This is a genomic window from Xanthomonas pisi DSM 18956 (assembly GCF_001010415.1).
GTDB classification, from domain to species: Bacteria; Pseudomonadota; Gammaproteobacteria; order Xanthomonadales; family Xanthomonadaceae; genus Xanthomonas; species Xanthomonas pisi.
Window position 1 is genome coordinate 1 of sequence record NZ_JPLE01000006.1, and the last position, 57671, is coordinate 57671.

General features: G+C 64.7%; 32 protein-coding genes, 1 tRNA gene and 1 pseudogene (1 of these 34 running past the window's edge). 16 read left to right on the top strand and 18 right to left on the bottom strand.

Annotation, left to right across the window (positions count from 1 at the left end):
• Window positions 1-528: 528 nt before the first annotated feature.
• Window positions 529-2484: a PhoX family protein gene (locus Y887_RS00530; protein WP_046962493.1), complete on the bottom strand. Its 1956-nt coding sequence runs from the start codon at window positions 2482-2484 to the stop codon at window positions 529-531.
• A gap of 432 nt (window positions 2485-2916) precedes the next feature.
• Here Y887_RS00530 and Y887_RS00535 point away from each other — a divergent pair, with 432 nt between their 5' ends.
• Together Y887_RS00535 and Y887_RS00545 are read left to right on the top strand one after the other, a co-directional pair.
• The gene (locus Y887_RS00535; protein ID WP_046962494.1) at window positions 2917-5529 is read left to right on the top strand and encodes a glycoside hydrolase family 3 protein; all 2613 of its coding nucleotides are present in this window, start codon (window positions 2917-2919) and stop codon (window positions 5527-5529) included.
• A 259-nt stretch (window positions 5530-5788) separates the two neighbouring features.
• On the top strand, window positions 5789-7351 hold the full coding sequence (locus tag Y887_RS00545; protein ID WP_046962582.1) for a sodium/sugar symporter: 1563 nt from the start codon (window positions 5789-5791) through the stop codon (window positions 7349-7351).
• 167 nt (window positions 7352-7518) lie between these two features.
• Here the strand turns inward: Y887_RS00545 and Y887_RS00550 are convergent, their stop codons facing one another.
• Window positions 7519-9372, bottom strand: coding sequence for a putative bifunctional diguanylate cyclase/phosphodiesterase (locus Y887_RS00550; RefSeq protein ID WP_046962496.1), 1854 nt, complete (start codon window positions 9370-9372; stop codon window positions 7519-7521).
• 426 nt (window positions 9373-9798) lie between these two features.
• Here Y887_RS00550 and Y887_RS00555 point away from each other — a divergent pair, with 426 nt between their 5' ends.
• Window positions 9799-10791 carry a glycoside hydrolase family 5 protein gene (locus Y887_RS00555; protein ID WP_046962583.1) on the top strand — a complete coding sequence of 331 codons (993 nt, stop codon included), beginning with the start codon at window positions 9799-9801 and terminating at the stop codon, window positions 10789-10791.
• Between the two features lie 39 nt (window positions 10792-10830).
• Here the strand turns inward: Y887_RS00555 and Y887_RS00560 are convergent, their stop codons facing one another.
• Both Y887_RS00560 and Y887_RS00565 read right to left on the bottom strand, forming a co-directional pair.
• Complete coding sequence (locus tag Y887_RS00560; protein WP_046962497.1) at window positions 10831-11409, bottom strand: response regulator transcription factor; 579 nt, start codon at window positions 11407-11409, stop codon at window positions 10831-10833.
• Complete coding sequence (locus Y887_RS00565; RefSeq protein WP_046962498.1) at window positions 11406-12632, bottom strand: ATP-binding protein; 1227 nt, start codon at window positions 12630-12632, stop codon at window positions 11406-11408. The genes Y887_RS00560 and Y887_RS00565 overlap by 4 nt, the downstream gene beginning before the upstream one ends.
• A gap of 120 nt (window positions 12633-12752) precedes the next feature.
• Between Y887_RS00565 and ispG the strand changes: the two genes are divergently transcribed.
• The 3 genes from ispG (at window position 12753) to Y887_RS00580 (ending at window position 15423) form a co-directional block, all read left to right on the top strand.
• Entirely contained in the window at window positions 12753-14018 is a 1266-nt protein-coding gene (gene ispG / locus Y887_RS00570; RefSeq protein ID WP_046962499.1) for a flavodoxin-dependent (E)-4-hydroxy-3-methylbut-2-enyl-diphosphate synthase, read from the top strand.
• Window positions 13999-14697, top strand: coding sequence for a phosphatase PAP2 family protein (locus Y887_RS00575; protein ID WP_046962500.1), 699 nt, complete (start codon window positions 13999-14001; stop codon window positions 14695-14697). The genes ispG and Y887_RS00575 overlap by 20 nt, the downstream gene beginning before the upstream one ends.
• Before the next feature lie 324 nt (window positions 14698-15021).
• Complete coding sequence (locus tag Y887_RS00580; RefSeq protein ID WP_046962584.1) at window positions 15022-15423, top strand: cupin domain-containing protein; 402 nt, start codon at window positions 15022-15024, stop codon at window positions 15421-15423.
• Between the two features lie 77 nt (window positions 15424-15500).
• Here the strand turns inward: Y887_RS00580 and Y887_RS00585 are convergent, their stop codons facing one another.
• The 8 genes from Y887_RS00585 to amaB all read right to left on the bottom strand — a co-directional run bounded on the left by Y887_RS00585 (window position 15501) and on the right by amaB (window position 23787).
• Entirely contained in the window at window positions 15501-16799 is a 1299-nt protein-coding gene (locus Y887_RS00585) for an MFS transporter (protein ID WP_046962501.1), read from the bottom strand.
• A 162-nt stretch (window positions 16800-16961) separates the two neighbouring features.
• A complete protein-coding gene (locus Y887_RS00590) occupies window positions 16962-17639 on the bottom strand; it encodes an aspartate/glutamate racemase family protein (protein WP_084725887.1) in 678 nt (225 codons plus the stop codon).
• Between the two features lie 205 nt (window positions 17640-17844).
• A complete protein-coding gene (locus tag Y887_RS00595; RefSeq protein WP_046962502.1) occupies window positions 17845-18756 on the bottom strand; it encodes a DMT family transporter in 912 nt (303 codons plus the stop codon).
• Window positions 18750-19802 carry a UDP-N-acetylmuramate dehydrogenase gene (murB, locus tag Y887_RS00600; RefSeq protein ID WP_046962503.1) on the bottom strand — a complete coding sequence of 351 codons (1053 nt, stop codon included), beginning with the start codon at window positions 19800-19802 and terminating at the stop codon, window positions 18750-18752. The genes Y887_RS00595 and murB overlap by 7 nt, the downstream gene beginning before the upstream one ends.
• On the bottom strand, window positions 19799-20854 hold the full coding sequence (locus Y887_RS00605) for a quinone-dependent dihydroorotate dehydrogenase (RefSeq protein ID WP_046962504.1): 1056 nt from the start codon (window positions 20852-20854) through the stop codon (window positions 19799-19801). Before Y887_RS00605 ends, murB begins: the two co-directional genes overlap by 4 nt.
• 5 nt (window positions 20855-20859) lie before the next feature.
• Entirely contained in the window at window positions 20860-21627 is a 768-nt protein-coding gene (locus Y887_RS00610) for a class I SAM-dependent methyltransferase (protein WP_046962586.1), read from the bottom strand.
• A 2-nt stretch (window positions 21628-21629) separates the two neighbouring features.
• Window positions 21630-21914: a DUF4190 domain-containing protein gene (locus Y887_RS00615; RefSeq protein ID WP_046962587.1), complete on the bottom strand. Its 285-nt coding sequence runs from the start codon at window positions 21912-21914 to the stop codon at window positions 21630-21632.
• Window positions 21915-22254: 340 nt separating this feature from the next.
• On the bottom strand, window positions 22255-23787 hold the full coding sequence (amaB, locus tag Y887_RS00620; protein ID WP_046962505.1) for an L-piperidine-6-carboxylate dehydrogenase: 1533 nt from the start codon (window positions 23785-23787) through the stop codon (window positions 22255-22257).
• A 135-nt stretch (window positions 23788-23922) separates the two neighbouring features.
• Here amaB and Y887_RS00625 point away from each other — a divergent pair.
• Window positions 23923-23999: transfer RNA gene (locus tag Y887_RS00625), tRNA-Arg, on the top strand.
• Between the two features lie 455 nt (window positions 24000-24454).
• On the top strand, window positions 24455-24679 hold the full coding sequence (locus Y887_RS19985; protein ID WP_127158889.1) for a hypothetical protein: 225 nt from the start codon (window positions 24455-24457) through the stop codon (window positions 24677-24679).
• A 539-nt stretch (window positions 24680-25218) separates the two neighbouring features.
• Here the strand turns inward: Y887_RS19985 and Y887_RS21245 are convergent.
• Window positions 25219-25858, bottom strand: a pseudogene (locus tag Y887_RS21245) (VOC family protein).
• Here Y887_RS21245 and Y887_RS00640 point away from each other — a divergent pair.
• Window positions 25766-26668 (top strand): AraC family transcriptional regulator, encoded by a 903-nt coding sequence (locus tag Y887_RS00640; protein WP_248827409.1) that lies wholly within the window; start codon window positions 25766-25768, stop codon window positions 26666-26668. The pseudogene Y887_RS21245 and the gene Y887_RS00640 overlap by 93 nt on opposite strands.
• A gap of 196 nt (window positions 26669-26864) precedes the next feature.
• Here Y887_RS00640 and pgaD read toward each other — a convergent pair whose 3' ends face one another.
• Genes pgaD through pgaA form a run of 4 tightly spaced genes read right to left on the bottom strand, consistent with a single transcriptional unit; the run spans window position 26865 to window position 32403 of the window.
• A complete protein-coding gene (pgaD, locus tag Y887_RS00645; RefSeq protein ID WP_046962509.1) occupies window positions 26865-27311 on the bottom strand; it encodes a poly-beta-1,6-N-acetyl-D-glucosamine biosynthesis protein PgaD in 447 nt (148 codons plus the stop codon).
• Window positions 27308-28561, bottom strand: coding sequence for a poly-beta-1,6-N-acetyl-D-glucosamine synthase (gene pgaC, locus Y887_RS00650; protein ID WP_046962510.1), 1254 nt, complete (start codon window positions 28559-28561; stop codon window positions 27308-27310). The genes pgaD and pgaC overlap by 4 nt, the downstream gene beginning before the upstream one ends.
• 3 nt (window positions 28562-28564) lie before the next feature.
• A complete protein-coding gene (pgaB, locus tag Y887_RS00655) occupies window positions 28565-30463 on the bottom strand; it encodes a poly-beta-1,6-N-acetyl-D-glucosamine N-deacetylase PgaB (protein ID WP_046962511.1) in 1899 nt (632 codons plus the stop codon).
• Complete coding sequence (pgaA, locus tag Y887_RS00660) at window positions 30445-32403, bottom strand: poly-beta-1,6 N-acetyl-D-glucosamine export porin PgaA (protein WP_046962512.1); 1959 nt, start codon at window positions 32401-32403, stop codon at window positions 30445-30447. Before pgaA ends, pgaB begins: the two co-directional genes overlap by 19 nt.
• A 737-nt stretch (window positions 32404-33140) precedes the next feature.
• Between pgaA and Y887_RS00665 the strand changes: the two genes are divergently transcribed.
• The 6 genes from Y887_RS00665 (at window position 33141) to Y887_RS00685 (ending at window position 56044) form a co-directional block, all read left to right on the top strand.
• Window positions 33141-34841, top strand: coding sequence for a ShlB/FhaC/HecB family hemolysin secretion/activation protein (locus tag Y887_RS00665; protein ID WP_046962513.1), 1701 nt, complete (start codon window positions 33141-33143; stop codon window positions 34839-34841).
• A gap of 70 nt (window positions 34842-34911) precedes the next feature.
• Window positions 34912-50319 (top strand): hemagglutinin repeat-containing protein, encoded by a 15408-nt coding sequence (locus tag Y887_RS00670; RefSeq protein ID WP_104611302.1) that lies wholly within the window; start codon window positions 34912-34914, stop codon window positions 50317-50319.
• Complete coding sequence (locus Y887_RS19990; protein WP_146093329.1) at window positions 50312-50722, top strand: DUF6911 family protein; 411 nt, start codon at window positions 50312-50314, stop codon at window positions 50720-50722. Before Y887_RS00670 ends, Y887_RS19990 begins: the two co-directional genes overlap by 8 nt.
• A gap of 758 nt (window positions 50723-51480) precedes the next feature.
• On the top strand, window positions 51481-51981 hold the full coding sequence (locus Y887_RS00675; protein ID WP_046962514.1) for a TspO/MBR family protein: 501 nt from the start codon (window positions 51481-51483) through the stop codon (window positions 51979-51981).
• A 569-nt stretch (window positions 51982-52550) separates the two neighbouring features.
• Window positions 52551-55058 carry a bifunctional aspartate kinase/homoserine dehydrogenase I gene (gene thrA / locus Y887_RS00680; RefSeq protein ID WP_046962515.1) on the top strand — a complete coding sequence of 836 codons (2508 nt, stop codon included), beginning with the start codon at window positions 52551-52553 and terminating at the stop codon, window positions 55056-55058.
• Window positions 55055-56044: a homoserine kinase gene (locus Y887_RS00685; protein WP_046962516.1), complete on the top strand. Its 990-nt coding sequence runs from the start codon at window positions 55055-55057 to the stop codon at window positions 56042-56044. Before thrA ends, Y887_RS00685 begins: the two co-directional genes overlap by 4 nt.
• A 71-nt stretch (window positions 56045-56115) precedes the next feature.
• On the opposite strand, the gene Y887_RS00690 is transcribed toward Y887_RS00685, so the two are convergent.
• Window positions 56116-56430 (bottom strand): EthD family reductase, encoded by a 315-nt coding sequence (locus Y887_RS00690; protein ID WP_046962517.1) that lies wholly within the window; start codon window positions 56428-56430, stop codon window positions 56116-56118.
• A gap of 158 nt (window positions 56431-56588) precedes the next feature.
• Between Y887_RS00690 and thrC the strand changes: the two genes are divergently transcribed.
• Window positions 56589-57671, top strand: the 5' portion of a protein-coding gene (gene thrC / locus Y887_RS00695) for a threonine synthase (protein WP_046962518.1). Its footprint extends 222 nt past the window's final position; 1083 of the gene's 1305 nt are visible here — the first part of the coding sequence; the start codon lies at window positions 56589-56591; the stop codon falls past the right edge of the window.

A 57671-nucleotide genomic window follows, 5' to 3' on the forward strand; every position in this document is an offset into this window, starting at 1 on the left:
AGCGGTGAGGGCACCGCGCCCTCGATGCTGCGGGTTTGCTGCAGGGCCCTTGCCCGCCCACCGTCGCAGGACACGCTGCAAGTACGTCCTTGTAAGTTCTTACGCGGCATTCATGCCGCGTAAGGTCCCGCGACGGTGGGCGGGCAAGCACCCGTCAAGATGGTCGGTGTGCATGTTTTCAACAAGGCAACCGACGCACTTTCTGATGAGGAGACCGCGCCCTCGACCCACTCAGCGTTTGACCTGGGCTTCTGACGGCATCTATCGAAAGGCGACAGACAGACTCAATGCACTCACCGCTTAGCGCTCGCTCCGTTTTGTAAGCCGCTCTAAGTCTGTGCCGCACGCACGTCGCGATCGCACAGACGCGACTGCAGATAGATCGCACAACGCATCGGGTTGTCCGCATGAGATGGCCGTACTCCGGCGCGCTCTCGAACAAGCGGCCGTCGCGCAGTTGATACAACGTACGCAAGACCATGCCGCTCGCAGCGCTTTGCCAGCACTGCGAGCGACGACATCACGCGCTTACGCCTTGCCCAACTGCACCGCCACCGGGTCGCCGGTGAGATAGCCCACCGCCGCGCCGAAGCGGTTCTTGTAGTTGGCGCGGATCAGTGGATCCAGCGTGGCCTTGACGGTGTCGTGCAGCGGGCTTTCCCAGTCGCCGGGATGCTGGAAGTTGCTCATCACGTAGGTCCAGCCGTGGATCTGGTCGACCGCGTGCAGGCCGGTGGATTCGGCGCCGGCCGGCACCGACAGCACGCGTATCAGCGCGCCGCTGTCCACGTTGTAGGCCCACAAGAAGTTGTTGACGTGCAGGCTGCTGTCTTCGCCGATGAACAAGGTGCGCAGCGCTTCGGAGAACTTGAGGTTGTCCGGGTTGGCCAGGCGCTCCGGGTCGGCCAGATTGCCCAGTGCATCGGCGGAAGCCAGGTCATGCCCGGTGAGCGCGGCCGGGGCCGCCATGTCGATCGGTACCCAGTCGCTGTGGATCGCCGCGCCGTGGTTGTCGCGCTGGCCGCCACGCAGATTCAGGGCGTACACCGCACCCGCATCCGGGCCTTCCACTTTCACGTCGCCCGAGCCGTTGCGCATGCTGGTGACGATGTAGGACATCGCCATATAGGCGACCTTGTCGTGGGCGTTGACGGTGGTGCCTTCGAGTTTGGTGAAGCCCAGGCTGCCGCCGGCCAGCGCCGCGTAGCGATGGGTTTCCAGATACGTGGCGGCCTTTTCCATGCCGGGCTTGATGCGGATCCAGTTGAAGGTGCCGTTGAACGGGATCTTGGTGAAGCTGGCATCGCCGGGGTCGCTCAGATGCACGTCGAGGATGTCGGCGGCGGTGAGGCGGTCGGCCATCGCCTGGATCTCGGCACTGGTGGCGTGGCCAAGCTTGATCCAGCTCAGCGTGGCCGCGCCCGGGCCGATGCCCGAAGTCTGGTGCCACTTGCCGACGTACAAAGTGCCGGCCGACAGATCCGCCTTGCGGTCGGCGATGAACATGAACAGCCCGCCGTTGGTGGCGTCGTCGCCCATCAGTACGGTGCGCTGGTCGGGCATCACCTGCACCAGCTCGTGCGAGATGCGGCCCAGGCAGTAGTGCTTGCGTACGCTGCCGGTTCCATCCGGGTGCACGGTGATTTCGGGCAGGTGGCCGTAGTGATACGGGTTGGCTTTTTCCGGGTCACCGTACAGGTGCGTGCTGTAGCTGCGGAACTGCGTGTTGCCGGCCAGCGCGGTGGCGTCGGGTTCGTACTCTTCGCTGGACAGATGGGTATTCCACGGCGACAGGCTGGCGCCGCAGGTGGTCCACAGCCCGTGCACCGGCGCGGTGTCGACGTTGTGGTACTTCACCAGCGACAGCTTGCCGGTGGCCGGGTCCTGATCCAGCGTCAGTACCGCGATCGGCGCGGGCAGGTGGCGATTGGTGTCGTTGCCGGCCTGGTCGCGGGTGGTGTATTCGAACTGCACCACCGCAAACACGTGGTTGCCCTTGACCCCGGGCACCTTGGCATCGGGCAGGGTCAGCAGCGAGGAGCCGTCCGGGCAATCGGAAAAGAACGAGCGTTCGGCGCCGGGCTTGGAGCGGTCGATGATGGGGCGATGCTGGATGTCGTAATAGCCGCCGGCCAGCACGGTGCCCCCCTTGCCGTCGGGCACCTGGTCGCCGGTGACGAAGAACGGGTGGTACGCAAGCGCGTAACGCTGGGTGCTGCCGTCGGTGCGGGCCACGGTCAGTGCCGAGCCAACCGTGGTGGTGGCCATCGCGGCCGGGTCGGCCAGGCTGGGCGCGGGCATGCCATGGAACGTGGCCGAGACCAGACGGGTGGGGTTTTCCGATGGCCGCAACCCACGTGCGGCCATGGCGGCACCGCCAAGCTGCTGGAGCGCGGCGGAGCTGGCGCTGCCGAGCGGCAACAGGGGAACGGCCGCCAGCAGTTGCATGAGGCGGCGACGGGAGGGGTCGGGGGAGGCAGACATCGAAACTCCAGGCAAAGACAACGATCAACGATGGGCAACGGCGCATCGGCAAGCGGTCACGCTAGGCCCGGGATATGACAGTTGTTTGACGGCCAGCGCACCGGTTGGCGCCGGTTCGGATGCTGCAGCAAAAGCGGACGCGACCTGTCCCGGGTGGGGCGTGGTGCCTGCGCACTGTGGCTGCGGCCCGGTGGTGCGATGCAGCAAAGTGCGGGGTCGCGAAACACTAAGCGGCGCGCCGGATTTGGCGATTTTCCGTGGTTTGACAGGTGCTGCCGGTATTCCAAGGCTATAGCCCGACCCAATAAGTTGCCTTTCATTTGGCATACGGGCGAGCGTTGTTGACAGGGTAGCTGAATCACGTGAGCGTACGCCGCCTGAAGGCCTGCGGCGCATGCATCGCGGCAGGAGACACCCCTGGAGACCTGGATCTTGGACAAGCTGCTTCGCCATACCGCCGCGCCCGTCGCACGTCGCGCCCTCTCCCTGGCTACCGCTGCAGCGGTGCTGATGCTGGCTGCCTGCCAAGGCAAGGACACCACTGCCGAGGCCGGCAAGACGACGCCGGCTGCGGCACCTGCCGAGGCATCGGCCACCATCCATCCGGACCAGTGGCCGTCGCCGAAGTGGCCGTTCGCGCAGGATGCGGCGCTGGAGCAGCGCATCACCGATGTCATGGCCAAGATGAGCGTGGAAGAGAAGGTCGCCCAGACCGTGCAGGGCGACATCGCCAGCATGACCCCGGACGATGTGCGCAAGTACCGTATCGGTTCGGTGCTGGCCGGCGGCAATTCCGATCCGGGCGGCAAGTACAACGCCAGCCCGGCCGAATGGCTGAAGCTGGCCGACGCCTTCTATGAAGCGTCGATGGACACTTCCAAGGGCGGCAACGCGATTCCGATCATCTTCGGCATCGATGCGGTGCATGGACAGAGCAATATCGTCGGCGCCACCCTGTTTCCGCACAACATCGGCCTGGGCGCGACGCGCAACCCGGAGCTGATCAAGAAGATCGGCGAAGTCACCGCCGCCGAAACCCGCGTCACCGGCATGGAATGGACCTTCGCGCCCACCGTGGCGGTGCCGCAGGACGACCGCTGGGGCCGCAGCTACGAAGGCTATTCCGAATCGCCGGACGTGGTGGCCAGCTTCGCCGGCAAGATGGTCGAGGGCGTGCAGGGCACCCCGGGCACCCCGCAGTTCCTGGACGGCAGCCATGTGATCTCGTCGGTGAAGCATTTCGTCGGCGACGGCGGCACCACCGACGGCAAGGACCAAGGCGACACCAAGGTCTCCGAAGCCACCATGCGCGACATCCACGCGGCCGGCTACCCGCCGGCGATCGCGGCCGGCGCGCAGACGGTGATGGCCTCGTTCAACAGCTTCAACGGCGAGAAGATGCACGGCAACAAGGTCATGCTGACCGACGTGCTCAAGGGCCGCATGAACTTCGGCGGCTTCGTGGTCGGCGACTGGAACGGCCACGGCCAGGTCAAGGGCTGCACCAACGACAACTGCCCGGCCTCGTTCATTGCCGGCGTCGACATGGCGATGGCCGCCGACAGCTGGAAGGGCATCTACGAAACCGAGCTGGCGGCAGTGAAGTCCGGCCAGATCAGCATGGAGCGCCTGGACGATGCGGTGCGCCGCATCCTGCGGGTCAAGCTGCGCCTGGGCCTGTTCGAAGCCGGCAAGCCGTCCAAGCGCCCGCTCGGCGGCAAGTACGAGTTGCTGGGTGCGCCGGAACATCGCGCGATCGCCCGTCAGGCGGTGCGCGAGTCGCTGGTGCTGCTGAAGAACCAGGCCGGCATCCTGCCGCTGGATCCCAAAAAGCGCGTGCTGGTGGTCGGCGATGGCGCCAACGACATGGGCAAGCAGTCCGGCGGTTGGACGCTGAACTGGCAAGGCACCGGCACCAAGCGCAGCGACTACCCCAATGGCAACACCATCTGGGAAGGCCTGGACAAGCAGATCAAGGCCGCCGGCGGCAGGGCCGAGCTGGCCGTCGATGGTGCGTACAAGACCAAGCCCGACGTGGCGGTCGTGGTGTTCGGTGAGAACCCGTACGCCGAGTTCCAGGGCGATATCGCCACCCTGCTGTACAAGCCGGGCGACGAGAGCGAGCTGGCGTTGATCAAGAAGTTCAAGGCCGAGGGCATCCCGGTGGTGGCGGTGTTCCTGAGCGGGCGTCCGTTGTGGATGAACCAGTACATCAATGCCGCCGATGCCTTCGTCGCCGCCTGGCTGCCGGGTTCGGAAGGCGAGGGCATCGCCGACGTGCTGCTGCGCAAGGCCGATGGCAGCGTGCAGAACGACTTCAAGGGCAAGCTCAGCTTCTCCTGGCCCAAGACCGCGGTGCAGTTCGCCAACAACGTGGGCCAGAAGGATTACGACCCGCAGTTCAAGTTCGGTTTCGGCCTGACCTACGCCGACAAGGGCGACCTGGCGGCGCTGGCTGAGGACTCGGGCGTGTCCGGCGAGCAGTCGGTGGGCGGGGTGTATTTCGTGCGCGGCAAGCCGGCGCTCGGCATTGCGATGCAGCTGTCCAATGCGGGCCAGGCCAACATGCCGGCGACCACGCTGCCGGTGGGCCTGTCCGACGGCAGCCTGAAGATGAGCTCGGTCGACCACAAGGCGCAGGAGGACGCACGTCGCCTGGTGTGGTCCGGCGCCAAGCCCGCCAGCGTGCTGCTGGTGTCCGGCAAGCCGGTGGACGTGTCGCGTGAGAGCAACGGCGATGTGCAGCTGCAGCTGACCGTGCGCCGCGACAGCGCGGTGACCGCGCCGGTGTGGCTGGGCGTGGGCTGCGGCGACACCTGCGGCGGCCGCGTCGATGCGCAGAAGACCCTGGCCGCGCTGCCGCAGGGCCAGTGGAAGGTGGTGGGAATTCCGCTCAAGTGCTTCGCGGTGGCCGGTGCCGACGTGACCAAGCTGAGCCAGGTCGCCGGTATCGAAAGCGGCGCGGCACTGGATCTGTCGGTGTCGAAGGTGGCGCTGGGCGCGCTCAACGAAGCCGAAGTGACGGTGGACTGCCCGGTCAAGTAATCCCCATGCCCGGAGGCACGCTTCCGGGCACGGTGCAGGTCAAGCGGAACACCTGCGTCGCCGCTTCCGGCGACGTTTCGAAGCGGCCACCGATTGCGGTGGTGCCATCAGCCGCCGCGGGGGCGGTGTTGTCGATCGGCCGGGATGGCCTGCAGACGCGGTTCGCCGCACTGCCATTGCGCACCTGGTGCGCGGCGGCGGCATTCTGCAGCCCTGCCTGATCGTCGGCGCATACCCCAGAGCCAGACAGGAGAGTGCAGTGGGTTTGGCGACGTTGGATATCGTGATTGTGCTGGTCTATCTGACCGGCATCTTCGTGCTCGCGCAGTGGGTGTCGCGCGAGAAGGCAGGCCACAGCAAGAGCGCCGAGGATTACTTCCTGGCCAGCAAGTCGCTGCCGTGGTGGGCGATCGGCGCTTCGCTGATCGCCGCGAACATCTCGGCCGAACAGATCATCGGCATGGCCGGTTCCGGCTATGCAATCGGTCTGGCGATCGCGTCCTACGAGTGGATGGCGGCGCTGACGCTACTGATCGTCGGCAAGTTCTTCCTGCCGATCTTCCTGCGCAACGGCATCTACACCATGCCGCAGTTCCTGGAACAGCGTTACGGCAAGTGGATCCGCACGCTGATGGCGGTGTTCTGGCTGCTGCTGTACGTGTTCGTCAACCTGACCTCGATCCTGTGGCTGGGGTCGATCGCGGTCAGCCAGGTCACCGGCATGGACCAGACCCTGGCGCTGGCATTGATCGGCGTGTTCGCGCTGGTCTATCAGCTGTACGGCGGACTGAAGGCGGTGGCGCTGACCGATATCGTGCAGGTCACCCTGCTGGTGCTGGGCGGCCTGCTGGTGGCCGGGCTGACCCTGGCGCGCATTGGCGATGGCGCCGGCGTGCTGGCCGGCTTCAAGCAGTTGTGGAGCGCACACCCCGAGCACTTCCACATGATCCTGACCAAGGACAACCCGTTCTACAAGGATCTGCCGGGCCTGAGCGTGCTGCTGGGCGGCCTGTGGGTCATGAACATCAGCTACTGGGGCTTCAACCAGTACATCATCCAGCGCGCGCTGGCCGCCAAGAACATCGGCGAGGCGCAGAAGGGCATGGTGTTTGCGGCGTTCCTGAAGCTGCTGATGCCGCTGGTGATCGTGGTACCAGGCATTGCCGCGGTGGTGCTGGCGCCGGATCTGGCCAAGCCCGACCAGGCGTATCCGACCATGATGCAGCTGCTGCCGACCGGCATCCTGGGTCTGGTGTTTGCGGCGCTGGTTGCCGCGATCGTGGCCTCGCTGGCGTCGAAGATCAATTCGGTGGCGACCATCTTCACCCTGGATTTCTACGCCAAGTTCCGCCCGCAGACCGAGCAGAAGCAGCTGGTGCGCGTGGGCCGGATCGTGGCGGCGGCGTCGGTGCTGATCGGCATCCTCACCGCGCGGCCGTTGTTGGGCAACTTCGATCAGGGCTTCCAGTTCATCCAGGAATTCACCGGCTTCTTTACGCCCGGCGTGGTGGTCATCTTCATGCTGGGCCTGTTCTGGAAGCGCGCCAATGAAGCAGGCGCCTTGACCGCGGCGATCGGCTCGGTGGTGCTGTCGTTCGCGCTGAAATTCGCCTGGCCGGAACTGCCGTTCATGGACCGCATCGGCGTGGTATTTCTGGCCGCGCTGGTGCTGGCGGTGGTGGTGTCGCTGATGACCGCACCCACCCAGGCACGCGACCTGATCCGTACCGACGATGTGGCCTACGGCACCACGCTGGGCTTCAAGCTCGGCGCGGCTGGCGTGATCGCGATCCTGATCGTGCTGTACACGGTGTTCTGGTAAGCCAGGCGCGTGCTCTGGAGCGGCCGACGTATCGTCCGTCGTCTGCTCCAGGCCTTGCGTTAGAGCGTCCGTCGATGACCTGGCAAGCAGCGACAGTCACCTGGCCTGCATGGCGGGCCGCCGACTGGCGGCCGCGCGCGACGGTGCCGGCGATCCGGTGATCGTGCTTACACCCGTGCTGCGGCCAGGCCTGCCGCCAGCAACCTGGCCGGCGCAGCGAATTGTGCGTGCCACGGCGTCTGCAGCCAGGTTTCCAGTGCGGCGGCCGGCATCGGTTTGGCGATCCAGTAGCCCTGGCCTTCGTCGCAGCCCCAGGCGCGCAACTGCGCATACGCTTCTGCCGATTCGATGCCTTCGGCCACCACGCGCTGACCCAGGCTGTGGCCAAGCTGGATCATCGCCGGCACCAGGGTGCGGTCGGTGCGGTTGTCCGGCAGCGAGCGGATGAAGGATTGATCGATCTTCAGCGAGCTGGCCGGCAGCTGTTTGAGATAGCTGAAATTGCTGTAGCCGGTGCCGAAGTCGTCGATGGCGATATGCACGCCCAGCGCGGCCACATCGGCCAGTTGTTCGGCCAGGTGATCGGGGTGGCGGATCATCGCGCTTTCGGTGAATTCGATTTCCAGCCGGCGTGGGTCGAGCTTGTGACGTTCCAGCCCGCGTCGCAACAGGCCGGCAAAACCGGGGCGGTCCAGATCGGCCGCCGACACGTTCAATGCCAGGTTGAAGTCCAGGCCCTGTTGCTGCCAGCGCGCGGCCTGGGCGATGCCGTTGTCGATGACCCAGGCAGTGATGCGGTTGATCAGCGCGGTCTTTTCGGCCATCGGCACAAAGTCCGATGGCATCACCGGGCCGATCATCGGATGCTGCCAGCGCAGCAGTGCTTCCACCGCCACGCAGCGGTGATCGTTCAAGTCCACGCGCGGCTGGTAGTGCAGGCGTAGCTGGCTGGCGCTGTCCAGCGCGGCGGGCAGGGCGGCAAGCAGGCGAAAGGTATTGCGCTGCGCCACGTCGTGCTTGCGCTCGTACATGCTCCAGGCCAGGCCGCGCTCGCGGGCGATGTCCACGGCGGTGGTGAGCGAACGGATGGTGTCGGCGGCGCCGTAGCTGGTCTGCAGCGACACCGCGCCGATCGAGGCCACCGCGGTATGCGGAATGCCCTGGTGATCCAGTGGCTCGGCAAACGCCTTGGACACCTTGTTGCACAGGCTGGACAGGCGCTGGGTTTCGGCCTGGGTGAGGAAGCCGAAGGTGGTCGGGTCCAGCCGATACAGCAGGGTGTTGGCGGGCAGATACGCGGCAAGGCGACGCTGCGCCAGGGTCACATACCCATCGGCGTAGTCCCAGCCCAGCGCCTTGACCATGTCGCGGAAATAGTCGCTGCCGCAGATGTCCACCGCCACTGCCGTGGTGGCCGGTGCGGTATCGCGCCGGGCCAGCCAGGTATCCAGATCTTCGCCAAAGCGCGAGCGGTTGGGCAGGCCGGTCGTGCCATCGCGATAGGTGGTGCTGCGCAGGTTCTCCACCCGCAGCACGGCCAGGTCGCGCAGTCCTTCCAGCTGCGTCATCGCCTCCGCATCCAGGCCCTCGCGTGGGCTGGTGCCGATCACGCACAGCGTGCCGATGCGGTGGCCGTCCTTCAGTTGCAATGGCGCCCCTGCATAGAAGCGGATGAAGGGTGGGCCCAGCACCAACGGGTTGTCGGAAAAGCGCGGGTCCAGTTGCGCATCCGGCACCACCATCACCTCGTCCGAGCGGATCGCATGCGCGCAGAACGCCTGGTCGCGCGGAGTCTCCGCTGCCTCCAGTCCCACGCGCGCCTTGAACCACTGGCGGTGTTCGTCCACCAGCGACACCAGTGCGATCTCCGCACCCAGGCTGCGTGCGGCCATCGCGGCGATGGTGTCGAACACCGGGTCTGGTGGCGAATCCAGCAGGCACAGGCCGCGTAGAACGGCCAGACGGGTGACTTCGTCGGACATGGGAGGCGTTTTGAAGTCGGAGGCGGGCAGTTGTTGCATGTGGCTCTATCGGCCTCGGCCGCATCTACTTGACGTGGCCGTGCTCGCTTATTCAGCTGCCAGCAGCGCAATGGCATGTTGCAGCGTGACACGTGTGTCCCGCGCGGCGTCGACGCAGTGCAGACCTCAGCTGCGGTTTTCGCGCTGCAACACCGCAGTGCGCGATGCCGCGCATCGCCGATACGCTGCGCTGTCAGGCTGAGCGCGGCGTCCCACGAGCAGCCCGGGACGCTTGAATGCACGGAAGTTAACGTTACCAGGGCGAAGTCGCGTGGTCTGCGCGCTCGGTCTGCATCCGGCAATTTTTCCTGATCTGTGAACCAGGCGCAGATCGCGCGCGCGCGCCATCGCCACGGTGGGCGCACGTGGGCCGGGCATGCGATTGCGTGCAGGTGCGCCCGCGCCACCCACTCTTTGGAGCCGATCATGAAGATCTTCACTCGTCTGGTGCAGCGCGCAGTGCTGCTGATCGCCGGCCTGGCGCTGGCCTCGGCTGCGCATGCCGGCCTGTCCGTGTCCGGTACGCAGCTGCGAGAGAGCAACGGCAACACGCTGGTCTTGCGTGGCATCAATCTGCCGCATGCCTGGTTTGCCGATCGTACCGACGCGGCGCTGGCACAGATTGCCGCCACCGGGGCCAACAGCGTGCGCGTGGTGCTGAGTACCGGCCACCGCTGGAACCGCACGCCCGAGGCGGAGGTGGCGCGCATCATCGCGCGCTGCAAGGCGTTGGGCTTGATCGCCGTACTGGAAGTGCACGACACCACCGGCTACGCCGAAGACGGCGCCGCAGGCACCCTGGCAAATGCCGCCACCTACTGGACCAGCGTGCGCGGCGCGCTGGTGGGCCAGGAGGATTACGTCATCATCAATATCGGCAACGAACCGTTCGGCAACCAGTTGAGCGCCAGCGAATGGGTCAACGGCCACGCGCGTGCGATCGCCACGCTGCGCAATGCCGGCCTCACCCACGCGTTGATGGTGGACGCGCCCAACTGGGGCCAGGACTGGCAGTTCTACATGCGCGACAACGCTGCGGCGTTGCTGGCGCGCGACAGCCGCCGCAATGTGGTTTTCAGCGTGCACATGTACGAAGTGTTCAGCAACGATGCCGCAGTGGACAGCTATCTGCGTGCGTTTCGCAGCAACGGGCTGGCCCTGGTGGTTGGCGAATTCGGCGCCGACCATCGCGGTGCGCAGGTCGACGAAGCGGCGATCATGCGCCGTGCGCGCGAGTACAACGTCGGCTACATGGGGTGGTCGTGGTCGGGCAACGACAGCAGCACCCAATCGCTGGACATCGTGCTGGGCTGGGACCCGACCCGTCTCAGCAGCTGGGGCCGCACGCTGATCCAAGGGCCCGACGGCATCCGTGCCACCTCGCGCAGGGCGAGCATCTTCGCGCCAAGGCGGCGCTAGGCCGCCCAGGCGCATGCCTGCGCGCGAGCCCTGGCGCCATCAGCGCCCGGGTTCGCGCAACGGTCCCGGGCTGGGCCGTTTGGTCAGCTTGCGCTGCAGCGAACGCCGATGCATGCCCAGCAGGCGCGCGGCAGCGGAGACGTTGCCGCCGGTTTCGTGCAGCGCCTGCTGGATGTGTTCCCACTGCAGACGGCTGAGCGGTGTCATCATTTCCTGCGCGGTTTCTTCTTCGTCCGGCTCGGGCAGGTCGTCGTCTTCTTCGCCCAGCGCCCGCATGATGGTGGGGATGTTGGCGGGCTTGGGCAGGTAGTCGTCGGCACCGAGTTTGATCGCTTCCACCGCGGTGGCGATGCTCGCGTAGCCGGTCACCAGCAGGATGCGCATGTCCGCGCGGATCTCGCGTAGCGGCTGGATCAGGCTCAGGCCGGAATCGTGGCCGAGCTTGAGGTCGATCAGGGCAAAGTCCGGCAGTGCGCTGCGCGCGGTCGATAGCGCGCTGGCGGCATCGGTGGCGGTCAGCGTTTCCACGCCGCGCCGCGCCAGGCTGCGTTGCAGGGTGCGCAGGTACAAGGTGTCGTCGTCGACCAACAGGCCAGTGCGGATCGGGGTGCTTGTCATGCCAGGGCCTCGTGTTCGGAAAGCGGCAGGCGGAAACCGACGCGGGCGCCGCTGCCTTCGGCGGGCAGCATCCACAACTCGCCCTGCAGGCGCTCGACGGTGGCATGCGACAACGCAAGGCCAACGCCCATGCCGTCATGCTTGCCGCTGTTGAACAAGGTGCCCGGCAGCATGGCTTGCGCGGTGTCGAAGCCGGGCCCGTAATCGCGCACCTCGCCGCTGAGGTGCTCGTCCTCCACCCGCAAGGTCAGATCGATCTGCGGGCGCCCGGCGCGTTCGCCGGCATCGGCGGCATTGTTGAGCAGCACCATCAACAGATGGCTGACGCCCGGCTGCAGCATCAGCCGCATCGGTGCGTCCTCGTTGCGGCGCAGCTCGATGGTGGGGCGTACCAGCCGCCATTGCTCCAGCACTTCCTGCACCGCCACTTCTCGGCTCAGATGGCCGTTGTCGGCAGGCTGCGCCAGCGCCAGCACGCGCTCGTGGCACTGCACCAGCAGCTCGCGCAGCGTGTCCAGGTCTTCGCGCAGCTCGTTCTGGTCGCACTGGTCGGCAATGTCGTCGACCAGCAGGGTCATCGTGGCCAGCGGAGTATTGAGTTCGTGCGCCACCGACGCTGCATGGGTGGCCAATGCCACGATGCCTTCGTTACGCGCAAAGCGCTCGCGCAGGGTGGAGATTTCGCGCTCGCGTTCGCGCATCGACAACGCCAGCCGGGTGGCGAAGGCCAGCACCACCACCGTGGACAGCAGGAAATTGGCCGCCATGCCCCACATGTGCAGGCTCAGCGGATCGAAGCTGCCGTAGGGCAGCGGCAGGCCGAACGCGGCGCTGATGACATAGCCGGCCACGCACGATGCTGCCACGGCCATCGCCCAGCTCAGCGGCAGGGCCAGCGCGGCCAGCGCGATCAGCACCAGGAACAGCGAGCCGAACGGGTTGGCGATGCCGCCGCTCCAGCCCACCATCCAGGTCAGCACCGTCACATCGACCAGGATGTGGCCGAACTCGGTGGCCGGGCTGACCGCCCCGCGATGCGCCACGCGCAGCTGCGCATACAGGTTGAACGTCGCCAGCGCGGCGACGCCGGCCCACAGCGGTTGTTGCGGCAGGTGCAACCCCATCAGGCCGGAGGCGACCAGGATGGTGGCGGCCTGGCCGGCGGTGGCGAGCCAGCGCAGGCTGCACAGGGTCCGCAGGAAGGAGGCGTCGGAGCTATTCATCACGGCAATCCTATGCGCTCACGGAGGTGGTGGCCTGCGACAAACCGTCGCATCGGCCCGGATGGCGGCCCGCACGACGCTTCAGCTGTGAGCGGACGACGGACAGGCTAAAATAGCGGCATGTACGACGCCGTGACTCGCCCAACCCCCCCCGCCGACGCCACCGCCTGGCCGCGCCGCATCACCCAGGCCGTCAAGATCGGCAGCGTGATCGTGGGCGGCGGCCACCCGGTGGTGGTCCAGTCGATGACCAATACCGACACCGCCGACATCGCCGGCAGCGTCAAGCAGGTGGCCGAGTTGTGGCGCGCCGGCTCGGAGATGGTGCGCCTGACCGTCAACAACGCCGAGTCCGCCGCCGCCATCCCGCGCATCGTCGACAAGCTGCGCATGATGGGGGTCGAGGTGCCGTTGATCGGCGACTTCCATTACAACGGTCACCAACTGCTCGCCGCCGAGCCGGCCTGCGCCGAAGCGCTGGCCAAGTACCGCATCAATCCGGGCAATGTCGGCTTCGGCAAGAAGAAGGACCTGCAGTTCGCGCAGCTGATCGAGTTCGCGATCAAGTACGACAAGCCGGTGCGCATCGGTGCCAATTGGGGCTCGCTGGACCAGTCGCTGGCCGCGCAGCTGATGGACGAGAATTCCAGGCGCGACACGCCGTGGGACGCCGGCCGCGTCTTGCGCGAGGCGCTGATCCGCTCGGCAGTGGATTCGGCCGAGCGTGCGGTGGAACTGGGCTTGCCGCGCGAGCGCATCATCCTGTCGGCCAAGGTGTCCGGCGTGCAGGAGCTGATCGCGGTCTATCGCGACATGGCCGCACGCTGCGATTTCGCGTTGCACCTGGGCCTGACCGAAGCCGGCATCGGCAGCAAGGGCATCGTGGCCTCGGCGGCGGCGTTGAGCGTGCTGCTGCAGGAGGGAATCGGCGACACCATCCGCATCTCGCTGACGCCCGAGCCCGGCCAGTCGCGCACCCAGGAAGTGGTGGTGGCGCAGGAGCTGCTGCAGACCACCGGCCAACGCGCGTTCACCCCGATGGTCACCGCCTGCCCGGGGTGCGGCCGCACCACCTCCGAGTTCTTCCAGGAACTGGCCGGCGTGGTGCAGAACCACGTGCGCGCCAAGATGCCGGAGTGGAAGATTTCCAACCCCGGCGCCGAGAACATGACCCTGGCGGTGATGGGCTGCGTGGTCAACGGCCCGGGCGAATCGCGCCACGCCAATATCGGCATCTCGCTGCCGGGTACGGGCGAAGCGCCGTCGGCACCGGTGTTCATCGATGGCGAAAAAAGCGTCACCCTGCGTGGCGAAAACATCGCCTACGAATTCATCGATCTGATCGATCAGTACGTCGAACGCACCTATGTCCGCCGCGCCGGCTGAATCGCCGGCCGGCTTCAGCGCGTGGTTACGCAACAATGCATGGCGCATGGCGCTGCTGTTCGCCGGCGTGCTGTTGCCGCTGGGCTTGTTCGTGGACCTGGCAGACGAAGTCCACGAACTGGAAAATTTCTACTTCGACGAACCGTTGCTGTGGAGCATGCGCAGCATCGCCACGCCCGGGCTGGATACGTTTTTCGGGGTGATCTCCAAGGTGGGCTACCAGTACGGCGTGATCCCGATGGATATCGCGATCGTGCTGGTGCTGCTGGGGTTACGGCGCTGGCGCGAGGGCACCTTTGCAGCGCTGGGCTTCGGCGGTTCGGCGTTGTTGAACATGGGTGCCAAGCAGTTCTTTCAACGCGACCGGCCCAGCCTGTGGGAGTCGATCGCACCGGAAAGCACCTTCAGTTTTCCCAGCGGGCACGCGATGGGCTCGATGACGCTCGCCGCAGTGGTGGTTGCGCTGGCCTGGAACACGCGCTGGCGCTGGCCGGTGACTATCGCCGCCAGCCTGTTCGCGGTGCTGGTCGGCGTGTCGCGAATCTACCTGGGCGTGCATTACCCCTCCGACATCCTCGGCGGTTGGTCGGCGGCATTGGTGTGGGTGGTGGGGCTGTATCTGGTGATGTTCCGCGGCACGCGGCGTCCACACTGGCATCGTCATCGCACGACTGCCTGAGTGCACGGCGATCCCGGCCGCAACGTAGTGGCCGCAAGCGCGGCGACGCAGCGTGGCGCAGCGATGCGGATGTGTCGTACGCGTCCGTGCTTGCCGGTGCAGTGGTTGCGCCGGCGCTTTCGTATCGCCGGAAGAGGTTTCGTGTTTCTGTCCAGGCTGGCGTAAGCGCGCAACTATTGTCCTCGGTCTGCAAGGTGCTCGGCGCCGCGACGCAGCGTTGCCTGCTAGGGACGCTGATGCCGTGATGTCTGTCCGCGTCGGCGCACCAGTACACGCTCTTTGGAGGATCTGCGCGTGCAAGACGTCTTACCGAACGACTCCGACGTGAAGAAATGTCGCGTGCTGCGTGCCAGCGCAAGCGCAAGCGCACTGGCGGCGCAAGGCGTGCATTACGCGATGGGGATCTCCGCGCAAAGTACCGGCGCGACCGGTCTTAGCCTGCAGGTTGTGACGATCGCGCCGGGCGGGCGCGCCAAGCCGCATCTGCATGCATCGCATGAAACCGCCATCTACGCGCTGACGGGAGTGTCCAAGGTCTGGCACGGCCCAGCCCTGGAGCATCATGACGTGGTGCAGCCGGGCGATTTTCTGTATATCCCGGCCGGCATGCCGCATCAGCCTTATAACGACGGCGTGGAAGCGGCCGTGGTTCTGGTGGCCCGAACCGACCCCAATACGCACGAAAGCGTGGTGCTGCTGCCCGGATTCGATGGACTACATGGCTGAGCGTTGTGGACAGGCCGCGCGTCTGCACACAGGGGGCCTGAAATGTCCCGATTGCAGCGGCCACTGCCGCCTTGCACTCAGGAACGACCGGTACGCCCCTGGCGCGACAACCGCAGCCCGACCACGCTGCCAATCACTGCCAGCAGGATCACGTAGTACCCCGGCCCCATCGGGTGCTGTTTGAGCAACATCACCACCACCAGTGGGGTAAGGCCGCCGAACACGGCATAGCCCAGGTTGTAGGCGAACGACACGCCGGACAGGCTCACTTCGGGTGGGAACGCCTCGACCATGATGCGCGGAATCACCCCCAGCACGCCCAGTGCGGCGCCCAGCAGCGCGTAGAGCGGAAACACCAGCTGTGGATCGCCGGCCAAGCGGTAGAACGCCCATGCCGCTACACCCAGCAGGACGCTGCCGATGAGCAGCACGCGGCCATTGCCATGGCGGTCGGCCAACGCACCGGCCACCACCGACCCGGCAGCCTGCAGCACGATGGCCAGGCTGTTGGCCTGTAGCGCCACTGCGGCCGGGTAGTGGTAACTGCTCTGCAACAGGCCCGGTGTCATCAACGACACCACCAGCACGCCACCGGCCACCATCCAGGTCAGTGCCAGCGACAGCAGGACGCCGGTGCGATGATCGCGCAGCACCAGCTTGAGCGGAGTTTCGCGCGCCAGCGCACGCATGGCGACCAGTTCTGCGAACACCGGCGTCTCGTGCAGCCAGCGGCGCAAGTAGACCGACACCAGCCCGAACACGCCGCCTGCCAGAAATGGCAGGCGCCAGGCATAGTCGGCGATCTCGGCAGGGGTGAAGTGGCGGTTGAGGGCGCCGGCACCCAGCGAACCGAGCAACACGCCACCGGCCAGGCCCGCGGTCAGGGTGCCGCAGGCAAGCCCGGTGCGCTGCGGCGGCACGTGCTCGGCGACGAATACCCAGGCGCTGGGCACCTCGCCGCCGATGGCGGCGCCCTGCAGCAGGCGCGCGCCCAGCAACAGCAGCGGCGCCGCAATGCCGATCTGCGCGTAGGTGGGCAGCAAGCCGATGCACAGCGTCGGCAGCGCCATCAGCAGCAGGCTCAAGCCGAACATGCGCTTGCGACCGACCAGGTCGCCGAAATGGGCCATCACCATGCCGCCCAGCGGACGCACCAGGTAACCGGCGGCAAAGATGCCGAAGGTCTGCAGCTGGCGCATCCAGTCGGGGATGCCGGGAGGGAAGAACAACTCGCCCAGCACTGCGGCGAAAAAGATGAAGATGATGAAGTCGTACAGTTCCAGCGCGCCGCCCAGCGCGGACAAGGCCAGCGTCTTGTAGTCGTCGCGATTGAGCTGCGCCCTCGGTGCAATGCCTGTGGGCGGATGGGTCTTCAAGGCGTGACATCCTGTGGCGGGTGGTGGCGCGCAGGCGCGTGTGCAGCAGTCGCCAGTGCGGGCATCATGCTAGCGCGCCAGCAGCTGCGGCTTGCCTGCTGGCGCTGGATGGCACGTATGGGACTTCGGTAAACGCGTCGTGTCTGCGCCCGTGGTGGCGTATCAGGCGCGCAGGCTGGCCAACGCCGCTGCTTCGGCATGCAGCACGATGGTATCGAACAGCGGTAGCGCCGAGTCGCCGGCATCCACCAGCAAGGAAATTTCCGTGCAACCCAGGACGATCGCCTGCGCGCCTTGCTGTTCGAGTTCGGCCATGACCTGACGAAACGAGTGGCGCGATCCTGCATCGATCACGCCCTGGCACAGCTCCTGGTAAATCACCCGATGCAGTTCCGCGCGCGCATCGGAAGGCGGTATGACCACCGTCAGTCCACGTGCCTCCAGCCGCTGGCGATAGAAGGGCTGCTCCATGGTGAAGCGCGTGCCGAGCAGGCCAACCCGGGCGATGCCAGCCGCGAGCAAGGCCTCGGCGGTGGCATCGGCGATGTGCAGCAAGGGCAGTGGCGTTGCGGTGGTGATTGCATCGGCGACGCAATGCATGGTGTTGGTGCACAGCACGATGAAGTCCGCGCCGCCGGCGTGCAGCGAACGCGCGGCGGCCGCCATCTCGCGACCGGCGCCTTCCCAGTCGCCGGCGTGCTGCAGGCGCTCGATATCGTGGAAGTCGACGCTGTACAGCAACAGTCGGGCCGAATGCAGCCCGCCACGTTCGCGGCGGATGGCCTGATTGATATGGCGGTAGTAGGGCAGGGTGGACTCCCAGCTCATGCCGCCGATCATCCCGATGGTTTTCACGTGCAGTGTCCTGGTGCAAGCGGGTTCGCCTGCATGGTCGCATACGATCTCGGTGGCATGTCCCCAGTGACGGAGAGGCCGCCGACGAACGCTCAGTGCGCGAAAACGCTAACGCTGCAGTTGTGGTACGCGTGGTGAAGCATGTGGCGACGCGCGTTACACCCAGATGTATTGCGTCACCGCTGCTGCGTCACTCGCCCGGCTTTGCCCCCTCCACTGGCGCATGCGTGGCAGCGCGGCGCGCCAGCACGGTTTCGCGATGGGCGATATAGACATTGGCGCCGATGATGATGGCCGCGCCGATCAGGGTGTGGCGTTCGATCGCCTCGCCGAACAGCCACCAGCCCAGCAATGCCACCAGCGGCAGTTGCATGAAGCTGATCGGCTGCAGCGCGGAGACTTCGCCCAGCTTGAGTGCGCGTGTCCAGAACAACTGCCCCGCGGTCCCGAAGACGCCGGTCGCCAGCAGCCACAGCCAGTCGATGCCTTGCGGCCAGGTCCACTGGAACAGGGCCGGAATCAGCGACATCGGCACCCAGAAGACATAGGTATAGAACACCACGGTGTCGGAGTCGTCGCTGCGCGACAGCTGCTTGATCTGGATCGCGACGACGGCGCTGATGACGGCGGCCAGCAAGGCGATCAGCAGCCCGGGCGTGAAGGTGGACGATCCCGGTCGCAGGATCACCAGCACGCCGATGAAGCCTGCCGCCACCGCCAGCCAGCGGCGCAGACGGACCTGCTCATGCAACCACACCACCGCCAGCACGGTGACGAACAAGGGCGTGGAATAGGACAGCGAAATCGCCTGCGACAAGGGCAGGTGACCGATCGCCCAGAAGCCGCACAGCATCGACGCCAGCCCGATCAGCGTGCGCGCCAGATACTGCGGCAATTGCCGCGTCCGTGGCAGCGCCTTGCCCGGCCGCAGGATCAGCGGGAGTAGCGCCAGCAACCCGAATGCGTTACGAAAGAATGCAATCTCGGTGGTGGCAATGTTGCTCGACGCCAGCCGGATGGTGATGGCCATCAGGCCGAAGGCAAAGGTACTGGTGAGCATCCACAGCGCCGCACGACGCGAGACCTGCGCTGCAGTCACCAATGCGCTCCGATGATGCGCGGTTCCGGCTCCAGGATGACCGAATAGCGCTCGCGCACCGATTCGGCGATACGCCTGGCAAACTCCAGCAACTGCGCGCCGCTGGCAGTGCCGTAGTTGACCAGCACCAGGGCATGATCGGGAGACACGCCGGCATCGCCCTCGCGCTGGCCTTTCCAGCCGCATTGCTCGATCAACCACGCGGCCGACAACTTGCCCTGGCCTGGCTGCTCGCCGGGATACACCGGCATGTCGGCGAAGCTGGCCTGCAACGCGGCGATCTGTTCGCTCGGCAACAGCGGGTTCTTGAAAAAACTGCCTGCATTGCCGAGCACATCCGGGTCAGGCAGCTTGCGTCGACGGATGTTGATCACCGCCTGCGCCACGTCGGCGGCCCCCGCCAGTTCGGCGCCCATGTGGGCCAATTCCTCGCGAATACCAGCGTAATCCAGCCGCAGTTCGTGCAACAGCGGCAGATTGAATTCCACCGCCACAATCAGATAACGCTCGGGTTGCTGCTTGAATACGCTGTCGCGGTAGGCGAAGGCGCACTCGGGCGCCGTCAGCCGCACAAACTGCTGGCCAAGCCGATCGAAGGCCTCCACCGCGTGGATGAAGTCGCCCACCTGCGCGCCGTAGGCACCGATGTTCTGGATCGGGCTGGCACCGACGGTACCGGGGATCAGCGCCAGATTTTCCAGGCCCGACAAACCCTGCTGCAGCGAATACAGCACCAGCGCATGCCAGTTCACACCCGCCCCGGCGCGCACGATGGCGTGGTCGGCGTGGTGCGCAATGATGGCGATATCGCGGTTTTCGAAACACAGCACGCACCCTTGCGGGTCGCCGGCCAACAGCACATTGCTGCCGCTGCCCAGCACCAGCAATGCAAGCCCGGCGATCTCGGGCGCGGCCAGCGCCTGCGGCAATGCCTCGGGCGTGTGGATGCCGAGCAACCAGCGCGCCGTCGCTTCGACATGGAACGTGTTGAGCGCACGCAGTGGCGCATGCGCGCTCAAGTGCCAGCCGGTCTGCACCGCATCGCTCATAGCGGCGAGACCGCGCCACCGCTGGGCGCTTCGCGGCGGCGACGGATCGCGTCCACGCACTCGCCGATCAACGGCGGCCCGCGATACACCAGGCCGCTATAGCACTGCACCAGGCTCGCGCCGGCCGCCATCTTGGCCACGGCGTCGGCGCCGGAGCCGATGCCGCCCACGCCGATCAACGGGATCGACTCGGGCAGACGTGCGCGCAAGCGGCGCAACACCAGCGTGGATTGCCCCAGCAGCGGCGCGCCCGACAAGCCGCCGGCCTCGGCAGCCAGCGGATGATTGGCGATCAAGGTGCGCGTGACCGTGGTGTTGGTGGCGATCACGCCATCCACCGCCAGATCGGCCAGCACGCGCGCGGCCGCGTCGATGTCGCGGTCGTTGAGATCCGGCGCCACCTTCACCAGCATCGGCACGCGCTTGCCATGCTGCGCGGCAAGCGCTTCCTGGGTTTCGCGCAGATCGGCGATCAGCCGACGCAGCGCCTGTTCTTCCTGCAGTTCGCGTAAACCGGCGGTATTGGGCGAGGAAATGTTGACGGTGATGTAGTCGGCGAGCGGATACACGCGCTCCATGCAATAGCGGTAGTCGCTGGTCGCTTCCTCGTTGGGCGTGTCCTTGTTCTTGCCGATGTTGATGCCGAGCAGGCCGCCGCGACGACGCGCGCGTTGCACGTTGGCCACCAGCGCATCCACGCCCAGGTTGTTGAAGCCCATGCGGTTGATCACCGCCTGATACTCCGGCAGGCGGAACATGCGCGGCTTGGGATTGCCTTCCTGCGGCCGCGGCGTCACCGTGCCGATCTCGACGAAGCCGAAGCCCAGTGCCAGCAGCGCATCGATGTGCTCGCCGTTCTTGTCCAGGCCTGCGCCAAGGCCGACCGGATTGGGGAACATCAAGCCGAATGCCGGCGTCGGCAGCGGGACCGGGCGCTTGGCCAGCAGCGACGTGGTGCCGGTGCGGTAGGCGGTGTCGATGGAGCGCAACGCCAGCGCATGCGCGCGCTCGGCATCGAGGGTGAACAGCAGGGGACGGGCAAGCGAATACATGGATGTCAGTTCAATTTCCCGGCGAAGACGCGGGTCTGGTATTGGAAGTCGATCTGTCCGTCCTGTGCGTGCGCATCGAACAGCGTGCGCAGCGCGGCGAGCATCGGTGCGTGGCGTGGGTCGTGTGCGAGCGGTGCGTACGACGACGACAGCAGGCGGCCGCGTAGTGCATCGAAATCCAGCCGCTGCACATTGGGAAAGCGCGCCATCGCGCGGAACCCGTCGCCGAACCAGGCCTGCATGGTCGCATCGTCCTGGTAGCGCTCGGCCACGGCCGAATAGTCGGTGCCGTAGTCCAGCAGCAATTGCTCGTAGCCGCGCAGGAACGCGGTGGTGTCCAGCTCGCGCGAGTTCCAGTAGATCACCGCCAGCCCGTCGGGACGCAGCACGCGCGCCCACTCGGCACGGATGGCCTGGGTGTCGAACCAGTGGAAGGCCTGCGCGGCAGACACCAGGCCCATGCTGGCATCGGCCAGCCCGGTGGCTTCGGCGGTGCCATCGACGGCCTGGAACTTGGTAAATCCCGCCAGCCACTGCTGCGCGGCTTCGCGCATCGCCGGGTTGGGTTCCACCGCCGTGACCGCATAACCGGCCTCCAGAAACAGCCGGCTGGAAATGCCGGTGCCGGCGCCGATATCGGCCACCGCAGTCGCCGGCGTGATGCCAAGTTCGTCATGCAACCAGCGCAGCAACTGCGGCGGATAGCTGGGCCGGTAGCGCACATAGGCCGCCACACGGTCGTTGAAGCGTTGGGCCGAGGAGGGCGCGGCCATGCTCAACTGTTTGCGGCCGCCAGCCACGCCATACCGCCAAAAAACAGGATGAAGACCGCAATGCCCAGCACCCACAGGGCCACCGCCAGCCAGCCCAGGATCAGCCCGCCGATCGCCAGGCCGTCGCCTTCCAGCCCCTGCGGGTTGCGGCGGATTTCCGCGCGCGCCAGGTGGCCGGTGATGATGGCGCACACGCTGCCGATGAAAGGAATCAGCGTCCAGCCGAGAATGCCTGCGACCAGGCTGACGATGGCCATGGCGCTGGTTTGTCGAACGACAACGTTCATCATGAACTCCTGGAGATTGGCGGCAGCAGAGGCTGGCGTGAGGCGATTATCCCAGAGCGGCCGTGCGAATGGCGTGCCGTCTGGGGCGCAAAACGCGATCCTCCGGTCATTGACGGCCGGGAAGGGGGCCTGAAGGCTTGCCTCAACTGCCTGATTGCCTGGCGACGCGACACCTTGCCGATGGGTTGCCGGTCCCGGCCGAAATGTCAGCGGACCGCTGTCAATCGCTGCGGGATGGCATCTGCCGCGCGTGTCCGTCGTTGTTGCAGGCCGGCCGCAGCGAGGGCATGCGACAGCTGCAGCGCGCCGGCCATGGCCGGGCGCGCTACGATGCCATCGATCACAGATCGAACTTGATGCCCTGCGCCAGCGGCAGCGAGTCGGAGTAGTTGATGGTGTTGGTCTGGCGGCGCATATAGACCTTCCACGCGTCCGAGCCGGATTCGCGGCCACCGCCGGTTTCCTTCTCGCCGCCGAACGCGCCGCCGATCTCCGCGCCGGAGGTGCCGATGTTGACGTTGGCGATGCCGCAGTCGCTGCCGGCCGCCGACAGGAACTTCTCGGCCGCCTTCAGGTTCTGGGTGAAGATCGACGACGACAGGCCCTGCGGCACGCCGTTCTGCAGCTCGATCGCCTCATCCAGCGTGCTGTATTTCATCACGTACAGGATGGGGGCGAAGGTTTCGTGCTGCACCACTGCGTCGCTGTTCTGCAGCCCGGTGACGATGGCCGGCAGCACGAAGTTGCCGGGGCGATCGATCGCGGTGCCGCCCACCTCCACCGTGCCGCCAGCGGCCTTGGCCTGGGCGATCGAGGCCAGGAACTGCTCCACCGCGCCGCGGCTGTTGAGCGGGCCCATCAGGTTGGCCGGATCGGTCGGGTCGCCGATCTTGCTGTCGAGCTGCTTGTACGCCTTGACCAGCGTGGCCAGCACGTTGTCGTAGATCGACGCGTGCACAATCAGGCGGCGCGTGGTGGTGCAGCGCTGCCCGGCGGTGCCGACCGCACCGAACACGATGCCCGGGATGGCCAGCTTCAGGTCGGCGGTCTCGTCCAGGATGATGGCGTTGTTGCCCCCCAGTTCCAGCAGGCAGCGGCCCAGGCGATGGGCGACCTTTTCGGCCACCACGCGGCCGATCTGGGTCGAGCCGGTGAAGCTGATCAGCGGCACGCGGCCGTCTTCGACCAGCTTTTCCGACAGGGAGGTGCCGGCATCGTTGATCAGGAAGAAGATGTCCGGGAAGCCGGCATCCTTGAGCGCGGCATTGCAGATCTTCATCGTGGCGATGGCCGTCAGCGGCGTCTTGTTGGACGGCTTCCAGAGGCAGATATCGCCGCAAATCGCTGCCAAAAAGGCATTCCACGCCCACACCGCCACCGGGAAGTTGAAGGCGCTGATGATGCCGACCAGGCCCAGCGGCTGGTACTGCTCGTACATGCGATGGCCGGGACGTTCGGAATGCATGGTGTAGCCATAGAGCATGCGGCTCTGGCCCACGGCAAAGTCGGCGATGTCGATCATCTCCTGCACTTCGCCATCGCCCTCGGGCTTGCTCTTGCCCATTTCCAGGGCCACCAGCGAACCGAGCGCATCCTTGTGCGTGCGCAGCGCTTCGCCACACAGGCGAACGGCTTCGCCACGACGCGGCGCGGGCGTGGTCCGCCATACCTTGAAGGCCGCCTGCGCGCGCGCGATGATCAGTTCGTAATCCTCCGGCGTGGTCGCCTGCACATCGGCGATCACCGCGTTGGTGGTCGGATTGAGCGGCTGCAGCACCCCGGCACCGGTGGCCTGCGACCAGGTCGCCTCGCCGAGATAGGTACCGGAATTGGACGCGGCGAGGTCGAGCGCCTTGAGCAGGTCAGCGGACATGGAATCTCCTGGAAACAGTGGCGGTCGCGCAGCGCCTAAGGCCGGCAGCGACACGGGTAGCCGCCGATTTTAGCAGGCTCCACCCACCCCCGGCCGGCTTGGCAAGCTGGCTGAACATGCGACAATGCCGCCCTTGGCCCCGTAGCTCAGCTGGATAGAGCGTCCCCCTCCTAAGGGGAAGGTCGCCCGTTCGAATCGGGCCGGGGTCACCAGGAATCAACGAATTAGCGCCGATTTTCTTTTCGGGTCTTGTCAGATTTAGAGACATATCCACAGCCGACTGCCACAGTTGCCACAAGCGCGGTCGCTTGGCCGAAGTTGGCGATGGAGCGCTTCAATTCCCTTCGCGCCTTGCCTGCTGTGGTCGGATACCGGGCCGCGTACCAATCCACGTACTACTCAAGGTAGACGCTCACCACTGGCAGGCGCGCAAGGATGCGTACGCCATGCGTCAGCTCAGCTTCTTTCGCTGCTGGTATTTCTTCAGCCTCATGAGCGCCGAGGCGGCCGAGGCAGATGCGGTGAGGTACGCCGCCCTGGTGCCAGCGGAGGTAGGCACTTGCGCCTCGCAGAGGCTAACGAGCGAGTTAGCGCACCGCTCGTTACTTGACTTGCTGCGGTGCGGCCAAGCAGGCTCCGCTGCGTCTAAGGAAAGATGGATATGCCCATGCGCGAAATTGATGGATGGACAGTTTCCGCCCATGTGGAGACGGATGAAAAGGGCAAGCCCGTGGCCGGCATTTTGAGCAGGCGCCTTGAAGGCCGGGCACGTCATATGCTTTGGCTGCGTGGCTTCAAGTTTCGCAATGAACGGGAGGCGAGAGAACACGCTGAGCGTGTTATTGCCAAGATCCGGGGCGTCACCGGTGAGGGCGTTCCGATACCTTCCTGACCAGACCAGTGCTTGGGAGCCGAGGCCTGCCTGCGCAAGACGGGCCCCAGTTCGTTTGTCTTTGCGCACCGCTAACTTTCTCACCGATGCCTCACCCCCCGCACCCCCACCGGCCGTGCAGACTTGTCCATCGGCACCCATGAGATGCGGCTGTGGCGGAGCAGGGTGCCGAGTTGTTCGGTGGCAGGCAGGCGCTGGTCGACGTCGGGTTCGACCAGGGTGCAAGCGCCCTGGTCGGCATTAACGAAGCGCCGGCGGTCGTATTCCGCACAGACAACGGGGGTGATGGGCCCATCAAGGCGGTCAGCAACAGGGCCCAGCGTGAACGGTTCCAGTGCGTGCTTCGGATATCGCTAGGCGTGGGCACTGAGCAGGCCAAAAAACCACGCGATCAGCGCCCCCAGTGCTGTCCAGAGGTAGAAATAGACCTTCCGTGTGCCGGCTGCCGCAGCGCCGTAGGCGAGTCGGCACGAGTTGCCATCGCATCGTCAGGATCTTTGGATCCTGCCTATTTCTTCAGCAGACGAATCAACGGATGCTTAAAGCGCTTGCCACAACTCCGCTTTGTTGCCATCGGGGTCGATGACCCAGGCGAACAGGCCGAATTCCGACTTCACAACGGTGTCTGATACCTGGCAGCCCGCAGCTTTGAGCTTGGCAATCAGTGACTCCAGGTCGTCGACCCGGTAGTTCACAATGAATGGGGCGGTGGTGTTTTCGAACTGGGCACTGGCTTCATCGTGCACTGCCCACACCAGCGGGTTCTCAGCGCCTTCGGCACTGGCGCCGGTATCGAACACTGCGCCTCCCCATGTTTGGACCTCGATCCCCAACTGCGTTGCATACCATTGTCGCAACGCCGGTGCGTCCTTGGACTTGATGATGATCCCGCCGATCCCTGTCACTGCGTGCATGCCTGATTCCTTGGGAGCCTAGTCAGTGGATTGAATAACGGGCAATGCTGCAAGCCCCGATGGAAGGCGCATTACCCACAGGCCCACGGTATAACATCGGCACAGAAGCCATTTGTCGGATCTTGCGCATATGCCGATCAGCGAAACGGTGCCCCTTACTGCCGTCCAGAGCGTGAACCGTGCGCTGGACTACATCGAAGTCAATCTTGCCGGGCACCTTTCGCTGGCGCTGATCGCCGAAGCGTCTTGCGTGTCGCCGTTCCATCTCCAGCGCCTGTTTCGCGCCGTAATGGGCGAAACACCGCACGCCTTCGTGCTGCGCCGTCGTCTGGAAAGTGCGCTAGGCGATGTCTCCCAGATGCCTCGTCAGCCACTGACCGACATCGCGGTACGCCGAGGATTTTCGTCGCTGTCAGATTTTTCCAGAAATTTCAGAAAACATTTTGGCGATTCGCCGACGAAGCTGGATATCGATGCGTGCCTGGCTGGCCGCCGTCGAGCGCTGGATGACACCTTGGCAGGTGTATCGGGTATCCGGAGCAGCGCTGCAGCCGCTACGCAAGAATTTTCGATAAGGCTACGTGATCTTCCGGCACGCACTGTCCAGTACATCCGGGTGCATCGGCCGTTTGAAGAGGGCTCCGTGCAAGAGGCAGCGATGCGCTTGCTGTCATGGGCACGAGACGCCGGCGTCGAGCATCATCAGTGGCTTGGCTATCTCTGGGATCAACCTCGTCTCGCGTCTGCAGCGGATTGCCGATATGACGTCGCGGTGGAGGTCACGCATGGGCGCCATCTCGGTGAGATCGGCGTCTTCCGATTTCCGGCGATGAAGGTGGCTGAAGTCGTGATCCGGGGAGGGTTGGCGCTGGAAATGCGCGCGTTTGGTTGGTTGCGAGATACATGGCTGCCTGCCAGCGGGTATCTGCCGACAGACTTGCCTGCATGTGAGGCCTGGTTGGGTCTGCCCTATGCACATGGCGCCGAGCATTTTGAACTGGCATGTCAGATCCCGATCCGCACCCCCACAGCACCGGATGGGTGGGATCAACTACTGCCCTCCCGAAGCAGGTAGTGCGACCGGCCCGGGTGCGCGTTGAGCGACATCATCGCGCCCTGGCCGGGGCCACCTTTGAAGCGGCTTTCAAAAGCTTGCCAGTGGGCTCAATGGCAGCGGCCTCACGACGTTTCGAGCCTGACCAGCGCTGTGAGCAAAGGCTGCTTGTGCAAGCAGACCACTTTGTCTTACAGCAGCTCTCAAGCATCGCGTCTCACCGATGCCGTACCACCCGCACTCCCACCGGCCTTGCGAACTTGTCCATCGCCACCGATGAGATACGGCTGTGGCGGAGCAGGGTGCCGAGTTGTTCGGTGACACCCAGGCGCTGGTCCACTTCCAGTTCGGCCACGGTGCGTGGGCGTTTGCGCTTGTCGGCATTGGCGAAGCGCAGGCGGTTGTATTCGGCCCAGCCGACGGTGGTGATGGCCGCCATCAGGGCGATCACCGGCAGTGCGCCGAGGGCGAACGGGTCGATGGCGTTGTGTCGCAGGTAGAGCTCGGTGTACGCGCTGCGCAGGCCGAAGAACCAGGCGATCAGCGTGGCCAGCGGTGCCCAGAGATAGAAATAGACCATCCAGGCGCCGGCGGTGGCGGCGCCGTAGGCGAGCCGGCGCGAGCGGCCGAGGCGTTGCGGCAGGTTGATGATGGGCGGGGTCATTGGATTCCTCGGTCGGGGCTTTTCCATCGCGCGCGTTGGTTGCGGCGTGCGATGAGAGCGCGGGGGAAGGCGATGACGGCAGTGAGCATGCCGATCATCCAGAAGGCAGCGGGGTACCAGATCACCCAGAAGAACTGGCGTGCCAGGCCTTTTTCGTAGCGACGTTCGATGATCAGGCTGGTGCCGAACTGCAGCAGGCAGACCACTGCCAGCACCAGGCCATGCCAGCGCGGCAGGATGGTGTCGACATACAACGCCGGCGGCATCGCGATGAACTTGCCGAGTACCCACAGCACGATGATGAACAACATCACATAGGCCCAGATCAGGCTCAGCGCGTATTCCAGCAGCACCGCCCACATGCGCCGGCTACGCCACGCCAACGCGCGTCGACCATGGCTCAGCAATACCTCCACGCCACCGCGCGCCCAGCGCAGGCGCTGCATCCACAGGCCGCGGAAGGTCTCGGGCATCAGGATCCAGCACAGCGCGTTGGGCTCGTAACGGATATCCCAGCCGTCGAGCTGCAGGCGCCAGGAGATGTCGATGTCTTCGGTGACCATGTTGTCGGACCAGAAGCCGACGTGGTGCAGGGCCGAGCGACGAAACGCGCAGATCACACCGGACACGGTGAACAGGCGGCCGTACACGCGTTGGGCGCGCTTGATCAGGCCCACGATCGCGGAAAACTCGCCGACCTGCATGCGGCCCATCAGCGTGGTGCGATTGCGCACGCGCGGGTTGCCGGTGACGCCGCCGACGCGTGGGCCGGAAATCAGGTGACCCACCATCCAGCGGGTTGCGTTGGGGTCGAGAATCGCATCGGCATCCACGCACACCAGGTAATCCGAGCGTGCGGCCAGCGTGCCGACGCGCAGTGCGTTGGCCTTGCCGTGGTTCTGCTCCAGATGCACCACGCGCAACCGTGGATGCTGGTGGGTGAGGTCGTCGAGCACCTCGGCAGTGCGGTCGGTGCTGCCGTCGTTGATTGCGATGATCTCGAAGTCTGCATAGTGCTGCGCGCTCATCGCCTCGATGGTTTCGGCAACATGCTTGGCTTCGTTGTAGCAGGGCATCAGCAACGATACGAACGGCTCGCTGGCCATCGGCGGCGGCTTGGATGGCCCTGGCGTGCCGCGTTCACGCCGCAGGTAGTAGTAGATACCGCCGATCATCCAGAAAAACGCCATGATGATCGGGTAGTAAAACGCAAAGTTGAACAGGGCGGCCAGTAAGAGGCTGGTCGTCATCGGTCATCGCTCGATATAGGGGAATTGGCGGGCCGAGATGGCTTCGCGCGCTTCGGGCAGGGACGGATGGCCGCCAATGAAATCATCGGGGTAATACGCCAGATGACGCACGCCGGCCGCCAGCAGCAGCTTGGCGTGTGCGAGTAGCACGCCGTCAGGCAGCGGCTTGCCGGTACGCCAATCGACGGTTTGCAGTTCGAAGATGGTCTTGTCGAAACCGCGTGGTTGCTGACCGACACGTGTCGCCAGCTGCGTGAGCCACAGCTGCGGATCGTCGGCTTGTTCCATGTACGGCATCGCCATCAGCGCGGTGTAGTCGTAGGCGGACGCAAACGCGTCCAGGCGCTGCGCAAACCACGCTTCGCTGTGCGGCTCCAGTACCGGCTGCGCGAACAGGTTGCGCACCGTGACCAGCTTGGGGCGCCAACGTTCTGCGGCGACCTTGAGCTGCTGCGTGAAGCCGATCAGCGCCTGCGTGCGCCTGGCCGGATCGCCGCCGCCGTAGGCCGGCACTTCGTCATCGCGCAGGTAGGCATCGTCATGGAACAGCAGGCCTTCGAAGTAGGCATTGGCGGCCAGGTCTTCGTAGACGTCGGCCACCAGTTGGCGGGTGCGCGGGTTGCCCGGGTCCAGACGCGGCACATCCTTCGGATCGTTTGCTCGGATCTGCAGCGCCGCCTGCTGCTGTGCGTCGGGCAGATGGAAGCCGAGCACCGGCAACCAGGCGAACACGCGGACACCGGCGCGGGTTCGCAGCTGCCAGGCCACGCGCCCGAACAGGTCCGCGCGCATCGGCAGATGCCGGTTGGGGAAATACAGCGCATCGGCCGCGCCATCGCCATCCGGGTCGGCAAAGGCCTGCAGAAAGACATGGCTGGGGCCGATGTCCTTGACGCGTTGAACCAGGATGTCGAGGTTACGTTCCAGCTGCGCCGGGTCCGGGTCGTAGACGTAGTCCAGATCGATCTGGATCGCACGCAGGCCATCGCGCGACAGATCGCGTCGCAGTTCGCCGGCGAGATCGCGCACGTCGGGATTGTTGAACAACAACAGGCGCCCGAGGCTCGCCAGCGATTGTCCGTCCACGCGGTCGCGACCTTGCTGGCCGATATCGGCTTCGTGCGAGCGGCCTTCCAGGTCGAAGCTGAGCGTCATGCCCAACTGCGCGGCAATGCCATTGCTGGCGCGATTGTAGGCAGCATACGGCCACACCATCGCACGCGGCGGTTTGCCCAGCTGCGCCACGATGGCATCGCGGCTATGGCGCAGATCGGTCTCGATGCGCTGGCGATAGTCGGCTTCGCTCTCATAGCCTTTGCCCGCCTCCCAACGACGGGTGACCGCCGCCGGGGTCTGATTGCCAAATGGATTGCCGGGAATACCTTTGTGCAGATCATCGCTATGCGAGCCGATTTCGATCAGGCCGCTGTCCTGCATTTCGCGCAGTTGCGCCCAGGTGACAAAATCATCGTGGGTGAAATCGCGATGGCCGTAGGGCACCACCTGGCCGGCCGGCAATTCGACCCAACTGGTAACGGGGGCGACCAGCGCGGGATAACCATAGGCCTGCAATAGCGGGAACACACGTGTGTAGACGCTGCGTAAGCCGTCGTCGAAGGTCAGCAACACTGGCCTGGAGGGCAGGGCACGCTTGCCGGCACGTGCGTCCAATACCTGCTGCACGCTCACCGGGTGGTAGGCGTGCGAGCGCAGCCAGTCCAGATGCGCGGCGAAGTTGCTGGTGGACACCGCATAGCGATCCGGGTCGCCCTTGGCGGCGACGTCGTCGCGAACATCGTGGTAGCTGAGTACCAGCAGGCCTGCATGTGCGGACGATGCGAACGTCATCAGCAGCAAGGCGACCAGCAACAGCGGCAGGCGGATCAAGGCGTACCTCCCCATCGGAAATCCAGGTCGAATCCAAGTTGTTGTTCGCGCTGTCCGTCGTAGACCGGGCGCGACCAGCTCACGCCGTAGCTCAGCGCACTGCCGTCGCCAAGCGACCACAGGTGCCGGTAGGCCGCGCTGGGCACCCACTGGCTGCCAAAGCCGGACTGATAGGTCGGCCCGACGGTGACCTCCAGCCGCTGCCGGAAGGCGTCGTCGTAGCGACGCCAGCCGATCTGATCGATGCGCATGCCGGCGGCCACCGCAGAGCTGCGGCGCGGATTGAAGTAATTGACGGCGCGGTCGTCTTCGGCGCGCCCGGCGGACGCGGAAAACAGCCCGTCGATCAGCACATGCGGGCTTGCCCACAGGCGTTGACTGCCGGAGAGATCGAGCTGGCTGCGCCGATTGCCGTCGCTGTAACGCAGCTGGCGCGCTTGCAGTTCCCAACGGCTTTCGTCGTTGGGCGTCCAGCGTACGGCAGCGCCGATGCTGTCGCCGGTGATGCCCAACCGACGCGCCTGCAACGAGGCCTCCGGGTCACGTGTCCGCCACGCGACGCTGCCATACCACGCATCGGAAAATCGCCAGCCTGCGTCCAATGCCCAGGCGGTGCCGTCGCGATCGACATCATCGAGTGCGCGGCCACCATAGGCGCTCAGATCGAGCCGGTCGTAGCGGTAATGCGTACCCAGCCAGAAGCTGCGATAACGCACGCGGGTATCCTGAAAATCGGCCCAGTCCTCGCGCGCGCGCAAGCCCACGCGCCAGCGCTCGCCCAGCAGCGGCGATTCGGCTTCCAGCAGCGAGCTGGCGAAATGGTTGCCGAGTGGAGAGATTGCGGTGGCGCGATCGTCGTTGTCGCTGCGCCCCCATGCATGGCTCAGATGCACCTGCCAGCCGCGTTGGCGCTCCAGCGATGCACCCAGCCGTTGCAGGCCAACGTCATCCGGATACTCGGTGCGCAAGGCCTTGAACTGCGCATCGGCCAGGTCCAGGCGATCGAGATCGCGCTGGTTTTCCACCACGCCGCTACGTGCCTGCTTCTGATGCGGGTCCAGCGTCAGCGCGATCTGATTGCGTTGCAGGGCCTGCGTGGTGTGCCCGCGACGCGCTTGGATCGACGCCAGGGCTGCCTGCAACTCGGCGTTGTCAGGACCAATCGCGATGCGCTCGCGCAGCACCTGCTCCGCACCACGGTTGTCGTTGGCCGCAGAGCGCGCGGTAGCGAGCGCGACATCGGCGCTGAAGCGATCCCAATTTTCGTAACCGCTGGTTGCGCCGGTGCGACGCGGCCACGGCGCTTGCGTGGCGGCCAGCTGCTCGAACAGTGGCATCGCCTGATCGAAGCGTTCCTGCTCCAGCAATGCGTAGCCCAGCAGCAGCTGCGTGTTGAAGTCGTCCGGGCTGTGCTGCAGCGCCTGCCGCAACACGGTCTCGGCCTCGGCCGGGCGGCGCAGCCCCATCAGCGAGTCGCCAACCGTCGGCAGGACGTAGCTGGGCACCTCGATACCTTCGGCACGCAATGCCTGATAGTTGGCCACCACGTCGCGATGGCGCTGACGTTGATTGAGGGCAACAAGACTGTCGACGCGCAAGCGCGTCGCTTCCCAGGCCACCTGTGGCGGTGCATCGCGTGCCATGCGGGCGACATTGACCAACGCCTGATCGGTCTCTGCATAGCGGTGTGCGGCATCGACCGGCTCGGCGCTGGCCCAGCCGATCATGCGCGCGACGCGATCGTTGTCGATGCGCTCGCGCTCCTGCTGCGAAAACCAATCCGGATGGCGCCAAACCGCTTCTGCGGCAAGCTGCGCACCGCCCAGATCGCTGAGCGTGAGCGCACGCATCGTGTACGCACCTCTGTCGCGCGGGTCTGCACGCAACACGCGTTCGTAGATGGCGAGCGCATCCGCATAGCGCTGCTCACCGCGCAGCTGCTCGGCCTGCTGCATGGGGGTAAGGGCGGTGGAGGCGCCACTCACGTCTGTCGGCCGCACTTCACCGCTGTGCGCCAGGGGCACACATGCGGCAAACAAGGCAAGGCTGAGCAGGGGAGTGAGTGCGCCTGTGCGGTCAGGACGACCGCGCTGCACGTGCGTGTGCAAACAAGGGGGAAGAGAAGTTCACAAGCGATCCAGCTATGAAGTGCGGCGATACTGCGTATGCCTATGTAAAGCGCGTGTCATCACCATGTTGATGTGATGTTCATTGCATGAGATCGGTGGGCAAGGTGTGCCGGTATGCACATTCTTGTGAGCCGACGCCGCCGCCCAGGGTTGAGTCGAAAGACAAGGCCAGGAGTTGCCACCGCACAGCCCGCGACGAACTGCAGGACGGCGTGAGAGGAAACGGGAAGGTGGAGATATGCATTGATGAGCATGTCTCGAATGGCTTCGATGACAGCGTGTTCGGGGAACTTGCTGCCTGTAGCAGCGATCAACCCGCTCGGCACTCTGCGCCCGCGATACGGTCGCGTCCGATATTAATGTGATTTTCATCGCACAAATGAATTTGTCGGGATTTTCTTACAGGGTGGCCCCTACACGCTGAGTTGACCCTTTCTTAACAGTGCAGCACAGTTGCGCCGCATTCGCCGCACCCAGGACTTGTGTTGCCGTTTTGGTAGCGCGGTGCGGCGATGCGAGTGACGGCAGGCTCAGGCGTGGCCGTCGCACAGGGGGCATGACAGATGTGGATGCGATCGGCGCCATGGGCGCTGGCGGCTTGTCTATGGGCGGTCGTCGGGCTGGCGGCTGCACAACAATCGGCACCGACCAGCCTCGACCGGCAGGAGCAACTGCGCCAGGCCGAAGAGATTCAGCGTCGGCAGGAGCAGGAGCGCCAGGCGCCCTTCGCCGGCCCGCGCGAGGACGCCGAGCGCGTGGACGCACGCAGCACCGTGCTTCCCAAGGAGGAACTGTGTTTCCCGATCGCCCGCGTGCGCCTGTCCGGTGCAGGGAACGACGGTGCACGCTTTGCGTGGTTGTGGAAGTTGCTGCGTCGTTATGAGGGCCGCTGCATCGGGCGCGCGGGCATCGACGTCATCCGCCGTCGCGCCCTCGATCAGCTGGTCGCGCGCGGCCTGGTCACCACCCGCATCGGCGTGCCCGAACAGGATCTTTCGCGCGGCGAACTGCGTTTCGAACTGATGCCCGGCCGCTTGCGCGCGGTGCGCGTGGTCTCCGACACCGGCGGCGAACATTGGAAGAGCGCGCTGCCGCTACGGCACGGCGATCTGCTGGATCTGCGCGCGATCGAACAAGCCGTGGAGCAGTTCAAGCGCCTGCCATCGCAGGACGCCAAGATCGACATCGCGCCGGGCGAGGCGCCAGGCGAATCGGATCTGGTGATCACCTTGCAGCACGGCCGGCGTTGGCGCGGTGTGGTCAACGCCGAGGATTCGGGTGTGGAAGCCACCGGCCGCGTACAGGGTGGGCTGGATGTTTCGCTGGATAACCCGCTGGGGCTCAACGACCTGCTCAGTGTCGGCTATAGCCACGATCTGGCGACACGCGATGAAGAGCGCGGCACCCGCGGCAACAGTCTGAGCTACAGCCTGCCGTGGGGCTGGTGGACGTTTGCGCTTTCGGCGTCGTCGTACCGCTACCACCAGCGTGTGGACGGATTCCTGCAGACCTTCCAGTCCAGCGGCGAATCCAGCAATGCCCAGCTGGATATCCAGCGTGTCTTGCATCGCGATGGCACCAGCAAGACCTCTGCCGGTGTCACGCTGGGACGGCGGCGTGCGCGCAGCTATCTGGACGGCGTGGAGATCGGGATCCAGCGGCGCGATACCAGTAGCGCCGAGTTTTATCTCACCCATCGGCGCTACCTGGGCGCGATGCAGCTGGACGTGCGCGTCGCACACCGACGCGGCACGCCGTGGTTCAACAGTCAATGGACCGGCTATGACCCGCAGATCGGCTTCCCCAGCTTTCGGTATGGCGTGACCACGTTGGACGTGAGCACGGCGTTGCCGTTCAAGCTCGGTGCGGTGCCGATGGCCTGGGAAAGCAGCCTGCGTGCGCAGACCGCGGGCGAGCCGTTGCTTGGCTCGGAATTCTTCACGATCGGCGGCCGTTACAGCGTGCGCGGCTTCGATGGCGAAGCGACCCTGGGTGCCGAGAAAGGCGCGTATTGGCGCAATACCTTGAGTTTCCCGGTGCAGCAGATTGGGCTGACGCCTTACCTGGGGCTGGATGCAGGACGGATCGATGGCACCAGCGCCAGCGGGCTGCGGAGCCGCAGTCTGGTCGGTGGCGCAGCAGGGCTGCGTGGTGGCTGGTTCGGCGCCAGCGTCGATGCGTTTGCCGGTTGGGCGATCCATCGGCCCGATGGATTTGGAACTGCGCAGCCGGCGTACGGCGTGCGTGTGATCTACCAGTTTTGACATGGATCGCGCTGCCAGTCGGCGGCGCGCTTGTTGATTGATGACGCCTGCGGGCGGCGAGAGAGAAACGATGGACACCGAAACGATGAGCGTGCGTGGCTACGTGGCCGAACAAAGCAAGCGCGCACTGGCGCTGCTGCTGTGCTTCACCGTGACCTGGACATCGTTCCCGGCGTGGGCGCAGGTTGCGCCGACGGCCAACCCCGGTGGTCAGACGCCCGGCCAGCAGGTAGCAGCCAACGGCGTGCCGGTGGTGGATATCGTCGCCCCCAATGCGCGCGGCATTTCCCATAATCGCTATAGCAATTTCAACGTCGGCCCGAATGGGTTGATCCTCAACAACAGCGCACAGATTTCCAAGACCGAGCTGGGCGGCTATGTCGCCGGCAACAACAATCTGCAACGCAGCGGTGCGGCATCGCTGATCCTCAACGAGGTCACCTCGGCCAGCAGCCGCCTGCAGGGTTACACCGAAATCGCCGGCGCCAAGGCGCAATTGGTGATCGCCAACCCCAACGGGATTTCCTGCAATGGCTGCGGATTTCTCAACACCTCGCGCGTCACGCTGACCACCGGCACGCCCAACCTGGGTGGCGATGGCGCCTTGAATGGTTTCACCATCACCGGCGGTGCGCTGAGCATCGGCAGCAATGGTCTTGATGCCTTCAATGTGGATCGCCTGGATCTGCTGTCGCGCCAGCTCAGCGTCGATGGGTCGATCTGGACCAAGGAACTGGTCGCGAGTGCGGGTGCTGGACGCGTCAACTACGACGGCATGTTGCTCGACGTGCTGCCCGGTACCGATGGCGCTGCGCCGTCGATCGGTATCGACGTCGCGCAGCTGGGCGGCATGTATGCCGACCGCATTCGTCTGATCGCTACCGAAGCCGGCGTGGGCGTGGTCAGCCGCGGCACCCTGGCCGCGCAGAGCGGCGATCTGCAGATCGACAGCGCGGGCCAGCTGAGTCTCAACGGCACTGCGGTGGCACGCGATGGTTTGACTGTACGTGCAGCGGGCGATCTGGACCAACGCGGCGTGCTCGGCTCGCAGCAGGGCGATGTGCGTCTGCGCGGTGCGCGCATGAGCCTGGCGGGCGATCTGGTCGCCGCCGGTACATTGGATGCACAAGCCAGTGGCGCGTTGAGCCATAGCGGCCGCAGCAGCGCCGGCGCCATCCGTTTGTTCGGTTCGGAATTGAATGCCGATGGCAGCCTGCATACGACTGGTGCGCTGGATCTGGGCGCCGATGGTGTATTGCGTAGCAACGGTGTGGCGTATGCGGCAACCGCTGCAACCCTGCGCGCGGGCCAGATTGGCCTGACCGGCACGCTGCAGAGCGGCGGCGCGATCGGGCTGAATGCGAACGCGATCGATGCACTGGGCACCCTGGACGCGGCCACCGCCTTGCGCGTGAACAGCAGCGGCAACGTGCGCCTGGGTGGATTGGCGCAGGCCGGGCAGAGGGCTGATGTGCAAGCCGGCGGTCGGCTGGAGCTGCAGGGCCAGCTGATTGCAGCGGATGCAGTGGCGCTCAATGCGGCGAGTATCGACATCGCACAGCGCGGCGCACTGTCTGCGGGCGGCGATCTGGAGTTGCGAAGCGCAGGCGCCTTGAACAATGCCGGTAGCGGCTACGCCGGCCGCGATCTGCGTCTCCAGGCAGCGTCTGTCACCACGACAGGCAGTCTGGCGGCCGCACGCGATGCGCAGGCGGCCGTTACGGGTGGCCTGGTCAATAGCGGCAAGTTCGTTGCAGGCAATGCGCTGACCATCGACGCGGCGCAGCTGGACAGTCGTGGCGATATCGGCAGCCAGCGTGGGGATACGCTGCTGCGCAGCCGCGGCGGTCTGGCGCTCAGCGGCAACACCGTGGCAGGTACTGCCTTGGGCCTGGACGCCGCAGCGGATGCGCAGGTCTCGGGTATCGTCAATGCCGGTAGCGTGAATCTTCGTAGCGGCGGCGATACCGCACTCTCCGGCACCTTGCAGACCACCGCCGGTGGGTTGGTGATCGCCGCAGGCGGTGAGCTCGTCAGCGATGCCGTGGTGGGTTCGACAGGCACGATCGGTTTGCAGGCGAACGGCGCGCTGCGTCAGCGTGGTCAGCTCCGCGGCGACGGCGCGGTGCAATTGCGCGGCGCGGCGATCGAGCACAGCGGTGTCATCGATGCAGGTGGCGACCTGCGCATCACCAGTGCTGCCGATCTCGCGTTGGACGGCACCGTGCAGAGCGCCGGCTCAGCCACATTGCAGGCGGGAGCAGTACTGGATAACCGCGCGAAGGTGGTCGCAGCCGGTGCGCTGGATGTAGATGCAGCCTCGTTGCGCAATGCGCAGGTGGGCGCGTTTTCGTCGGATGCCGGTGCGCGCGTGCGCACGGCCGGCACATTGGACAACGCCGGCAGCCTGTATGCGGCGAGCGATCTGCAGCTGACCGCAGGCGCGTTCACGCAAAGCGGCAGCGCCAGCTCGGGCAACACGCTTTCGGCAGCTGTGAGCGGGTCATTCGACAACGCTGGCAATGTGATTGCCAGGAACGCGCTACAGATCGATGCCGGTAGCGTGCGCAGCAGCGGTCAACTCGGCAGCGAAGCGGCAGGTGTTCGTCTGGGCAGCCAGGGCGATATCGCGCTGCAAGGCGTGGTTGCCGCTGCGACCACGCTGCAGGCCAGCGCCGCTGGCGATCTGCAGCAGGCAGGGTCGTTGAGGGCTCAATCGCTGGCATTGAGTGCCGGGCGTGATCTCACCGCCGCTGGCAATCTGCAATCGGCATCCACGCTGGATCTGCAGGCACAGCGCGCACTGACGTTTGCTGGGCAGGGTCAGGCCGGTGGTGATGCTTCACTGCGTGCTGCCACATTGACGACGCGCCAGGATGCGGTGCTGCAAGGCGCTGGCGCGATCGCGCTGGAGGGCGCAGCCGTCGACAGCCGCGGCAAGCTGGACGCGGGCAGCGATCTGCAAATCCGCAGCCAAGGCGATCTGACGCTGGCGGGTGTGGCACAAGGCGGCCGCGACGTTGTTTTCAATACCACCGGCGCGCTCAGTAACGCGGCGCAGGTCTTTGCAGGCCGCAATCTGTCGTTGCAGGCAGGCAGCCTGGATAACACCTTGAACGGTGTGCTGGCGGGCGAGGGCAACATCGCCCTGACCACGACGGCACTGCTGAACAACGCAGGCCGCGTGCAGGCCGGTGGCGATCTGCAGATCAGCGCTGCAAATATGGACCAGGGCGGCAGCGCGTCTGCAGGCAATGCGTTGCGCACCGCCATCGCAGGCACTCTGGCCAATCGTGGCAATCTGATCGCCAAGGATGCGTTGCAGATCGATGCGGCCACGCTGCGTAGCAGTGGGCAGTTGGGTAGCGAGCGGGCCGATGTCACCTTGAACAGCCGAGACGCGATGCAACTCGAGGGTGTAGTTGCAGCGGCCACTGCATTGCGTGCGACTGCTGGCGGCGATTTGCAGCAGGCTGGTTCGCTCAAGGCACAGTCGATCGCATTGCAGGCGGGGCGCGACCTCACTGCAAATGGCACTCTGCAATCGGCATCCACGTTGGATCTGCAGGCGCAGCGCACGCTCGCCCTGAATGGGCAAGCATCGAGCACCGGTGACGCAAGTGTCACCGGCGCAACAATTATGACGGGCGCTGCAGCAGTGGTGCAGAGCGGTGCCGGCATCACCGTGGATGGTGGATCCATCGATAGCCGCGGTTCGCTCGATGCGGCGACCGATTTGAACGTGCGCAGCGCCGGTGATCTTGCACTGGCTGGCGTGGCCCAGGGCGGGCGCGATGTTGCGCTGACCGCTGCGGGCGCGTTGAACAATGGCGCTCAAGTCGTGGCAGCCCGCGATCTGCGTGTGCAAGCTGCCAGTGCCGACAACGCCGCAACTGCGACCTTGGGCGCACTACGCGACCTGCGCGTCGATGTCGCTGGCGTGCTGGAGAACAATGGCACCCTGCATGGCGAGCGTGGCCTTGCACTGAACACCGGAACATTGCTGCAGCGCGGCCGTGTCTATAGCGGCGACGCTGTGTCGATCGCTTCGAAAGGCGTATTCGAGAACGCGGGCCAGCTGGTATCCGGCAAGGATCTGAGCATCGCTGCCGACAGCATCTTCAGCAGCGGGCAACTCGGCTCGGTCAACGGCGCACTGACGCTGACCAGCCAGAACGCGATCGATCTACAAGGTGTGATGGCTGCGGCGACCACGCTGCAAGCCACCGCTGGTACCGATCTGCTGCAGGCCGGCTCGCTCAACGCGCAGGTCGTGACATTGCAGGCCGGCCGCGATCTCACTGCCGTTGGGACATTGCAGTCAGCGTCTGCGTTGGATCTGCAGGCGCAGCGCAGCCTGACGTTGAACGGTCAGGCGCAGGCGGGTAGTGACGCAAACCTGCGCGGTAACAGCATCGCCACCGGCCGCGACGCCGTGCTGAAAAGCGTCGGCGCGATCAGCCTGGACGGTGCGGCAATCGACAGCCGTGGCACGCTCGATGCCGGCACGGACCTGAGCCTGCGCAGCACCGGAGCACTTGCGCTCGCAGGCGTGGTGCAAGCCAATCGCGATGTGGTGCTGAGCGCAACCGATACCTTGAGCAACGCGAGCCAGGTGATTGCCGGCCGTGATCTGTCGGTGCAGACAGGCAACATCACTAACGTGGCGGCCGGCGTGTTGGCGGCCGATGGCAGCGTCACGCTGACCACTGGCGCGTTGCAGAACCGCGGCAGCCTGCAGAGCGGCGGCGATCTGCGCATCACCGCTGCCAGCATGGATCAGAGCGGTAATGCCATCGCAGGCAACGCATTGACCGCAACCGTCACTGGAACACTGGACAACCGTGGCAACCTCATTGCCAAGGATGCGCTGCTGGTGGAGGCAGGCAGCTTACGCAGTAGCGGCCAGCTCGGGAGCGAAGCCGCCAACGTCGCGCTGACCAGCCGAGGCGATATGACGCTGGAAGGCGTTGTCGCCGCAGCGACCACATTGCAGGCAACGGCAGTTGGCGATCTCCAGCAGGCCGGTTCGCTCAAGGCGCAGTCGATCGCGCTACAGGCAGGGCGCGACCTCACCACGGCAGGCACGCTGCAGTCGGCAACGCAACTCGATCTGCAGGCACAGCGGACTCTCACCTTCAACGGACAGGCGGTGTCTGCAGGCAATGCCACGTTGCGCGGCGCGCGTATTGCAATAGCGCAAGCCGCAGTGCTGCAAAGTAGTGGCGCGATCAGCCTGGATGGCGCGGCGATCGATAGCCGTGGCGCACTCGATGCAGCCACTGATCTGAATCTGCGCAGCACCGGCGACCTGGCGGTTGCCGGTGTGGCGCAAGCCGATCGCAACGTGGTGGTGAGCGCAACCGGTGCATTGACCAATGCAGCGCAAGTCGTCGCTGGTCAGAGCTTGAACGTCACGGCAGCCAGCGCAAGTAATGCCACAAACGGCGTGTTGCTCGCGCAGGGCGACGCTACCTTCTCCATCGGCGGTTTGCTCGAGAATGCTGGCGCCGTGCGCGCTGGCAATCAACTCACGCTGGGCGTCGGTTCGCTGCGTCAAACCGGTCAGGCGTACGGTTTGCAGCGCTTGGGTCTGACTGCCGCTGGTGCCGTGGACAATCGTGGCGATCTGATCGGCGGCAACGGCCTGCGCGTGGAGTCCGGGCAGCTCGCCAGCAGCGGCCAGCTTGGCAGCGAGCGCGGCGATGTGGTCCTGATCAGCCGTGGCAGCCTGCAGCTCGACGGCAGCCTGGCAGCGGCGGGCGCCTTCTCTGCCCAAGCGGATGGTGCGTTGGCGCAAAGCGGCACTCTGAGTGCTGGCAACACGCTCGATCTGCGTTCCAAAAGCGATCTGACCGTTGCAGGTCAGCTGCGCGGCGAGCAGGTCACCCTGGCCAGCGACGCCGTGGTGCGTCAGCAGGGCGTCGTCAGTGGTGCGACAGTGGGGCTGCAGGGCGCGCGGATCGAAAACGCCGGGCAGACCACCGCGTCGGGAAATCTGAGCCTGCGTGCGGGCGAGATCAACATTGCCGGTACAGTCGGTGCAGGCATTGCCGGTGACGGCAATCTGGGCGCGGGCAGTACGTTGAGCCTGGTCGCCGATCGCCAGTTGGGTGCATCAGGCAAGTTGCTGGCCGGCGGCAACCTCACGGTGCAGGGCAGCCAACTGCAACTGGCTGGCGCCAGCACGCGCGCAACCGGCAACGTCGCACTGACCACCGGCGGCAATCTCGATCATCGTGGCGGCGATTTGCTCGCAGGCGGCACGCTCACCGTGCAGGCCGGCGGCAATATCGACAACGGGCGACTCAACACCGTCGCGGGCCAAATGCAAGCCAACCAGCTGAGTGTCGACGGCGGCAGCTTGAGCAATGTCGGCGGCCGACTGGTGCAAAGCGGCAACGGACTGACCCGCGTCAGCATCGGCGGCGCGATCGACAACACCGGTGGCACGCTGGCCAGCAATGCGCAGGATCTGACCATCACCGCGGCCAGCCTGGAAAATGCACAGGGACGCATCGAACACGCCGGAACCGGCGCCCTGTCGGTCACCAGTCGTGGTGCGCTCGGCAACAGCAGTGGGCGCATCCTCACCCAGGGGCAACTGGACCTGGGGGCCAGCGGCGCGTTGAACAACCAGGGCGGCGCGATTGCCGCAGCGGGCGACGCAGTGCTGGGCGTTGGCAGTCTCAATAATATAGGTGGTTCGGTCTCCGCGCGTGGATTGAGTGTACAAAGCGGCGGTGCGGCCGATAACCGCAATGGCCTGCTGCAGGCCAGTGGTGGTGCGCTGACCTTGCGTGCCGACAGTCTCAGCAATGCAGGCGGTACCGTGCAGGCAGTCGCCAACGCAGGTGCGGGCGGCAGCTTGCGGGTGGACCTCAATCGCGGCCTGGACAATGGCAACGGCACGATTGGTGTCAGTACCGATGCAGTGATCACTGCAGAAAATCTCAGCAGTGCCGGCGGCAGCCTGCAAGCCGGACGCGACCTCAGCGTCACCGCACGTGGCCAGCTGGACAATCATCAGGGCGGCAAGCTCAGCGCGGGCCGCGATCTCAACGTTGCCGTCACCGGGGCCTTGCTCAACAGCGGTGGTCAGCTCGATGCCGGCAACACGCTGACCGCATCGGGCGGTCGTATCGACAATACGCAAGGCAGCATCGTCAACAGCGGTGGTGGACTGACGCGCATCACCACTGGCGGTGCATTGACCAACAGTGGCGGCAATCTCGGTGGACGCGGCAGCGTGGTGATCGATGCTGCCAGCATCGCCAATAATAGCGGCCAGCTGGTCGCTGGCGGCGACCTGATCGCCAACACCAATGGCTTGAACAACCAGGGCGGCAACGTCTATGCCGGCGCCAACTTCCTGCTGCAGCGCGCGGGTGCCACGCTCGATAACCAGAGCGGCAAGATCAAGGCGGAGCAGTCAGTCCGTTTGAACCTGCAGAACCTGAGCAATGCCGGTGGCCAGATTGGTGCCGGCAGCGTTACCGGCGGCGCCGGCGATGTGGTGATCGACACGGTCGGCTTCGACGGTGGCGGCAGCATCCTCGCGCAGAACCTGCTGGATCTGACCCTGCGCAGCGATTACACGCACCGCGCCGGCGCCGACCTGGTCAGCAATGGCGATTTCAACCTGCGCGTTGGCGGCAACCTGGTCAACGAAGCCACGCTCAAGGCTGCGCGCAGCCTGGACATTACGGCCGGCAGCATCACCAACCGTGCGGGCGCTAACATCCTGTCCAACGACACCCGCCTCAACGGCGGCAACGTCATCGACAACGCCGGCAGCATTTCCGGCAACGGAGCGTTGTCGCTCGTTGCCAACAGCGTTTACAACACCGGCAGCATCGTCGGTGGCAATGTCGCGGTGAATACCGGCACGCTGGTCAATGGCGCCGATCTGGGTGGTGCGACCGACAATGCTGCCTACGGCACCGCATTGCTCGGCTCCACCCGCAATATGAATCTGATCGTGCGCGATCAGCTGCTCAATCGCGATGCGCGCATCTTCAGCCAGGGCAATATCGCGATTGGCGGGGCGCAGGATGGTGGTGGCACGCTGGTATCGCGCACCGGGGTGGTGAATAACCTGTCGGGCAGTATCGAGGCCGACGGGAGCATTCTGATTGCGGCGAGCCAGATTAATAATCGGCGTCGTGTGGTCAACACAACCAGCGTCTCCACCGATCCCGGCAACGACGATATTTATTCGGGTGGTGAGCTGATTGAAGGTAAGGCGATCCGCAACCTTCAAGGAGCCCGGGCGCCTTATCCCTACACTGGGCTCGCGCCTGGCATTTATCGTAACTATCAGGTAATCCAGCAGGAGCAGCTGTCTTCCGCAAGCGCAGAGGGAAGAATTGCGGCGGGCGGAAACATCTTGCTGTCGGGGAGCGTGACGAACAATGCCTCGACCATCGCTGCAGCAGGCGTGTTCGCTGCCAACCAACGCGGTCTTGGCGGACTTTCGGACGGAATGATCGTCGGCGGCGAGCAGCTGCTTAACCAGGCGCTGGCGTTGAATCAGACGGTTCGACAAAGCGACGTGGAACACATCGTCACCGCGATTACCAATGACTGCATGCAGCCGGTCGGGCAGAAGGTCGTTTGCTATTACGAAGAAGAAGACCAGCGGCTGAGCTCCTCAACGGTCAGCAGCAGCTATATCGCGCTAGGCGCCAGCATGACCGGCAACCAAGGCGTCAGCATCAACGGCGCCAACATCAGCAACGGCGCTGTTGGCAGCGATGGTCGTAGCATCAGCGGTGCCTCGCTGAATGGCGTCGGTGCGCAAGGCGGCTTGAGCGGTCGCACCGCGCAGCGCGCCGGCGGAGTGGGCGGCCAGGCCGTGATCGGTCTCGCCAATGGCGGCGCGGGCAGCATCCGTGTTGCCACCGGCACCAGCGGCAGCGCAGGCACGCAAGTCGGCGCCAACACGCAGGACGCCACGCTGGCCACGTCGGGCGGTATCGTCAAAATGTCGGTCGCACCGGTCATGTCCAATGACAGTGGCTTGGTGCGTAGCACCGTTGATCAGGCCCACGTGCAAGCCGCGGCTACCGGTGGTGGCGTCATTGCCGGCGCTGGCGAAAGCCGTACCCGCGTCGACCCGGCCACCATTCCGGTGACCAACATTGTGGGTAGCGGGCAAACCTCGCTGACGCAGATCGATCTGCCCATTGGCGGCCTGTATCGGCTGTCCAATGGAACGGCCACCGACCGCACGGCCATGGGCCGCGCAGCAACCGGCCTGGGCGGCATCAACGCCTGGCGCAGCAATGGCCCCGGCCGTCGTTACCTGATCGAGACCGATCCGCGCTTCGTCAACTACGACAACTTCATCAGCAGCGACTTCCTGCTGGACAAGCTGGGTGTGGACCCGGAGTGGACCCAGACCCGCCTGGGCGATGGTTTCTACGAGCAGCGTTTGGTACTTGATCAGATCACCCAGCTCACCGGCCGCCGCTATCTGGGCAACTACGCCGATGGTGTGGCGCAGTACCGTGCCTTGCTGGAGTCCGGCGTGGCCGCCGCAGGTCAGTTGCAACTGAGCATGGGCGTGGGCCTCACCGCCGCGCAGGCCGCTGCGCTAACGCAGGACATCGTGTGGATGGTGGAGCAGGACTACCAGGGCCAGAAGGTGCTGGTGCCGGTCGTGTATCTGGCCTCCAACTCGCTGCAGTTGCGTGGCAATGGCGCCTTGATCGCCGGCGGCAATGTCGAGCTCAATGCCACCAATTCCATGAGCAACCAGGGCGTCATCGCCGGTGCCGATGTCAGCGTCACCGCAGGCAACCTGCTCAACCAGGGCCGCATCAGCGGCACTGGCAGCGTGTCGCTGGAAGCGCGTAACGACCTGCTCAACCAGGGCCAGATCCAGGGCCGCGATGTCGCACTGGTGGCAGGCAACAACCTGGTCAGCGAAGCAAGCAAGGCCATCAACGGTGTCGGCATCCTGTCGGGCATTACTGCCAGCAATACCCTGCAATTGTTTGCCGGCAACGACATGACGTTGACCGGCACCCGCGTGCAGGCGGGTGGCAGCGCCGCATTGATCGCTGGCAACAACCTCAGCCTCACGCCCAGCGCGTTGCGTAACGACAACGGCCTGCTGCGCGGTGGCGATGCCGTGTCGGTGATCACGGGCAAGGACCTGGTCGTCTCCGCAGGCAACGACCTGCAACTGCATGGCGTGACCATCAACGCCGGCGGCAGTGCCGCACTGCAGGCAGGCAACAACCTCTCGCTGACCCCGACCACCGGTCTGGACGGCAAGGTCGCCACCCGTACCACCATCAGCACCGGCGACAGCCTGCAATTGACCGCCGGCAACGACCTGACCATCCGCCAGGCCGACGTCAAGGCCGGCGGCGATCTGATCGTTGCCGCAGGCAACAACCTCAACGTCGAATCTGTCCTCAACGAGACCGAAACCAACAGCTACAAGAGCCGCAACGGCAAGACGCGCGTCACCACGACGACCACCACTCAAACCATCGACCAGCAAGCATTGACGGCCGGCGGCAACCTGATCCTCAGCGCCGGCAACGACGTCAATCTGGTCGCGGCCAAGCTGGACGCCGGCAAGGGTCTGGGCATCAGCGCCGGCAACGACATCAATGCCAGCACGCTGACCACGGTGGACACCAGCAACACGCTGGAAACGCGCAAGCGCTTCAAGCAGACCACCAGTACCAGCGACGAAAGCGTCCACGGGGTCGAGTTCAGTGCCGGCGGCAACCTGGCGATGCAGGCCGGCAATGACATCACCCTCACCGCCGCATCTGCCGCTACCAAGGAAGGCGGCATTACCCTGGCTGCCGGCAACGACGTCAACCTGCTCGCCGCCAGCGAGCAGCACGACGCCGTGCAGGACATGACCAAGAAGAAGAAGGGCACGTTCTCCAGCAAGACTACGACCACGCATGATGAGTGGCAGGACACATTTGCAATCGGCACGGCGCTGAGTGGCGAGTCCGTCAATATCTCTGCCGGTAACGATGTGGCAGTGGTCGGCTCAACCGTGCTTGCCAATGGCGACGTGCGTCTGGCAGCAGGCAACAATGTCACCATCGAGTCAGCGCAGGACACCAGCAGCGAAGCGCATAGCTTCAGCCAGAAGCGATCCGGCCTGACCGGCGGCATTGGCGGCGGCGTTGCCAGCATTGGCTATAGCAAAGCGCGCAGCAACAGCGAGAACGCGACCGAGTCGGTTACCCAAGTCGCATCGTCGGTCGGTTCAACGGACGGCAACCTCGTCATCAGCGCGGGCAACCAGCTGACCATCGCCGCCTCCGACATCGGTGCCGGCAAGGACCTGACCCTGGCGGCCAAGGATATCGCCCTGCTGGCGCGCCAGGACACGGTCGATCACCAGGCCAGCCAGTCGAGCAAGTCCAGCGGGTTCTCGGTGGGGGTGACGTACGACCCGGGTGCGTCGTACCGCAGCGCACGCGATTCGACCACCAAGAACATGGTCGACACCGGCTCGACCATGAGCAAGATCAGCCGCGACGCCGAGGGCGCAGCCGCCGGCACCATGGCCGCGATCACCCCGGTGGTGATCCAGGCCAGCAGCCATCGCTCCAACGCATCGCAAAACGAAAGCACCAGCGATGCGCGCGTCAGCCAACTGGCCGCCGGTGGCAACCTCACCTTGCTGGCCAGCGATGGCTCGATCACCAGCCAGGGCACGCAAATGTCCGCGGAGGGCAATGCGCTGCTGCTCGCCAGCAAGGACATCGTGTTCGATGTCGCGCACAACACCCAGTCCAGCGGCAATGCGAGTACCGGCAAAGGCTGGGGTTTCAACAATGCCGCAGGCTTGCCCTACGGCAACTACAACCAGCAAGGCACCGGCAACGGCCAGACCGACACCATCACCGGCACCCAGTTGTCGGTGGGCGGCAATGCCAGCCTGACCACCACGCAGGGCGACATCTCCCTGACCGCAAGCAACATCGCAGCCCAAGGCAATGTCAGCATGCGTGCGGCCGGCGACCTGACCATCCAGAGCGGCCAGGACCTCCTGGGCAATACCAATCAGTCCACCAGCAAGGGCATCGGCACGGTGGTCATCTCCGACACCGAGCGCTTTGCCGGCTACAACAAGAAGAACCACACCGACGACAACGCCCAGGTCGCGCAGGTGGCCAGCAACGTCGGCAGCCTGGGCGGCAATGTCAGCCTGACCGCAGGTGGCACGTACACGCAGTCGGCCAGCAACGTGGTCGCGGCCAAGGACGTGGACATCACCGCGGCCTCGATCCAGCTGCTGACCGCCAACCAGAGCAGCTCGGCCTCGCAGCAGGACGACGACCTGAAGATCGGTGCGTTCGCGCGCATCAAATCCCCGCTGATCGATCTGATCAACAATGTGGACGATGCGCGCAAATCCGATGGGCGGTTGGGCGCGATGCAGGGGATGGCGGCCGCGGCGAATGCGTATCAATCGGCTAGTGCGATCAGCAGCATGGCCGGCGGTGCGGGTAGCGGCTCTTTACTCAGCGTCGAAGCAGGCGTGGGTTTCGCCACCAACGAGAGCAGCTTCAACAGCAGCAGCCAACTCTCGCAGGGCTCCACCATCACCGGTGGTGGCAATGTGCGCCTGAAGACCACCGAAGGCGACCTGCGCATCGTGCAGGGCAACCTCAAGGCCGGCGACACGCTGAGCCTGGATTCGGCACGCGATCTGGTGCTGGAAGCGGGCAACTCCAGCAACACCGAGCAGAGCAAGGGCAGCAACGCCGGCTTTGAGGTCGGCGTCGGCGCATCGGTGGGCGCGCAGACCGGCGTGTATGCCTACGTGCAAGCCAGTGCCGGTAGCCACAGGTCGAACGTGGATGGCAGCACCTGGCAGAACACGCAGCTGGCCGGGCAGAACATCGTGCTCACGTCGGAAGGCGATGCCACCTTGCGCGGCGCAGTGGTCAAGGGTGACAGGGTCGATGCACAGATCGGTGGCGACCTGACCATCGAATCGCTGCAAGACAAGCTGGACATCCAATCCAAGGAAAGCAGCGTTGGTGGACGCGTACAGATCTCGGCGGGTACTGCATGGGATGTCAGCGGGTACGCAAGCGGCGCCAAGGCCAATGGCAACTACCTCGGTGTCGTCGAGCAGTCGGGCCTGTTTGCGGGCAATGGCGGGTACCACGTCACCGCCGGCAACGTAAACCTGATCGGCGGCGCCATCGCCAGCACCAACGCCAACAACAGCGAGCTGACCGCCGACTCGCTGACGGTTACCGATCTGAAAAATCGGATGGACTACAGCGCCTCATCCGGCAGCGTCAGCGGTGGATTCGGCAGTACCGGCAACCAAACCGATGCCAACGGCAACCCGATCGAGCGGACCGCTGGTGAGCAGTCCACAGACATCGGCAACAACATCGCCAACGGCAACTACGGCAAGGCCAATACGGGCAGCTTCATGCCGGGCGTGCCGATGAGTGAAAGCGGCAGCGACACGAGCTATACCCGCGCCACGTTGACCGAAGGCAACATCAAGATCGGTGGCAAGACCACCACGGCTGCGGCAACCGGCATCAATACTGATGCCAGTGCCGCACACGAAGCGGTTGCCACACTGCCGGACGTGCGCAAGATCCTGGGCGAGCAGCAGGCGATGGCTGCCGCTGCCGGTACCGTGATGGCAACTGGCAAGCAGATTGGCGATGACATTGCGGCCGCCGCTGAGAGCAAAACGCGTGCCATCGAAGCACAGTACAAAGAGGGCCTCGAGACCGACGATGAAAAGACCCGTTTCTCAGCGTTGACGCCTGCTCAGCGGGAAAGCGAACTGCTACAAAAGGTTCCCGACTACCGTGCGGCCTACGAGTCAAAGCAGCAATGGGGCACGGGCGGCGACTATAGCCGTGCGTTGCAGGCGGTCAGCACGGTCTTGGTCGGGAGCGTCGCCGGCCAGGGCGCCGGCCAAGTTGCCGGTAATGCATTGGCACCCTATGCCGCACAGCTTATTGGTAAAACTTTCGACCAGAACCACGGCAGCGATCCGAACGCTGTGCTGCAGGGCTTGTCGCATGCGGTGCTTGGTGCAGTGCTAGCGCAAGTCAACGGTACGTCTATGGCTGGCGGTGCATTAGCCGGCGCAGGCGGCGAGCTGGCCGCGCAGTATCTGACCAAAACCCTATACGGCGACGACCCGCAAGCCTACGGCCCGGATGGCAAGTTCGATCCGAATCGGTTGTCGGAAGCGGACAAGCAGATGATCGTCTCGTTGTCGCAGGCCGTTGGTGCAATTGCGGGTGGGATAACGGGTGGTAGTTTAGCGGATGCTGCGACGACCGCAAATATTACGAAGAATTCGGTCGAGAACAATTTCCTCGGCAAGGATGATCATGCGAGATTGAAAGAACTTCGCCAGAAAGCTGAAGCACAGTTTGGACTGAATCCTCAGGAATCATTAGAACTGGTCCTTCTTGACGCTGGTGACCAGATGAGCGCCGGTCTTCTGAAGAAGATATTGGCTGGAGAGACTCTCACTAAAGTTCAGGAAGCTGATCTAGCTACTTATTACTACCGCTATCTCGATCAGAACGGAAGCTTCGATCTGAATAATCTGCAGGGCATCGGGCCAGACCAAGTGTATGGTTTTCCATACGCAGGGTTGAGCGGAGATAAGAAGGCGTACGCGAATACGAATTTCACCTTCATGGAGCGCTTGTTCGGCCGCGACATGACAGCCAACGACATGATCTATGCTGACGCGCTCATCAAGTCAGGGCTTGAAGTCGGTCGTAGTGAAGATTTGCTCCCATCCTCGATGCAGCTGAGAGGCTTCTTCGCCCTCCACGACTCGTTGAGCTCAAGCGCGCTCGCAAGCCTGGGCTATCTAGGTGCGACTGCGGCGGGAATGAGTGAGGAGAATAGGAGGGGGCTTGCAAATTCCATTGCTAGCCTTGCCCAAATAGGGGGCGCGGCAGTAGCTCCGTGGACTGGCCTATCAACCGATACCGGGAGCCTTGGAGTGACACGTCCGAAGTCTCTGAGGCCCGTTGGATCAGAGACTACTACTGAAGTTAAAGGTGCGGTCAAGGTGTATGCCGAAGCAACCGTAGGAGGGGAAAATTTTGTCGACGTAAATCAAAGTGGCAGAAACCCAATTTATGCGAACCCTTATATGCCGACGTTGATCACCGATAGAATTGCAGAAAAGTCAGCTAAGAACCCTGGGAAAAATTTTCCGAATGGAAACATGGCCACAGCGCACGCTGAAATTTCTGTGATTCAACAGGCATATGATGCAGGGAAAACCAAGAACGCGGATATGGTGATTAATGTGAAAGGTCAAGATGTTTGTGGCTATTGCAAAGGTGACATAGCAGCTGCTGCCCAAAAGGCGGGCTTGAATTCACTTGCAGTCAAAGCAGTAGATATTCGCACGGGCGCTAGCACGCTATACTTTTGGAGACCTGGAATGAAAAGTATCGAGGAAAAAAATGATTAAATTGGGCGGATACATATTAAATAAGAATGGCGAAAGAGAGCAATTGACAGTAATTCAAAGCCCTTCACTTAGTGATGTTGAAAATTACATAGATGCTTTATCACTCAGTAGTGGCGCCCTTAGCGTCTGGATTAACCCAAAGCCAGAAATTGGACCGTATGATTTAAGGCTTCACGCAGAATGCGGCAGGTTTATAGTAATGCTATGTAAGTACATGGAAGATGGAGACCATGAAGTCGATGACATATTAAACACCAAGGCCGAAAAACGGACAACTGAAATACTTGGCGAAACTTATTATGAAAGCTCAGTAACAAGAAATATAGATTTAATAAAAAATTGCTTTTCCGATTTCTTAAAAAAAGGAAATATTTCTCCTGAAAATCTTGTGACAGACTGGTGAAACGAAACCAACCTAGAGCCATCAAGCATTCACTAAGCATAAACCTATCTGAAAGCGGCTCATCGCCTTAATTATGATCGGCTAAGAGCGGCTAACAAACGTAGCGAGCAGCCGTCAGACGTGCACGGTTGGTGCTCGCTGTCAGCCTCCCGTAAAATTGATCCAGCCATAACTAGAGGTCTCCGGCACACTAGCCAGCGAGGAGACCAACGATGCGCAAGAGCAAATTCACCGAGAGCCAGATCGTCGCCACGCTGAAGCAGGTTGAGGGCCGAATAACGGGGTCGAATAACGGGGTCAGGTTAACTTATCAGTCGACGGTGTTCGGTTTGCGAATAACGGGGTCAGGTTAACTTATCAGTCGACGGTGTTCGGTTTGCGTGGCCGATGAGCGGGCATGACGCCCGCAAAAAAGGGGGGGCGGAGTGCCTGCGCTGGCTAAGTTAGCTAAGCATCTGGCCCAGCGATACGCTGCCGGGTTGTCGGTCAGGCGACCACGCACAGGAGTGAAGTGTAGCGATAGCAGCGAAGGACGTAGTCCGCACTCTCCACAAGACATTCTTTGTGCTGCTTTGCCGACGTCCCCCAGGTTTGCGTAGCCCCCAGTTTGCAGTCCAATTCCCCACTCCCAGGAGATGGGACATGACGGCACGAATCCGTACGGCGTTAGCCGAGCACGGAATCGCTTGTGTGCTTAGTCGCGGCTTGCACAGATGCTCTGCCAGGCTACTGAGCCCCGACAAGACTTCATGGCATTCATGACGCAAGGTATTTCAAGAAAGTCGCAATGGTTCGGCCTCTTCGGCTGGTTTGCGCTGTGCTATGCGGTCGCTGGGCTGGGTGCGATGGCATCCATCCAGGCGGCCAGCTTCTATGCAGAACTTGCGCGGCCGGTGTGGGCGCCGCCGGGCTGGTTGTTCGGGCCGGTGTGGACTGTGTTGTACGGGATGATGGCGGTGTCGGTCTGGTTGGTGTGGCGGCGCGGCAGCCGGGCGGGGACGCGTCCGGCGCTGGGCCTGTTCGTGCTGCAGCTGACGCTCAATGGTTGGTGGAGCTGGCTGTTCTTCGCGTGGCATCTCGGGGCTTGGGCATTCGCGGATATCGTGGCGTTGTGGCTGGTGCTGGCAGGAACGATTGCCATGTTCGCGAAGCGGCGGGCGCTGGCGGCGTGGCTGTTGGTGCCGTATCTGGCGTGGGTGAGCTTCGCGGCGGCGCTCAACTTTTCGGTCTGGCAACTCAATCCCCAGGTACTCGGCTGATCTCCGCTGCTGATCCTGGTGGCTCGTACTCACCGGCGCGGCAATAGCGACGATCTGTTGCTTGCTGCGAACTGATGCGGGCAGCGAAGCGACGCCTCGCCCGCAAGCGGTCTAGTCAGTTGTATCGCGTCATCTGAGCGCATGACACTACCAATCGAGGTTCGAAACCTGCGCAGGGCGGCTCTTCAAAGTCGTTCCAAAAGTTTCCATGGCAATCAATTGCTTGCGCGCGCGATGCTTAAATCCCTGAGCAGCAAGGTTTTCTGTTTCGCGCCCCGAGCGCGTGCGCGTGCCCATTCACGCAATGCTTGACAGGCCTCGGCCCTGTGATGTCTTTTGCATGCATGGATAACACCTCCGCCCGTGTTTCGCTTCTCTGCCAGCCGCAGCTGCGGCAGGGTGCGAGCGTGGCCGGCATTACCACCACCATTACCACCGTCACCATTCGCCCGGTGCGGCCCGTCGTCTTCGCGTAACTTCCGAAAACAACGGCCCCGCACCCGGATCAGGATGCGGGGGCTTTCCTCCCTCATCTGATGCGGACGGGGCCTCCCTAACGAGGTCTGTCGATGTCATCGTCTGTCGTTTCGCTCGAACCCGCTGCTGTTGCCGCCTCTTCCGCACGCACCGTCGTGCACAAATTCGGCGGCACCTCGGTGGCCGATGCCGAGCGCTACCGGCATGTGGCGCAGTTGTTGCTCGCCCGCGACGAGACGGTGCAGGTCACCGTGGTGTCGGCGATGAAGGGGGTGACCGATGCCTTGATCGAACTGGCCGAGCTGGCCGCACAGAACCGCCCGGAGTGGCGTGAGCGCTGGCATGAAACGCGCGCGCGCCATCGCGGTGCGGCGGTGGCCTTGCTTGGCGAACACTCGGGGCCGACGGTGGAGTGGCTGGACGAGCGCTTCGAGCACCTGTCGCAAATCCTCGGTGCATTGGCGGTGATCGGCGAGCTGCCGCGCGAGGTGCTCGACCGCGTGCAAGGCCTGGGCGAGGTGTATTCGGCGCAATTGCTCGGCGATCATTTCCGCGCGCTTGGCGAAGATTGCGCGGTCCTGGATGCGCGCGATGTGCTGGTGGTCAATCGCGGCGAACTCGGTGTGGATGTGGACTGGGACACCAGCGCGCAGCGCCTTGCCACCTGGCGCCAGGCGCATCCGCAGACGCGCGTGGTGGTCACCGGCTTCGTGGCGCGCGACCGCGCCGACCGCATCACCACGCTGGGGCGCAACGGCAGCGATTATTCCGGCGCGATCTTCGCGGCCTTGTTCGATGCCGATGAGCTGCATATCTGGACCGATGTGGACGGCGTGCTGTCGGCCGACCCGCGCGTGGTGCCCGAGGCGGTGCAGCTGGAAACGCTGAGCTACGACGAGGCTTGCGAACTGGCGTACTTCGGGGCCAAGGTGGTGCATCCGCAGACCATGTCGCCGGCGATCGAACGCGGTTTGCCGATCATCATCCGCAACACCTTCCAGCCGGAACATCCGGGCACGCGCATCACTGCCAGCAGCGCGGTGAGCGGGCCGATCAAGGGGCTGACGCTCAGCCCCGACCTGGCCGTGCTGAATCTGGAGGGCACCGGATTGATCGGCGTGCCCGGCACCGCCGAGCGGGTGTTCGCGGCGCTGCGCACGGCGCAGGTGTCGGTGGTGATGATCTCGCAGGGCTCGTCGGAGCATTCGATCTGTTGCGTGGTCAAACAGCACGAGTCCGAGCGCGCACGCAATGCCTTGCTGCAGGCGTTTGCGCATGAACTCACGGTCGGTCAGGTGCAGCGCGTGCAGCTGACCACCGGCATCAGTGTGCTCGCTGCGGTGGGCGATGGCATGGCCGGGCAGCCCGGTGTGGCGGCGCGGCTGTTCGAGTCCCTGGGGCGTGCACAGGTCAATATCCTGGCGATTGCGCAGGGCTCGTCGGAGCGCAACATCTCGGTGGCCATCGACGCAGCGCATGCGACCAAGGCCTTGCGCGCGGCGCACGCCGGCTTCTGGCTCTCGCCGCAGACGTTCTCGGTGGGCGTGATCGGTCCGGGCAATGTGGGCGCGGCGTTGCTGGATCAGTTGCGCATTGCGCAGCCGCAGTTGCTGGGCAAGGCCAATCTGGATCTGCGGCTGCGCGCAGTGGTCTCGCGTGGGCGCATGTTGCTGGACGAGCGCGGTCTGGTCGGCAACTGGCGCGATGCCTTCGCCTCGGCAGCCACCGCGACCGATCTGGAACGTTTCACCGCGCACCTGCTGTCCGCACACCTGCCGCATGCGGTGATCATCGACTGCAGCGGCAGCGCGGAAGTCGCCGATCGCTATGCGGACTGGTTGGCCGCCGGCATCCACGTGGTGACGCCGAACAAGCAGGCCGGCTCCGGCCCGTTGCAGCGTTATCAGGCGATCCGCGCGGCCGCCGACGCCAGCGGCGCGCGCTTCCGTTACGAGGCCACCGTGGGGGCGGGACTGCCGGTGATCACCACGCTGCGCGATCTGGTCGATACCGGCGATGCGGTGACCTCGATCGAAGGCATCTTCTCCGGCACCCTGGCGTGGTTGTTCAACAAATACGACGGCAGCGTGCCGTTTGCCGAGCTGGTCACGCAGGCGCGTGGCATGGGCTATACCGAGCCGGATCCGCGCGACGATCTGTCGGGTGTGGATGTGGCGCGCAAGCTGGTGATCCTGGCGCGCGAAGCAGGGCGTGCGATCAGTCTGGAAGATGTGCAGGTCGAAAGCCTGGTGCCCGAAGCACTGCGCCAGGCCAGCGTGGAGGATTTCATGGCGCGCCTGCATGAAGTGGATGCCACGTTCGCGCAACGCCTGCGTGATGCGCGTGCGCGCGGCAATGTGCTGCGCTATGTCGCGCAGCTGCCGCCGGATCGCGCACCGAGCGTGGGGCTGGTGGAACTGCCTGCCGATCATGCCTTCGCCAACCTGCGCCTGACCGATAACGTGGTGCAGTTCACCACGCGTCGCTACTGCGAGAACCCGTTGGTGGTGCAGGGCCCGGGTGCCGGGCCGGAAGTCACTGCGGCCGGTGTGTTTGCCGACCTGCTGCGGGTGGCGGCGGGCGAGGGGGCGCGGTTGTGAGCCAGGCGGTGATCGGTCAATCGGCAGTCGCGCAGGCGCAAGGCGCGTCGCGCGGCGCGCACGCTCCGCACCAGGCGCGCGCCTTCGCCCCGGCATCGGTTGCCAACGTGGCCGTGGGCTTTGACCTGTTGGGATATCCGGTCGATGGCGTGGGCGATACGGTGACCGTGCGTCGTGTCGACGCGCCGGTGGTGCGCATCGCCGCCATTCGCGGCACGACCGTCGCGTTGCCGCTGGATGCCGAGCGCAACACCGCCGGTGCGGCCTTGATGTCGCTGCGCGCTGCGTTGGGTCTGCCATACGGCTTTGAAGTGGAGATCGACAAGGGCATTGCGCTGAGCTCGGGCATGGGGGGCTCGGCAGCGTCGTGTGTGGCCGCGTTGGTGGCGGCAAACGCGCTGCTGGAGACGCCGCTGAGCAATGCGCAGCTGTACCAGCATGCGCTCGACGGCGAAGCCGTCGCCAGCGGGAGCCGGCATGGCGACAATCTGGGGCCGTTGTTTTTGGGCGGTCTGGTGTTGTGCACGCTGGAGCGGCTGGTGCCGATCGCAGTGCCGGCGGCCTGGCACAGCTTGCTGGTGCACCCGGACGCGGTGCTGGAAACCCGACGTGCGCGCGAGGCCCTGGCCGGCGATTACCAGTTGCGCGAGTTCGTCGCGCAGAGCACCAATCTTGCGTTGGTATTGGCGGGCTGCCATGCCGGCGATGCTGGGTTGGTGCGCGCCGGCCTGCGCGATGTACTGGTGGAGCCACGCCGTGCGCCATTGATCGCCGGCTTCGCAGCCGCCAAGCAGGCTGCGCTGGCGCATGACGCGATGGGGGCAAGCATTTCCGGTGCCGGCCCCAGCGTGTTTGCCTGGTTCGAAACGCGCGCCGCCGCGCACGCCGCAGCGCCTGCGGTACAGGCTGCCTTCGCGGCTGCCGGGTTCGCTAGCCAGTCCTGGATATCGCCGATCGCCAGCCCGGCCGCACGGCTGATCGAATGAGCCGGCATCTGCACCTCTCGGCTCAAAACGATGCAGCGTGCGGGGTATGGGCCACGCACGCTGCACGCACCTCATTCCACCACGACCTCGCTGATCTGCATCACCGGGCTCAGGTCGGTGTAGTTGGGGATGTCGCCCAGGATCTCCGCTGCGTGCGGGCCGAAGCTGCCGTTGAACGCTTCCACCGACTCGCAAAAGATATGACACATGCCGATGAAGGCCGGCGTACTGCCGGGGTCGCCGCCACTGAGTCCCTTGTCCACCGTGTAACGCAGGCAGGCTGCGCCCATGCGCGCGCTCACCAGCGGCATGTGCTGGTCGCGGTAGTAGACGTGGTCGAAACGGGCACCTTCGCGGTAGGGGTACATCACGCTGACCTTGATCATCTGCCAACTCCACGGAAAGGTGCGCGCAGCATAGCGCCGTGTCAGTACGGGCAGGGGACCATTCGGCGGAACGCAGCAACCGCGCCAACCATGCCCATTCCTACGATCATTTCATTGCCGGGTAACGCCCGGTCCCGCTTTTGCCTGGAGTCACGTTGATGTTCATCTCCACCCGTGGCGGCGCGCCCGCCGCAAGCCTGAGTCAGGCGATTGCCGCCGGCCTGGCTCCCGATGGCGGACTGTATGTGCCGCAGACCGTGCCGCCGTCACGCACGCTGGCTGCCGGCGCCGACCTGGCCGCGACAGCCACCACGTTGCTGCAGCCGTTTTTCGAAGGCGATGCGTTGGCACCCGAGCTGCCCGCCATCTGTGCCGAGGCGTTCGACTTCCCGGCGCCGTTGGTGGCATTGGCCACGCCCGGCGACTACGCACTGGAGCTGTTTCATGGGCCGACCGCCGCATTCAAGGATTTCGGTGCGCGCTTCCTGGCGGCCTGCCTGACCCGGTTGCGCCATGCCGAAGACCGTCCGCTCACCATATTGGTGGCCACCTCCGGCGATACCGGCGCTGCGGTGGCGGCGGCATTCCATCGCCAACCCGGTCTGCGCGTGGTGGTGCTGTATCCGGACGGCCGCGTGTCGCCGCGTCAGGCGCATCAGCTGGGCTGCTTTGGCGACAACATCCAGGCCCTGCGTGTGGCCGGCTCGTTCGACGATTGCCAGACCATGGTCAAGCAGGCCCTGAACGATGCGCCGCTGCAGGCGCAGCTGCCGCTGAGCTCGGCCAACAGCATCAGCCTGGGCCGGCTGCTGCCGCAGATGAGCTATTACGCGCACGCGGGCCTGCAGCACCAGGCCGCCACGGGCGGTGTGCTGAATCTGGTGGTGCCCACCGGCAATCTGGGCAACGGGCTGGCGGCGATCCTGGCGCGTGCGCTCGGGGTGCCGTTGGGCAAGATCGCGCTGGCGTCCAATGCCAACCACGTGTTGCCCGATTACTTTGCCGGCGACGATTACGCGCCGCAGCCCAGCGTGGCGACCCTGGCCAATGCGATGGACGTGGGTGCACCGAGCAATTTCGAGCGGCTGCGCTGGTTGTATCAAGGCGACGATGCGGCATTGCGCGAGGCCTTCCGGGCGTTGTCGGTCGACGATGCGGCCATCAGCCACACCATCCGGCAGCGGTATGCGCGCTACGGCGAGGTGCATTGCCCGCACACCGCCACCGCAGTGCATGTGCTG

Excerpts from the sequence above, each read along its gene's own strand:
- Y887_RS00560 (WP_046962497.1), bottom strand. The coding sequence starts at position 11,409 with ATGACAAGCACCCCGATCCGCACTGGCCTGTTGGTCGACGACGACACC.
- Y887_RS19985 (WP_127158889.1), top strand. The coding sequence starts at position 24,455 with ATGCGCGAAATTGATGGATGGACAGTTTCCGCCCATGTGGAGACGGAT.
- Y887_RS00555 (WP_046962583.1), top strand. The coding sequence starts at position 9,799 with ATGAAGATCTTCACTCGTCTGGTGCAGCGCGCAGTGCTGCTGATCGCC.
- Y887_RS00575 (WP_046962500.1), top strand. The coding sequence starts at position 13,999 with ATGTCCGCCGCGCCGGCTGAATCGCCGGCCGGCTTCAGCGCGTGGTTA.
- pgaA (WP_046962512.1), bottom strand. The coding sequence starts at position 32,403 with ATGCAGCAGGCCGAGCAGCTGCGCGGTGAGCAGCGCTATGCGGATGCG.
- pgaC (WP_046962510.1), bottom strand. The coding sequence starts at position 28,561 with ATGACGACCAGCCTCTTACTGGCCGCCCTGTTCAACTTTGCGTTTTAC.
- Y887_RS00550 (WP_046962496.1), bottom strand. The coding sequence starts at position 9,372 with ATGCAACAACTGCCCGCCTCCGACTTCAAAACGCCTCCCATGTCCGAC.
- amaB (WP_046962505.1), bottom strand. The coding sequence starts at position 23,787 with ATGTCCGCTGACCTGCTCAAGGCGCTCGACCTCGCCGCGTCCAATTCC.
- Y887_RS00675 (WP_046962514.1), top strand. The coding sequence starts at position 51,481 with ATGACGCAAGGTATTTCAAGAAAGTCGCAATGGTTCGGCCTCTTCGGC.
- Y887_RS19990 (WP_146093329.1), top strand. The coding sequence starts at position 50,312 with ATGATTAAATTGGGCGGATACATATTAAATAAGAATGGCGAAAGAGAG.
- pgaB (WP_046962511.1), bottom strand. The coding sequence starts at position 30,463 with ATGGGGAGGTACGCCTTGATCCGCCTGCCGCTGTTGCTGGTCGCCTTG.
- Y887_RS00590 (WP_084725887.1), bottom strand. The coding sequence starts at position 17,639 with ATGATCGGCGGCATGAGCTGGGAGTCCACCCTGCCCTACTACCGCCAT.
- Y887_RS00665 (WP_046962513.1), top strand. The coding sequence starts at position 33,141 with ATGTGGATGCGATCGGCGCCATGGGCGCTGGCGGCTTGTCTATGGGCG.
- Y887_RS00530 (WP_046962493.1), bottom strand. The coding sequence starts at position 2,484 with ATGTCTGCCTCCCCCGACCCCTCCCGTCGCCGCCTCATGCAACTGCTG.
- ispG (WP_046962499.1), top strand. The coding sequence starts at position 12,753 with ATGTACGACGCCGTGACTCGCCCAACCCCCCCCGCCGACGCCACCGCC.
- Y887_RS00610 (WP_046962586.1), bottom strand. The coding sequence starts at position 21,627 with ATGGCCGCGCCCTCCTCGGCCCAACGCTTCAACGACCGTGTGGCGGCC.
- Y887_RS00605 (WP_046962504.1), bottom strand. The coding sequence starts at position 20,854 with ATGTATTCGCTTGCCCGTCCCCTGCTGTTCACCCTCGATGCCGAGCGC.
- Y887_RS00670 (WP_104611302.1), top strand. The coding sequence starts at position 34,912 with ATGGACACCGAAACGATGAGCGTGCGTGGCTACGTGGCCGAACAAAGC.
- Y887_RS00565 (WP_046962498.1), bottom strand. The coding sequence starts at position 12,632 with ATGAATAGCTCCGACGCCTCCTTCCTGCGGACCCTGTGCAGCCTGCGC.
- murB (WP_046962503.1), bottom strand. The coding sequence starts at position 19,802 with ATGAGCGATGCGGTGCAGACCGGCTGGCACTTGAGCGCGCATGCGCCA.
- Y887_RS00615 (WP_046962587.1), bottom strand. The coding sequence starts at position 21,914 with ATGAACGTTGTCGTTCGACAAACCAGCGCCATGGCCATCGTCAGCCTG.
- pgaD (WP_046962509.1), bottom strand. The coding sequence starts at position 27,311 with ATGACCCCGCCCATCATCAACCTGCCGCAACGCCTCGGCCGCTCGCGC.
- thrA (WP_046962515.1), top strand. The coding sequence starts at position 52,551 with ATGTCATCGTCTGTCGTTTCGCTCGAACCCGCTGCTGTTGCCGCCTCT.
- Y887_RS00690 (WP_046962517.1), bottom strand. The coding sequence starts at position 56,430 with ATGATCAAGGTCAGCGTGATGTACCCCTACCGCGAAGGTGCCCGTTTC.